55 protein-coding genes and 2 pseudogenes (2 of these 57 cut by a window edge) are annotated in these 56,438 nt (G+C 60.1%); 30 read left to right on the top strand and 27 right to left on the bottom strand.

Annotation, left to right across the window (positions count from 1 at the left end; genetic code table 11):
- Positions 1–1,959, bottom strand: partial view of a hybrid sensor histidine kinase/response regulator gene (locus tag BLU63_RS14570; RefSeq protein WP_083375691.1) — the 5' portion only. It extends 426 nt beyond the left edge of the window; only the first 1,959 of its 2,385 coding nucleotides appear in the window; it begins with the start codon at positions 1,957–1,959; the stop codon falls past the left edge of the window.
- 417 nt (positions 1,960–2,376) lie between these two features.
- On the opposite strand from BLU63_RS14570, the gene BLU63_RS14565 reads away from it, so the two are divergent.
- From BLU63_RS14565 to BLU63_RS14550, 4 genes are all read left to right on the top strand, one after another.
- Positions 2,377–3,174: a hydroxymethylpyrimidine/phosphomethylpyrimidine kinase gene (locus BLU63_RS14565; protein WP_010467387.1), complete on the top strand. Its 798-nt coding sequence runs from the start codon at positions 2,377–2,379 to the stop codon at positions 3,172–3,174.
- A 32-nt stretch (positions 3,175–3,206) separates the two neighbouring features.
- A complete protein-coding gene (gene thiE, locus BLU63_RS14560) occupies positions 3,207–3,830 on the top strand; it encodes a thiamine phosphate synthase (protein WP_010467386.1) in 624 nt (207 codons plus the stop codon).
- Positions 3,831–3,845: 15 nt separating this feature from the next.
- Complete coding sequence (hemL, locus tag BLU63_RS14555) at positions 3,846–5,129, top strand: glutamate-1-semialdehyde 2,1-aminomutase (RefSeq protein WP_010467385.1); 1,284 nt, start codon at positions 3,846–3,848, stop codon at positions 5,127–5,129.
- Positions 5,130–5,355: 226 nt separating this feature from the next.
- Positions 5,356–5,910 carry a tetratricopeptide repeat protein gene (locus BLU63_RS14550; protein ID WP_010467384.1) on the top strand — a complete coding sequence of 185 codons (555 nt, stop codon included), beginning with the start codon at positions 5,356–5,358 and terminating at the stop codon, positions 5,908–5,910.
- A gap of 179 nt (positions 5,911–6,089) precedes the next feature.
- On the opposite strand, the gene BLU63_RS14545 is transcribed toward BLU63_RS14550, so the two are convergent.
- Positions 6,090–6,419 carry a DUF1820 family protein gene (locus BLU63_RS14545; RefSeq protein ID WP_007894425.1) on the bottom strand — a complete coding sequence of 110 codons (330 nt, stop codon included), beginning with the start codon at positions 6,417–6,419 and terminating at the stop codon, positions 6,090–6,092.
- 134 nt (positions 6,420–6,553) lie between these two features.
- Between BLU63_RS14545 and miaB the strand changes: the two genes are divergently transcribed.
- The 5 genes from miaB (at position 6,554) to lnt (ending at position 11,963) form a co-directional block, all read left to right on the top strand.
- Positions 6,554–7,882: a tRNA (N6-isopentenyl adenosine(37)-C2)-methylthiotransferase MiaB gene (miaB, locus tag BLU63_RS14540; protein ID WP_010467383.1), complete on the top strand. Its 1,329-nt coding sequence runs from the start codon at positions 6,554–6,556 to the stop codon at positions 7,880–7,882.
- Between the two features lie 206 nt (positions 7,883–8,088).
- Complete coding sequence (locus tag BLU63_RS14535; RefSeq protein ID WP_010467382.1) at positions 8,089–9,093, top strand: PhoH family protein; 1,005 nt, start codon at positions 8,089–8,091, stop codon at positions 9,091–9,093.
- On the top strand, positions 9,086–9,580 hold the full coding sequence (ybeY, locus tag BLU63_RS14530) for an rRNA maturation RNase YbeY (protein ID WP_010467381.1): 495 nt from the start codon (positions 9,086–9,088) through the stop codon (positions 9,578–9,580). The genes BLU63_RS14535 and ybeY overlap by 8 nt, the downstream gene beginning before the upstream one ends.
- Before the next feature lie 5 nt (positions 9,581–9,585).
- A complete protein-coding gene (locus tag BLU63_RS14525; RefSeq protein WP_010467380.1) occupies positions 9,586–10,425 on the top strand; it encodes an HlyC/CorC family transporter in 840 nt (279 codons plus the stop codon).
- Positions 10,426–10,439: 14 nt separating this feature from the next.
- Entirely contained in the window at positions 10,440–11,963 is a 1,524-nt protein-coding gene (gene lnt, locus BLU63_RS14520; RefSeq protein WP_077749950.1) for an apolipoprotein N-acyltransferase, read from the top strand.
- 140 nt (positions 11,964–12,103) lie between these two features.
- Here the strand turns inward: lnt and BLU63_RS14515 are convergent, their stop codons facing one another.
- Both BLU63_RS14515 and BLU63_RS14510 read right to left on the bottom strand, forming a co-directional pair.
- On the bottom strand, positions 12,104–12,862 hold the full coding sequence (locus tag BLU63_RS14515) for a YdcF family protein (RefSeq protein WP_010467378.1): 759 nt from the start codon (positions 12,860–12,862) through the stop codon (positions 12,104–12,106).
- A gap of 104 nt (positions 12,863–12,966) precedes the next feature.
- Positions 12,967–13,287 (bottom strand): hypothetical protein, encoded by a 321-nt coding sequence (locus tag BLU63_RS14510; RefSeq protein WP_010467377.1) that lies wholly within the window; start codon positions 13,285–13,287, stop codon positions 12,967–12,969.
- Positions 13,288–13,566: 279 nt separating this feature from the next.
- On the opposite strand from BLU63_RS14510, the gene leuS reads away from it, so the two are divergent.
- The 5 genes from leuS to BLU63_RS14485 all read left to right on the top strand — a co-directional run bounded on the left by leuS (position 13,567) and on the right by BLU63_RS14485 (position 19,705).
- Positions 13,567–16,173 (top strand): leucine--tRNA ligase, encoded by a 2,607-nt coding sequence (gene leuS, locus BLU63_RS14505; RefSeq protein WP_083375690.1) that lies wholly within the window; start codon positions 13,567–13,569, stop codon positions 16,171–16,173.
- An 89-nt stretch (positions 16,174–16,262) separates the two neighbouring features.
- Entirely contained in the window at positions 16,263–16,868 is a 606-nt protein-coding gene (locus tag BLU63_RS14500) for an LPS-assembly lipoprotein LptE (protein ID WP_083375689.1), read from the top strand.
- 39 nt (positions 16,869–16,907) lie between these two features.
- Positions 16,908–17,945 (top strand): DNA polymerase III subunit delta, encoded by a 1,038-nt coding sequence (gene holA / locus BLU63_RS14495; RefSeq protein WP_010467374.1) that lies wholly within the window; start codon positions 16,908–16,910, stop codon positions 17,943–17,945.
- A gap of 210 nt (positions 17,946–18,155) precedes the next feature.
- On the top strand, positions 18,156–18,320 hold the full coding sequence (gene arfA / locus BLU63_RS14490; protein WP_003176285.1) for an alternative ribosome rescue factor ArfA: 165 nt from the start codon (positions 18,156–18,158) through the stop codon (positions 18,318–18,320).
- 62 nt (positions 18,321–18,382) lie between these two features.
- Positions 18,383–19,705 (top strand): lytic murein transglycosylase, encoded by a 1,323-nt coding sequence (locus BLU63_RS14485; protein ID WP_083375688.1) that lies wholly within the window; start codon positions 18,383–18,385, stop codon positions 19,703–19,705.
- A gap of 93 nt (positions 19,706–19,798) precedes the next feature.
- Here BLU63_RS14485 and BLU63_RS14480 read toward each other — a convergent pair whose 3' ends face one another.
- The 13 genes from BLU63_RS14480 to BLU63_RS14420 all read right to left on the bottom strand — a co-directional run bounded on the left by BLU63_RS14480 (position 19,799) and on the right by BLU63_RS14420 (position 32,367).
- A complete protein-coding gene (locus BLU63_RS14480; RefSeq protein WP_083375687.1) occupies positions 19,799–20,749 on the bottom strand; it encodes a S66 peptidase family protein in 951 nt (316 codons plus the stop codon).
- Positions 20,750–20,911: 162 nt separating this feature from the next.
- Entirely contained in the window at positions 20,912–21,937 is a 1,026-nt protein-coding gene (gene lipA / locus BLU63_RS14475) for a lipoyl synthase (RefSeq protein WP_010467371.1), read from the bottom strand.
- A 1-nt stretch (position 21,938) separates the two neighbouring features.
- The gene (gene lipB / locus BLU63_RS14470) at positions 21,939–22,586 is read right to left on the bottom strand and encodes a lipoyl(octanoyl) transferase LipB (RefSeq protein WP_010467370.1); all 648 of its coding nucleotides are present in this window, start codon (positions 22,584–22,586) and stop codon (positions 21,939–21,941) included.
- Entirely contained in the window at positions 22,586–22,861 is a 276-nt protein-coding gene (locus BLU63_RS14465) for a DUF493 domain-containing protein (RefSeq protein WP_083375686.1), read from the bottom strand. Before BLU63_RS14465 ends, lipB begins: the two co-directional genes overlap by 1 nt.
- Positions 22,862–22,941: 80 nt before the next feature.
- Positions 22,942–24,099 (bottom strand): D-alanyl-D-alanine carboxypeptidase family protein, encoded by a 1,158-nt coding sequence (locus BLU63_RS14460; RefSeq protein ID WP_010467368.1) that lies wholly within the window; start codon positions 24,097–24,099, stop codon positions 22,942–22,944.
- A gap of 181 nt (positions 24,100–24,280) precedes the next feature.
- The gene (locus BLU63_RS14455; RefSeq protein ID WP_083375685.1) at positions 24,281–25,291 is read right to left on the bottom strand and encodes a septal ring lytic transglycosylase RlpA family protein; all 1,011 of its coding nucleotides are present in this window, start codon (positions 25,289–25,291) and stop codon (positions 24,281–24,283) included.
- Positions 25,291–26,301: a lytic murein transglycosylase B gene (gene mltB / locus BLU63_RS14450; RefSeq protein WP_010467366.1), complete on the bottom strand. Its 1,011-nt coding sequence runs from the start codon at positions 26,299–26,301 to the stop codon at positions 25,291–25,293. Before mltB ends, BLU63_RS14455 begins: the two co-directional genes overlap by 1 nt.
- Before the next feature lie 17 nt (positions 26,302–26,318).
- On the bottom strand, positions 26,319–27,422 hold the full coding sequence (gene rodA / locus BLU63_RS14445; RefSeq protein ID WP_049870746.1) for a rod shape-determining protein RodA: 1,104 nt from the start codon (positions 27,420–27,422) through the stop codon (positions 26,319–26,321).
- 31 nt (positions 27,423–27,453) lie between these two features.
- Complete coding sequence (gene mrdA / locus BLU63_RS14440; protein ID WP_010467364.1) at positions 27,454–29,349, bottom strand: penicillin-binding protein 2; 1,896 nt, start codon at positions 29,347–29,349, stop codon at positions 27,454–27,456.
- A gap of 10 nt (positions 29,350–29,359) precedes the next feature.
- Positions 29,360–29,827, bottom strand: coding sequence for a 23S rRNA (pseudouridine(1915)-N(3))-methyltransferase RlmH (gene rlmH / locus BLU63_RS14435; protein ID WP_007937439.1), 468 nt, complete (start codon positions 29,825–29,827; stop codon positions 29,360–29,362).
- Positions 29,828–29,836: 9 nt separating this feature from the next.
- On the bottom strand, positions 29,837–30,331 hold the full coding sequence (gene rsfS / locus BLU63_RS14430) for a ribosome silencing factor (RefSeq protein ID WP_010467363.1): 495 nt from the start codon (positions 30,329–30,331) through the stop codon (positions 29,837–29,839).
- Between the two features lie 73 nt (positions 30,332–30,404).
- Positions 30,405–31,094, bottom strand: coding sequence for a nicotinate-nucleotide adenylyltransferase (gene nadD / locus BLU63_RS14425; RefSeq protein ID WP_167362274.1), 690 nt, complete (start codon positions 31,092–31,094; stop codon positions 30,405–30,407).
- 1 nt (position 31,095) lies between these two features.
- Positions 31,096–32,367 (bottom strand): glutamate-5-semialdehyde dehydrogenase, encoded by a 1,272-nt coding sequence (locus tag BLU63_RS14420; protein ID WP_083375683.1) that lies wholly within the window; start codon positions 32,365–32,367, stop codon positions 31,096–31,098.
- Between the two features lie 189 nt (positions 32,368–32,556).
- Between BLU63_RS14420 and BLU63_RS14415 the strand changes: the two genes are divergently transcribed.
- Both BLU63_RS14415 and BLU63_RS14410 read left to right on the top strand, forming a co-directional pair.
- The gene (locus BLU63_RS14415; RefSeq protein WP_083375682.1) at positions 32,557–33,255 is read left to right on the top strand and encodes a DNA-3-methyladenine glycosylase; all 699 of its coding nucleotides are present in this window, start codon (positions 32,557–32,559) and stop codon (positions 33,253–33,255) included.
- Positions 33,256–33,431: 176 nt separating this feature from the next.
- Complete coding sequence (locus tag BLU63_RS14410) at positions 33,432–34,748, top strand: bifunctional DedA family/phosphatase PAP2 family protein (protein WP_083375681.1); 1,317 nt, start codon at positions 33,432–33,434, stop codon at positions 34,746–34,748.
- Positions 34,749–34,801: 53 nt separating this feature from the next.
- Here the strand turns inward: BLU63_RS14410 and BLU63_RS14405 are convergent, their stop codons facing one another.
- The 5 genes from BLU63_RS14405 to BLU63_RS14385 form a co-directional block, all read right to left on the bottom strand.
- Complete coding sequence (locus tag BLU63_RS14405; RefSeq protein ID WP_010467358.1) at positions 34,802–35,380, bottom strand: hypothetical protein; 579 nt, start codon at positions 35,378–35,380, stop codon at positions 34,802–34,804.
- 87 nt (positions 35,381–35,467) lie between these two features.
- Positions 35,468–35,683: a hypothetical protein gene (locus BLU63_RS14400; protein ID WP_102594344.1), complete on the bottom strand. Its 216-nt coding sequence runs from the start codon at positions 35,681–35,683 to the stop codon at positions 35,468–35,470.
- 112 nt (positions 35,684–35,795) lie between these two features.
- The gene (locus BLU63_RS14395) at positions 35,796–36,386 is read right to left on the bottom strand and encodes an LON peptidase substrate-binding domain-containing protein (RefSeq protein WP_010467356.1); all 591 of its coding nucleotides are present in this window, start codon (positions 36,384–36,386) and stop codon (positions 35,796–35,798) included.
- 10 nt (positions 36,387–36,396) lie between these two features.
- Positions 36,397–37,113, bottom strand: coding sequence for an LrgB family protein (locus BLU63_RS14390; protein WP_077749938.1), 717 nt, complete (start codon positions 37,111–37,113; stop codon positions 36,397–36,399).
- Positions 37,110–37,472: a CidA/LrgA family protein gene (locus BLU63_RS14385; protein WP_010467354.1), complete on the bottom strand. Its 363-nt coding sequence runs from the start codon at positions 37,470–37,472 to the stop codon at positions 37,110–37,112. The genes BLU63_RS14390 and BLU63_RS14385 overlap by 4 nt, the downstream gene beginning before the upstream one ends.
- 197 nt (positions 37,473–37,669) lie before the next feature.
- Between BLU63_RS14385 and BLU63_RS14380 the strand changes: the two genes are divergently transcribed.
- The 3 genes from BLU63_RS14380 (at position 37,670) to BLU63_RS14370 (ending at position 40,617) form a co-directional block, all read left to right on the top strand.
- Positions 37,670–38,125: a MaoC family dehydratase gene (locus BLU63_RS14380; protein WP_010467353.1), complete on the top strand. Its 456-nt coding sequence runs from the start codon at positions 37,670–37,672 to the stop codon at positions 38,123–38,125.
- Positions 38,126–38,229: 104 nt separating this feature from the next.
- Positions 38,230–39,948, top strand: a complete 1,719-nt coding sequence (locus BLU63_RS14375; RefSeq protein WP_077749937.1) for a C13 family peptidase — start codon at positions 38,230–38,232, stop codon at positions 39,946–39,948.
- A 27-nt stretch (positions 39,949–39,975) separates the two neighbouring features.
- Complete coding sequence (locus BLU63_RS14370; RefSeq protein WP_010467351.1) at positions 39,976–40,617, top strand: oxidoreductase; 642 nt, start codon at positions 39,976–39,978, stop codon at positions 40,615–40,617.
- A gap of 117 nt (positions 40,618–40,734) precedes the next feature.
- Here BLU63_RS14370 and BLU63_RS14365 read toward each other — a convergent pair whose 3' ends face one another.
- The 4 genes from BLU63_RS14365 to BLU63_RS14350 form a co-directional block, all read right to left on the bottom strand.
- Positions 40,735–41,019: a YceK/YidQ family lipoprotein gene (locus BLU63_RS14365; protein ID WP_083375680.1), complete on the bottom strand. Its 285-nt coding sequence runs from the start codon at positions 41,017–41,019 to the stop codon at positions 40,735–40,737.
- The gene (ubiX, locus tag BLU63_RS14360) at positions 41,012–41,644 is read right to left on the bottom strand and encodes a flavin prenyltransferase UbiX (RefSeq protein ID WP_010467349.1); all 633 of its coding nucleotides are present in this window, start codon (positions 41,642–41,644) and stop codon (positions 41,012–41,014) included. The genes BLU63_RS14365 and ubiX overlap by 8 nt, the downstream gene beginning before the upstream one ends.
- On the bottom strand, positions 41,641–42,990 hold the full coding sequence (gene mpl / locus BLU63_RS14355) for a UDP-N-acetylmuramate:L-alanyl-gamma-D-glutamyl-meso-diaminopimelate ligase (RefSeq protein WP_083375679.1): 1,350 nt from the start codon (positions 42,988–42,990) through the stop codon (positions 41,641–41,643). Before mpl ends, ubiX begins: the two co-directional genes overlap by 4 nt.
- 183 nt (positions 42,991–43,173) lie before the next feature.
- Positions 43,174–45,087 (bottom strand): sigma-54-dependent Fis family transcriptional regulator, encoded by a 1,914-nt coding sequence (locus tag BLU63_RS14350; protein ID WP_010467347.1) that lies wholly within the window; start codon positions 45,085–45,087, stop codon positions 43,174–43,176.
- 317 nt (positions 45,088–45,404) lie between these two features.
- Here BLU63_RS14350 and exaC point away from each other — a divergent pair, with 317 nt between their 5' ends.
- The 11 genes and pseudogenes from exaC to BLU63_RS14295 all read left to right on the top strand — a co-directional run.
- Complete coding sequence (gene exaC, locus BLU63_RS14345) at positions 45,405–46,925, top strand: acetaldehyde dehydrogenase ExaC (protein WP_083375678.1); 1,521 nt, start codon at positions 45,405–45,407, stop codon at positions 46,923–46,925.
- A 113-nt stretch (positions 46,926–47,038) separates the two neighbouring features.
- Entirely contained in the window at positions 47,039–48,487 is a 1,449-nt protein-coding gene (gene eat, locus BLU63_RS14340; RefSeq protein ID WP_077749222.1) for an ethanolamine permease, read from the top strand.
- Between the two features lie 51 nt (positions 48,488–48,538).
- Entirely contained in the window at positions 48,539–49,933 is a 1,395-nt protein-coding gene (locus BLU63_RS14335) for an ethanolamine ammonia-lyase subunit EutB (RefSeq protein ID WP_083375677.1), read from the top strand.
- 8 nt (positions 49,934–49,941) lie between these two features.
- Positions 49,942–50,766 (top strand): ethanolamine ammonia-lyase subunit EutC, encoded by an 825-nt coding sequence (gene eutC, locus BLU63_RS14330; RefSeq protein ID WP_167362273.1) that lies wholly within the window; start codon positions 49,942–49,944, stop codon positions 50,764–50,766.
- Positions 50,767–50,886: 120 nt separating this feature from the next.
- Positions 50,887–51,345 (top strand): GNAT family N-acetyltransferase, encoded by a 459-nt coding sequence (locus tag BLU63_RS14325; RefSeq protein WP_010467342.1) that lies wholly within the window; start codon positions 50,887–50,889, stop codon positions 51,343–51,345.
- Between the two features lie 238 nt (positions 51,346–51,583).
- Entirely contained in the window at positions 51,584–52,240 is a 657-nt protein-coding gene (locus BLU63_RS14320; protein ID WP_010467341.1) for a DedA family protein, read from the top strand.
- A gap of 6 nt (positions 52,241–52,246) precedes the next feature.
- Positions 52,247–53,059, top strand: a complete 813-nt coding sequence (locus BLU63_RS14315) for a M90 family metallopeptidase (RefSeq protein ID WP_083375675.1) — start codon at positions 52,247–52,249, stop codon at positions 53,057–53,059.
- Positions 53,060–53,332: 273 nt separating this feature from the next.
- Complete coding sequence (ppa, locus tag BLU63_RS14310) at positions 53,333–53,860, top strand: inorganic diphosphatase (RefSeq protein ID WP_008052339.1); 528 nt, start codon at positions 53,333–53,335, stop codon at positions 53,858–53,860.
- Positions 53,861–54,090: 230 nt separating this feature from the next.
- On the top strand, positions 54,091–54,837 hold the full coding sequence (locus BLU63_RS14305; protein ID WP_077749225.1) for a S24 family peptidase: 747 nt from the start codon (positions 54,091–54,093) through the stop codon (positions 54,835–54,837).
- Positions 54,838–55,305: 468 nt separating this feature from the next.
- A pseudogene (locus BLU63_RS14300) lies at positions 55,306–55,549 on the top strand (IS3 family transposase); the annotation flags it as partial.
- A pseudogene (locus BLU63_RS14295) lies at positions 55,521–55,676 on the top strand (reverse transcriptase N-terminal domain-containing protein); the annotation flags it as partial. The pseudogenes BLU63_RS14300 and BLU63_RS14295, both read left to right, overlap by 29 nt.
- Before the next feature lie 593 nt (positions 55,677–56,269).
- On the opposite strand, the gene BLU63_RS14285 reads toward BLU63_RS14295, so the two are convergent.
- On the bottom strand, positions 56,270–56,438 hold the end of the coding sequence (locus BLU63_RS14285; RefSeq protein ID WP_231990961.1) for a hypothetical protein. Its footprint extends 1,475 nt past the window's final position; only the last 169 of its 1,644 coding nucleotides appear in the window; its start codon lies off the right edge, out of view — the gene reads right to left on this strand; its stop codon occupies positions 56,270–56,272.

Genomic DNA, 56,438 nt, shown 5'->3' with positions numbered 1-56,438 from the left:
CACTGCCGGCCGCTCGACCACAGGCAGTTCGAACTCGACGTCCAACTGGAAACGGCTGCCGCTGCCGGGCTCGGATCGATGGGTCAGGCGTCCGCCGAGCAATTCGACCAGTTGCCGACAGATCGCCAGGCCTACGCCCAGGCCGCCGTATTCACGGGTCATCGAGCCGTCGAGCTGGAAGAAGCGCTGATACAGCGTCGCCTCTCCCAGATCGGTAAAACCGATACCGGTGTCGATCACCGCAAACGACAGCGATATCCGACCGGTTTCCACCGGTTTGCCCGTCACGCGCAGTGCCAGCCCGCCGACCCGGGTGAACTTGATGGCGTTATCCAGCAGGCATTCCAGGCATTGCGCCAACTTGGCGCTGTCACCGTTCAAGCGATCCGGCAGGCCCGGCATCACTTCGACTTTGAAGTCCAGGGACTTGCCTGAAGCATTGCCCTCGAATTGGGTGCGCAAGGTGTCGACCACGCCACGCAGACTGAACGTTGCCGGGATGACTTTAAGCTTGCCGGCCTGCAACTCGGTGAGGGTCAGGATGCCGTTGACCATGCGCATCATGTCCCGTGCGGAGCCGGCGGCGGTTTGCTGGTATTGCTCCAGTTCCGGGTCCATATCGACGGTTTGCATCAACTCCAGCGAACCGATCACACCGTTCATGGGCGTGCGCAATTCGTGGGTCAGGGTGGCGAGGAATTCATCCTTGAGCTTGTTACTGTGGGCCAGTTGCTGGTTCAGCACCTCGAGTTTCTGACCGGCATCGAACAGCGTCTGCGCTTGCTGCTCGCGCATGGCGTTGATGCGGTCGGCCAGGGCCAGGGACAGCAGCGCCACTTCGATGGCTGAACCGATCTGGCTGGAATACATGGTCAGGAACACGTTCGGCAGGTATCCCAACACCATGAGGGTGTTGACGATGCCGCCGAGCAGGAAGGCCGACCAGGCAATGATGAAATATCGCGCCACCCGCAAGCCACCGAGCCAGGCGCATAGCCCGGCGATGAAAATCGCCACGGTGAAAACCAACGCCAAGGCTGTTGCCAGGCGCAAGGCCAAGGCGTAGCTGGTCATCAACGACAACCCGACCACGAGCGCACTGAACGCCACCAGCGCCAACAGTAAACGGTCGAGCCAGCGACTGTGGTTGGCCGTCTGCAAGAAGCTGCGGGCGAACTGGCTGCCGAACAGTCCAGCACAACCGATGAAGAATGGCGTCGCGGCGTTGGCCCACCACGGATTGTCCGGCCAGAAATACTCCACGGCTGCGCCGTTCACTGACAGTTGATACAGGCCGAAGGAAGCGATGTAGAAGATGTAATAGAGATAGCTGGTGTCGCGCACGCTGAGGTAGATGAACAGGTTGTAGACCAGCATCCCCAACAACACGCCATAAATCAGCCCCAGCACATAAAGGCGGACCGGCTGTTCTTCGAGGTAAGCGGTGCTCGACCACAAGGTGACGGGCGCCTGGATCGACCCTTCGCTTTGCAGGCGCAAGTACACCGTTTGCGCCTGGTCAGGCAGGAAATCGAGATCGAACAGGTAGTTGTTCTGGCGGAACTCGCGACTGGCAAACGGCAACGCATCGCCTGTTTGCCGGGCCAATCGAAAGTCACCGCCAGCATCGGGCAAGTAGAGATCGAGGTGATCGAGGGGTGGATAGGCCAGTTCCAGCAGCCAGGTCCGTTGCGCCGCCGGGTTCGACGGACGGTAATGCAGATCGATTTTCAGCCAGAACACCGAACGCGAGTAACCGGCGTTGAGGGTGGCTTTATCGTGGGGCTTGAAGTTACCGGCCGCGGCTTGCGCACGGACATCGGCGATGGTCGCCTGACCGCCCGCGTCTTCGTAGACCTGCAGGGTTCGGCCCAGGGGAAGGCTCTGGGTGAATTCATCGAATTCGACGGCGCTCGCCATGAGGGGCAAGCACAACAGCAACATCAGCAAATAGCGCATTTAAGCCCCAGCGTGGCCTGTCCGGTTATCTCAGGAAGCCCCTCATTCCCTTTGAGTAGACGTAAAACCGGTATTACCTGTTATTGGTTTGGATCCACTCTAGCATAGCCGCTGATGGCCATTGAGCACCATTGAAATTTTTCCTGCAAGGGCTCTAGTACGGGCGTTCCAGCGGCACACTTCAGGAAAATCTGTTTATACGGTCAGCTTATGGCTATATGCAACACCTGAGGCGAGGGAGCTTGCTCTCATGGAGGTGCGCAGCGCCCCACCCTTTGCATTCGGTCGGTAACATTGCGTCGCCAGATTCACCACGGCTTCGCAGCGGAACGGGGCCAGCCCTCTCACCACAATGTATCGGCAGACCTGGCGACCACTGCACCCGAAAATCGATGTTTGGTGGTAAGCTCGCGCACCATGAATATCTACAGCTCTCGCCCCGTTGTCCTCTGTCTCTCCGGCCACGACCCCAGTGGTGGCGCCGGCTTGCAGGCAGATATCGAAGCCCTGCTCGCCCAGGGTTGTCATGCGGCCCCGGCCGTCACCGCCCTGACCGTGCAAGACACGGTCAACGTCACTGACTTTCGCGTGCTCGACCGCGAGTGGGTGCTGGCCCAGGCCAACGCCGTGCTCAACGACTCCGAAGTCGCTGCCGTGAAACTGGGCATGCTCGGTTCCCTGGAGATGGTCGACACTGTCGTCGAACTGCTCTCGGCACACCCGCACTTGCCGGTGGTCTGCGACCCGGTGCTGCGCGCCGGTGGCGGCGGACGCCTGGGCAAGGATGAAGTCGGCTACGCCATGCGCGAACGCCTGCTGCCCCTGTCCATCATCGCCACCCCTAACCTGCCCGAAGCCCGCATCCTCGCCGAACTGCCCGAAGGCACCGCGGACGAGTGCGCTGAAAAACTCCTGCCGTTCGTCAAGCACCTGCTGATCACGGGCGGCCATGGCGACGAACACGAAATCCACAATCGCCTGTACAGCCGCGATGGTCACCGCGAAACCTTTACTTGCCAGCGCTTGCCCGGCAGTTATCACGGCTCCGGTTGCACCTTGGCCAGCGCCCTGGCCGGTCGTCTGGCCCAGGGTGAAAATCTCGTCAGTGCCGTGCAGACCGCGCTTAACTACACGTGGCGTACCCTGCGGGATGCCGAGCAGTTGGGCAAAGGCCAGTTCGTGCCGCGTCGCCTGCCGCTGGATTTCTGTTCGTAACTTTCTATTCGCACTGCGGTGAGGCTTGTCCGATGAAACTACGTGGCCTGTACGCCATTACCGACAGCCAGTTGCTGGCCGGTAAATTTCTTTCGTACGTGGAGGCGGCGCTGGAAGGCGGCGTCACCCTGCTGCAATACCGCGACAAAAGCAGCGACGAGGCCCGACGTTTGCGTGAGGCCGAAGCCCTGCGCAATCTGTGCGACCGCTACAAGACTCAGCTGATTATCAATGACGACGCCGAACTGGCCGCTCGCTTGAACGTCGGCGTACACCTGGGCCAGACCGATGGCCCGCTGTCGCCGACCCGTGCGCTGCTCGGTCGCCAGGCAATCATCGGTTCGACCTGTCACGCGCAACTCGAACTCGCCGAGCAAGCAGCCAAGGAAGGCGCCAGTTACGTCGCCTTCGGCCGCTTCTTCAATTCCAATACCAAACCCGGCGCACCAACCTGCAGCCTCGAACTGCTGGACCAGGCCCGCAGCAAACTGCACCTGCCGATCTGCGCGATCGGCGGCATCACCCTCGACAACGCCGCCCCGCTGGTGGCCCACGGGGTCGACTTGCTGGCGGTGGTGCATGGCCTGTTTGGCGCCGAGAGCACGGCTGAAGTAACCCGCCGCGCCCGCGCCTTTAACGAATTACTGAAAATCTGATTTGAGAGCCCGATCATGTCTCGTTCCGAAACCCTGTTTGCCAACGCCCAGAAACACATCCCCGGTGGCGTGAACTCGCCTGTTCGCGCGTTCAAAAGTGTGGGCGGCACGCCGCTGTTCTTCAAACACGCCGAAGGCGCCTACGTCACCGACGAAGACGACAAGCGTTACGTTGACTACGTCGGTTCCTGGGGCCCGATGATTCTCGGTCACAGCCACCCGGACGTGCTGGATGCTGTGCGTAAACAACTGGAGCACGGCTTGTCCTACGGCGCCCCGACCGCGATGGAAACCGAGATGGCCGACCTGGTCTGCTCGATCGTGCCGTCGATGGAAATGGTGCGCATGGTCAGCTCCGGCACCGAAGCGACCATGAGTGCCATCCGTCTGGCCCGTGGTTTCACCGGTCGCGACAACATCATCAAGTTCGAAGGCTGCTATCACGGTCACTCCGACAGCCTGCTGGTCAAGGCCGGCTCCGGCGCGCTGACCCAAGGCGTGCCGAGCTCGGCCGGTGTGCCGGCGGATTTCGCCAAGCACACCCTGACTCTGCCGTTCAATGACATCGACGCGGTCGAAGCCATGCTCGCTGACGTCGGCCAGGACGTGGCCTGCATCATCGTCGAGCCGGTGGCCGGCAACATGAACTGCGTTCCGCCGGCGCCAGGTTTCCTCGAAGGCCTGCGGACCCTGTGCGACAAACACGGCGTAGTGCTGATTTTCGACGAAGTAATGACCGGTTTCCGAGTTGCCCTCGGCGGTGCACAAGCGCACTTCGGCGTGACGCCGGACCTGAGCACCTTTGGCAAGATCATCGGTGGCGGCATGCCGGTCGGCTGCTTCGGCGGCAAGCGCGAAATCATGTCGCACATCGCGCCACTGGGTCCGGTCTATCAGGCAGGCACCTTGTCGGGTAACCCATTGGCAATGGCGGCGGGCCTGACGACGTTGCGCCTGATCAGCCGTCCCGGTTTCCACGACGAGCTGACCGACTACACCAGCCGCTTGCTCGATGGCCTGCAACAGCGCGCCGATGCTGCTGGCATTCCGTTCGTGACCACGCAGGCTGGCGGCATGTTTGGCCTGTACTTCAGCGGTGCCGACGACATCGTGACTTTCGATGACGTGATGGCCAGCGACGCCAAGCTGTTCGGTCGTTTCTTCCACTTGATGCTCGAAGGCGGCGTGTACCTGGCCCCAAGCGCTTTCGAAGCCGGCTTCACCTCGATCGCTCATGGCGAAGCCGAGTTGAAACTGACGCTGGATGCCGCCGAGCGTGCCTTCGCCGCATTGAAATAACGCTGTGCCCGCTGACGTTGGCGATTGCCAGCGTCAGCTTTCACCTGGATTTACACCTTTATTCCTACGCTTCTGCTAATAATCCCCCGTCAATCGGGCGATATATTCCCCGTGCAGCAGAAAAACGAGTAAAGACTTTGTAAGGTTGGCCCTGCTTATTTCATAATGCGCGCTTATTGGATCCCCTCGATGGGTCCGCGCGCCCTTCAGAGGTAAGTCGATTCCCATGAACCGCACCGGCCGCGCCCTTGCACTGGGCTGCCTGTTGCTCCTTCAGCCCCTGCTCGCGCTCGCACAAGCAGGCGGCAACTCGTTGTTAATCCCAGCGATGGGTCGCTGCACCCTCAATACTCAGCCGCAAGACCTGACGCAAGCGCTCGCTGCCTGCCAGAAAGCGTCGGATGAAGGGGATGCACAAGCGCAATACGAGTTAGGTGAGTTCTACTACGACGGCAAAAACACCCCGCGCGACCTCAATAAGGCCCTGGGCTATTTTGAAAAAGCTTCGTTGCAAGGCCACGCCCAGGCGCAATTCAAACTCGGCACCATGTTCTTTCACGGCGAAGGCGTACCGGCCAATAACGTTCAGGCGTATATCGTGCTGAAAATGGCCGCGGTCAACGGTGCTGAAGAGGCACTGGATACGGCCGACGAAGTGGCCGAGAAGATGCCCCGCGAAGACCTTGAGATGGCGACTCAGGTGCTCGGGCAAATCTTCCGTAAATACCTGATGGAATTGCAGAGCGCCGATGGGCGTACGCCGTTTTCGCCGCTGCCCTGATTGACGCAGGCCCCTGTGGCGAGGGAGCTTGCTCCCGCTCGGCTGCGCAGCAGTCGTAACGTCAAACAATGCGGTGAATCAGAAAAACGGTGTTTGCAGAGTTTAGGGCCGCTTCGCGCCCCAGCGGGAGCAAGCTCCCTCGCCACAAACAACCCAGTTCATTTCAAAAGCTTTCCTGCTTACTTCTCAGGCATCGGCATCGGAAACGGCATGACATTGCCGACCGCGCCGCGGGCTTCGCTGATTTTCGGTGTGCCGAGGCGTTCCACTTCGTCGATGCGCACAATCGAATGCATCGGCACAAAACTGCGCACCACGCCTTCGAACTGAGCTTTCAACTTCTCTTCGCTCGGGTCGACGACCACTTGCGTGCGCTCGCCAAAGACGAACTCTTCCACTTCCAGGAAGCCCCACAGATCACTTTGATAGATCTGCTTGGCATACATTTCGTACACCTGGCCCTGGTTGAGGAAAATCACCTTGTAGATTGGGGCTTCACGTTTGGTCATGGTGGGCGGGCAACACATAGGGGATAAAAATGAGGGCGCGAACTATAGCATAGCCGCCGGACGCACAGCGGTAGGAACCTTGGGACATGTTCCCTATAATGCGCGGTTCTTTGAATCACGTGATGACTCTGTCCATGGCCAAGAAGCTTTACATCGAAACCCACGGTTGCCAGATGAACGAGTACGACAGCTCGCGCATGGTCGATCTGCTGGGTGAACATCAGGCCCTGGAAGTGACCGCTCGCGCTGAAGACGCCGACGTGATCCTGCTCAACACCTGCTCCATTCGTGAACGCGCCCAGGACCGGGTGTACTCCCAGCTCGGCCGCTGGCGCGAACTGAAACTGGCCAACCCGGACATGGTGATCGCCGTCGGCGGCTGCGTGGCCAGCCAGGAAGGCGCCGCGATCCGCGATCGCGCCCCTTACGTGGATGTGGTATTTGGCCCGCAAACCCTGCACCGTCTGCCGGAAATGATCGACGCCGCGCGCGCCACCAAGCTGCCGCAAGTCGACGTCTCGTTCCCGGAAATTGAAAAATTCGACCATCTGCCCGAGCCGCGTATCGATGGCCCGAGCGCTTATGTGTCGGTCATGGAAGGCTGCAGCAAATACTGCACCTTCTGCGTGGTGCCTTATACCCGCGGTGAGGAAGTCAGCCGGCCGTTTGATGACGTGATTGCCGAGATCATGCACCTGGCCGAAAACGGCGTGCGCGAAGTGACGCTGCTGGGCCAGAACGTCAACGGCTATCGCGGGACCACGCACGACGGACGTTTGGCCGATCTGGCCGAGCTGATTCGTGTGGTGGCCGCCGTCGATGGCATCGACCGGATTCGCTACACCACCTCGCACCCGCTGGAGTTCTCCGACAGCCTGATCCAGGCCCACGCCGACGTGCCGGAACTGGTAAAACACCTGCACTTGCCGGTGCAATCGGGCTCGGACCGCATTCTCTCGGCGATGAAACGCAACCACACCGCGCTGGAATACAAATCCAAACTGCGCAAGCTGCGGGCAGCTGTCCCAGGGATCTGCATCAGTTCGGACTTCATCGTCGGCTTCCCGGGCGAGACCGAGAAAGACTTCGAACAGACCATGAAGCTGATCGAAGACGTCGGTTTCGACTTCTCCTACTCGTTCGTCTACAGCCAGCGCCCTGGCACCCCGGCTGCGGATCTGGCCGACGAGACGCCGGAAGAACTGAAGAAAGAACGGTTGAATGCGCTGCAACATCGCTTGAACCAGCAAGGTTTCGAGATCAGCCGACAAATGGTCGGCTCGATCCAGCGGATTCTGGTCACGGATTATTCGAAAAAAGACCCCGGCGAACTGCAAGGCCGGACCGAGAATAACCGGATCGTCAACTTCCGCTGCGACAATCCGACCTTGATCGGCCAGTTCGCCGACGTGCACATCGACGCCGCACAGCCGCACTCGCTGCGGGGCTCGCTGATTTCGTAACACCGTAAAACCTGTAGGAACGAGGCTTGCCCGCGAAGGCGGACTGACACTCACCACATGAGTCGTCTGAAATACCGCCTTCGCGGGCAAGCTTCGCTCCTACAGGGCCGGTGTTTGGCGCTGGATTATTTAAGAGCTTTCGCACCCAGCCCACTGGCGTTATCCTTGATTTCATCTTAATTGCCCCAGGGCGGCTAAATACGACCTTGAACGCACCCATAGAACCACATCGTTTTATCCTCGAGCCCTTTGAGGCCCGTCGCTTCGCCAATCTGTGCGGGCAATTCGACGAGCATCTGCGCTTGATCGAACAGCGCCTGACCATCGAGATCCGCAACCGCGGAAACCAGTTCGAGCTGATCGGCGAGCCCAAACACACCACCTCCGCGGAAAATCTGATTCGTCGTCTGTATCGGGAAACCAAAGGTACAGAGCTGTCGCCGGACACGGTTCACCTGTTCCTGCAGGAATCGGCCGTCGAAGAGCTGGACAACGTCTCCCCGTCCGAACCCTCCGTCGCTCTGCGCACCAAAAAAGGCATGATTCGCCCTCGCGGCTTGAATCAGCTGCGCTACGTGAAGGAAATCCTCGGTAACGACATCAATTTCGGCATCGGCCCGGCCGGTACCGGCAAGACCTATCTGGCCGTTGCCTGCGCGGTAGACGCGCTGGAACGCGAGCAGATTCGCCGCATCCTGCTGGTGCGTCCGGCGGTTGAAGCGGGCGAGAAGCTTGGCTTCCTGCCCGGCGACCTGTCGCAAAAGATCGACCCATACCTGCGCCCGCTCTACGACGCACTCTACGAGATGCTCGGCTTCGAACACGTCGCCAAGCTCATCGAGCGCCAGGTGATCGAAGTTGCGCCACTGGCCTACATGCGCGGTCGCACGCTGAACAACAGTTTCATCATCCTCGACGAAAGCCAGAACACCACCGTCGAGCAGATGAAAATGTTCCTGACCCGGATCGGCTTCGGCTCCACGGCCGTCATCACCGGTGACATCACCCAGGTCGACCTGCCGAAAGGCACCAAGTCCGGGCTGCACCATGTGATTGAAGTACTCAAAGACGTGCCGGGTATCAGCTTCACCCATTTCATGCCCAAGGACGTTGTGCGCCATCCATTGGTGCAACGTATCGTCGAAGCCTACGAGCGCTTCGAGAATCGCGCGGCAGATGAAACACCAAAGGACAGTCGCCGCGATGCTTGAGCTTGATCTGCAACTGGCTACCGAGGCGCCTGCACCCAGCGAAGCCGAGTTCCGCCAATGGTGCGAACTGGCCCTGCGCCAGCGCACTGCCGACTCTGAAATGACCATTCGCCTGGTCGATGACGAAGAGGCCCGCGAGCTGAACCACACCTGGCGGCAAAAGAATTACGCCACCAACGTCCTGTCGTTTCCGGCCGATGTGCCTGACGAGTTTCTCGACATCCCGCTGCTGGGCGATCTGGTGATCTGCGTGGCCGTGGTCGAGCGCGAAGCCGCCGAACAGGGCAAGGAACTAAAGGCCCATTGGGCGCATCTGGTGATTCATGGCTGCTTGCATCTGCTGGGTTACGACCATATAGATGATGACGAAGCCGAAGAAATGGAAGCACTGGAACGAACGTTGCTTGCCGAGTTGGGCTTTCCCGACCCTTATGCGGACGACGAAACAGACACAACCCCTATCGTTACAACAAAGGATTCAGAGTAATCGCTATGAGCGAAGATCGATCGAGCAACGGGCAAAAGTCTTGGCTGGGTAAGCTCACCCAGGCTTTTGCCCACGAGCCGAAGAACCGCCAGGAGCTGCTGGAGCTGCTGCGCGACGCACACCAGAACAAACTGTTGGACAGCGAAGCGCTGGCCATCGTCGAAGGCGCCATTCAGGTCGCTGACCTGCAAGTACGGGACATCATGGTCCCGCGCTCGCAGATGATCAGCATCAAGGCGACCCAGACACCTCGCGAGTTCCTGCCTGCCGTGGTCGACTCGGCCCACTCCCGCTACCCGGTCATCGGCGAAAGCCACGATGATGTGATGGGCGTGTTGCTGGCCAAGGACTTGCTGCCGCTGATCCTCAAGGAGAACGGTGACAGCTTCAACATCAGGGACCTGCTGCGTCCGGCGACCTTCGTGCCCGAGTCCAAGCGCCTGAATGTGCTGCTGCGCGAGTTCCGCGCCAACCACAATCACATGGCCATCGTCATTGACGAATACGGCGGTGTGGCAGGCCTGGTGACCATTGAAGATGTGCTGGAACAGATCGTCGGCGACATCGAAGACGAGCACGACGTCGAAGAAGACAGCTACATCAAGCCGCTGCCCAGCGGTGACTTCCTGATCAAGGCCCTGACGCCGATCGAGAACTTCAACGAGTTCTTCGACAGCGAATTCTCCGACGACGAATTCGACACCGTTGGCGGCCTGGTGATGAGCGCGTTCGGGCACTTGCCAAAACGCAACGAAATCACTGAAATCGGCCCTTATCGCTTCCGCATCCTGAACGCCGACAGCCGTCGGATTCACTTGCTGCGCCTGACCCCTATCGCCCGATAAATCCAAGGATTGAAATGCATCGTATGACCCGCCCCGGCTGGCCCGGTAACCTGCTGGCCGTGGCGGCCGGTGCACTCACCACCCTGGCCCTGGCGCCGTTCGATATCTGGCCGTTGGCATTGCTGGCGGTCGGGTTCTTCTATGCCGGTTTGCGCGAACTGAGTCCCCGCCAGGCCCTGGGCCGTGGCTGGTGTTTCGGTTTTGGCTTGTTTGGCGCGGGTACCAGCTGGATCTATTACAGCATTCACCACTTCGGCGGCGCGTCAGTGCTGCTGGCCGGTTTCCTGATGCTGATCTTCACGGCCGCGATTGCCTGGTTCTTCGCCCTGCCCGCCTGGATCTGGGCGCGCTGGCTGCGTCGCAACGAAGCGCCGCTGGCCGATGCCTTGGCGTTTGCCGCGCTGTGGGTTGGCCAGGAAGCTTTTCGTGGCTGGTTTCTCACCGGTTTCCCATGGCTCTATTCCGGTTACAGCCAGCTCGACGGCCCATTGGCCGGGCTCGCACCCGTCGGCGGAATGTGGCTGATTTCCTTCACCCTGGCCCTGACGGCGGCGCTGATCTATAACGCCATGCGCCTGGTGCGCACGGGCCGTAAAGGTTTCATCGCCGCTGGCGTATTGCTGCTGGTCGGCCCCTGGGTGGCCGGCATGGCGCTGAAGGAACACGCCTGGACCAGCCCGGCGGGCCCGGCGCTGAGCGTTGCCGCCCTTCAGGGCAATATCGAACAAAGCATGAAGTGGGACCCGGCGCAGCTCAACGCGCAGCTGGCGCTGTACCGCGACATGAGTTTCAGCTCCAAACGGGTCGACCTGCTGATCTGGCCGGAAACAGCCGTTCCGGTGCTCAAGGAGTCCGCCGAGGGCTACCTGAACATGATGGGGAATTTCGCCGCCGAGCGTAAATCTGCGCTGATTACCGGCGTACCGATCCGTCAGGAAGTCCGACACGAGAAGCGCTTCTTCAACGGCATCACCGTCCTCGGTGAAGGCGACGGCACTTATCTCAAGCAGAAGCTGGTGCCGTTTGGCGAATATGTTCCGTTGCAGGAAGTACTGCGTGGGCTGATCGCATTCTTCGACCTGCCGATGTCCGACTTTGCCCGTGGCCCGGCTGACCAGCCGATGCTGCAAGCCAAGGGTTATCAGATCGCGCCGTTCATCTGCTACGAAGTGGTCTACCCGGAATTCGCCGCCAGCCTGGCGGCCCGCAGTGAATTGCTGCTGACCATCAGCAACGACACCTGGTTCGGCACCTCCATCGGCCCACTGCAACATTTGCAGATGGCGCAGATGCGCGCACTGGAGGCAGGCCGCTGGATGATCCGCGCCACCAACAACGGCGTCACCGGCCTGATCAACCCGTTCGGGCAGATCACGGTGCAGATCCCGCAGTTCGAACGCGGCATCCTGTACGGCGAAGTCGTGCCGATGCACAACCTGACGCCTTACCTGCAATGGCGCTCGTGGCCGCTGATCATCGTTTGTGTGTTGTTGTTTGGCTGGGCACTGGTGGCGAACCGGATGGCCAAGACCGTCTGACTCTGGCGAGGGAGCTTGCTCCCGCTCGGCTGCACAGCAGCCGCAATACCGGTTAATGCGCTTTGTCAGCCAGAAATGGATTAGCCGGACTCAGGGCTGCTTCGCAGCCCGGCGGGAGCAAGCTCCCTCGCCACAGGTCATCAGTAAAACATTGAATACCCGATCTGCCCCACCGCCTCATTCAGCAACTGCCCGCTCTGCCAGATCGACTTGAATTCCGGCATCCAGCCGCCCAGTGGCCGGGCGTTGTCCACGCCTAAAAAGCCCACCGGTGCTGGCACCACTTCAAATCCCGCCTGCTGAAAGCTCCAGACTGATCGCGGCATGTGCCAGGCCTGCGTCACCACCACCACCCGTTTGATTCCCTGCGGCAGCAACACCTCGGCGCTGAACTGCGCGTTCTCCCACGTCGTGCGGCTGCGCCCTTCCTGCCAGCGCACGGTGACGCCAAAATCATCAAGCAATGAATCCGCCATCAACTTCGCTTCGGTCGGCGGCGTACCGTAATGCAGGCCGCCGCTGGTAAGAATGGGCAACCCGGAGGCCTTGGCCAAGCGTGCCGCATACCGTTCGCGCTCAAGACCTACGCCCGTCGGCTGATCAGCCCCCCAGGCAATATCGCCCCGCTCACGCCCCGAACCCAACACCACAATCGCATCCGCACGCTGACTCAGGGTGGCCCATTCCTCGCGCGCCAGTGGCGGCTCACTTTCCAGGGCCTTGGCGCCCCACTGCACCACCACCGGCAAACTCATTAACAGGAAGCCGCCGAACCCCAAGGCAAAGCACACACCCGCAAGCCGCGGCCTTGAGCGGCGCAACCACCACGCGAGCATCAACAGCAGCAAAAGAATGCCGGGAGGCAACAGAAGTTGTTTCACGAAATAACGAAAAGGCATCGAGCATCTCCATAAGATGCCCGAAGCCTAAGTGGGTTGACGCAATGCGACAACAAATGCGGAAGGACTATGCTTTAAAAAACATGGGTAATGGCTTGCAGCCGTTATTTGAATTGCAGAGACCGGACCTTTTCCGCGTCCCTGCCAGGTGCCTTGTCCTTGAGCCAGATGATCTTGGCCGAACGTGGTGCGTCGAGTTGCTTCACTGCTGCAGACAAGCATCCGTGCGTCTCACGTTCACTGCGATCCAGATAGGCTTTGACCAGTGCAAACTCTGCGGGGCTCAAACCACGCAGTTCCAGCTCCAGGGGACGCTCATCGCGTAGCCGGTCAGCGGTTTTTGCAGCGTCCAGGGCCATCCCCAGACGATCGATCAGTCTTTCGTACAGCTGCGGTTTCGTGACTTTTTGCTGTGACTCAACCATCCCTCACCTCATTGAAGATAAGACTCGCTCCCCATTTAGAGCTTAGCTTCCATGAACAAACCGGCTGGATGCCGCGACCAACGGCCCTCGCGGCAGTTTTCGCAAGACGCGCGGCAGTAATCAGGGTTTCCCTCGGTAGAGTGCGGTCATGTATGCTACGGCGCTTCCTGTAACTCCACTTCCAGCTCGTTCGGGCACTGAAACGTCGATTTGGCGTCGTCACCGTCCAGCGTTGCATTGAAGAGGATTAGGCCACCCCTATTCAGTTCAAAAGTAGCCATGCACGAACAATATCAGCCCCGTGAAATCGAAGCCGCCGCCCAATCGTTCTGGGACGAGCAAAAGTCCTTTGAAGTCAGTGAACAGCCAGGCAAGGAGACGTTCTACTGCCTGTCGATGTTCCCTTACCCCAGCGGCAAGCTACACATGGGGCACGTGCGCAACTACACCATCGGCGACGTGATCTCCCGCTACCAGCGCATGCAAGGCAAGAACGTCCTGCAACCCATGGGTTGGGACGCCTTCGGCATGCCGGCGGAAAACGCCGCGATGAAGAACAACGTAGCGCCCGCCAAGTGGACCTACGAAAACATCGCCTACATGAAAACCCAGCTGCGCAGCCTGGGTCTCGCGGTGGACTGGTCCCGCGAAGTGACCACCTGCAAGCCTGATTACTACCGCTGGGAACAATGGCTGTTCACTCGCCTGTTCGAAAAAGGCGTGATCTACAAGAAAAGCGGCACCGTGAACTGGGACCCGGTCGACCAGACCGTCCTGGCCAACGAACAGGTGATCGACGGTCGCGGCTGGCGTTCCGGCGCGCTGATCGAGAAGCGCGAAATCCCGATGTACTACTTCAAGATCACCGCCTACGCGGATGAGCTGCTGGAGAGCCTCGACGAACTGACGGGCTGGCCTGAACAGGTCAAGACCATGCAGCGCAACTGGATCGGCAAATCCCGCGGCATGGAAGTGCAGTTCCCGTACCACGTCGATTCCATCGGCGAAACCGGCGCGCTTAAAGTCTTCACCACCCGTCCAGACACCCTGATGGGTGCGACTTACGTCGCCGTGGCCGCCGAACACCCGCTGGCCACCCTGGCCGCGCAGAACAACCCTGAGCTGCAAGCGTTCATCGCTGAATGCAAGGGCGGCAGCGTTGCCGAAGCCGACGTCGCCACCCAAGAGAAAAAAGGCCTGCCGACCTCGCTGTTCGTCGAGCACCCGCTGACCGGTGAAAAACTCCCGGTGTGGGTCGCCAACTATGTGCTGATGCACTACGGCGATGGCGCGGTGATGGCGGTTCCGGCTCACGACGAACGTGATTTCGAGTTCGCCACCAAGTACAACCTGCCGATCAAGTCCGTGGTGCGCACAAGCGCAGGTGATACCAACCCGGCTCCATGGCAGGACGCCTACGGCGAGCACGGCACGCTGATCAACTCCGGCGAGTTCGACGGCCTCGACTTCGCTGGCGCGTTCGACGCCATTGAAGTTGCGCTGATCAAGAAAAACCTCGGCGCCTCGCGCACCCAGTTCCGCCTGCGCGACTGGGGCATCAGCCGTCAGCGTTACTGGGGCTGCCCGATCCCGATCATCCACTGCACCACCTGCGGTGATGTGCCGGTCCCGGAAGATCAATTGCCTGTGGTACTGCCGGAAGACGTGGTGCCGGACGGCGCGGGCTCGCCATTGGCGCGCATGCCTGAGTTCTACGAGTGCGCTTGCCCGAAATGTGGCGCACCGGCCAAGCGTGAAACCGACACCATGGACACCTTCGTCGAGTCCTCGTGGTACTACGCCCGTTACGCCTCGCCACACTATGAAGGCGGTCTGGTTGAAAAATCGGCGGCTGACCACTGGTTGCCGGTGGATCAGTACATCGGCGGTATCGAACATGCCATTCTTCACCTGCTGTACGCGCGTTTCTTCCACAAGTTGATGCGCGACGAAGGCCTGGTGAGCTCCAACGAGCCGTTCAAGAACCTGCTGACCCAGGGCATGGTGATCGCCGAGACTTACTACCGTCGTGAAGCCAACGGTGCTTACACCTGGTTCAACCCGGCGGACGTCGAACTCGAACGCGACAGCAAGGCCAAGGTCATCAGCGCTAAGCTGATTGCAGACGGTCTGCCGGTGGAAATCGGCGGCACCGAGAAGATGGCCAAGTCGAAGAACAACGGCGTCGACCCACAGTCGATGATCGACCAGTTCGGCGCCGACACCTGCCGTCTGTTCATGATGTTCGCCTCGCCACCTGACATGAGCGCGGAATGGTCCGACTCTGGCGTCGAGGGTTCGCACCGTTTCCTCAAGCGCGTCTGGCGCCTGGCTCAAGCCCATGTCACTCAGGGTTTGCCGGGCAAACTGGACGTCGCCAGCCTGAACGACGAGCAGAAAGCCATTCGTCGTTCGATCCACCTGGCCATCAAGCAGGCCAGCCACGACGTCGGCCAGAACCACAAATTCAACACCGCCATCGCCCAAGTGATGACGCTGATGAACGTGCTGGAGAAAGCCGCACAAGGCACCGAACAGGATCGCGCACTGGTTCACGAAGGTCTGGAAGCCGTGACGTTGCTGCTGGCTCCGATCACCCCGCACATCAGCCACGAGCTGTGGCATCAACTGGGTCACGCTGGCCCGGTGATCGACGCCGGTTGGCCGGTGGTGGACGAAACCGCGCTGGTGCAGGACAGCCTGACGCTGGTCATCCAGGTCAACGGCAAGCTGCGCGGCCAGATCGAAATGCCGGCGACCGCGACTCGCGAAGAAGTCGAAGCCGCTGCCCGGGTCAACGAGAACGTGCTGCGCTTCGTCGACGGCCTGACTATTCGTAAAGTGATTGTAGTGCCCGGGAAACTGGTCAATATCGTCGCCAGCTAAAATTGGATCAGGCGCCAGGTGAGCCTGGCGCCGAGTAAAACCTTTCGGGCCGCACGATCGGCCCACATGGTTTCAAGGGGAGCAACAAGATGATCAAACGCAATTTGCTGGTGATGGGCCTCGCGGTCCTGTTGAGCGCCTGCGGGTTCCAGCTGCGCGGCACCGGCACCAATGAAATGGCGATCAGGGAGCTCGATCTGAGCGCCCGCAACGCCTACGGCGAAACCGTGACGCAATTGCGTCAGGTACTGCAAAGCAGCGGCGTCAAGGTTTACGCCGGAGCGCCGTACAAGCTTGTGTTGACGGATGAGCAGGAAAACCAGCGCATCCTCAGCTACGCCGGTGCCGGCCGTACTGGCGAGTATCAGGTGAGCACCGTGCTGAGCTACGACATCCGGGGTGCGCAAGGCCTGCCGCTGCTGAGCGACAAGCTCGAAGTGCAGAAGATGTTCATCCACGACGGCAACAACCTGGTGGGTTCCGACCAGGAAGCCAATACGGCTCGCACAGAAACCCGTCGCGAGTTGGTTCAACGCATGATGCTGCGCCTGTCACAACTCACGCCGACTCAGTTGGATCAGTTGCAACAGACCGCCGACGCCAAGGCAAAAGCCGAAGCCCAGGCACTGGAAGCGGCGCAGAAAGCTGAAGCGGAAACCCCGCGTCAGTCGCCTATCGAAATCCCGCAGCAATAAGACTTACGGGGCGCCCAGGCGCCCCGTTCGCCCTTTCTTATGAAACTCGCCCCCGCCCAACTCGCCAAACACCTGCAAGGTGCCCTCGCGCCGGTCTACGTCATCAGCGGCGATGACCCGTTGCTGTGCCAGGAAGCCGCCGACGCCATTCGTGCCGCCGCTCGCCAACAGGGTTTCGACGAACGCCAGGTCTTCGCCGCCGACGCCAGTTTCGACTGGGGGACGTTGCTGCAAGCCGGTGCAAGCATGTCGCTGTTCGCTGAAAAGCGCCTGCTGGAGCTGCGGTTGCCATCCGGCAAACCCGGTGACAAAGGCGCCGCTGCCTTCATCGAGTACTGCTCGCGCCCGGCCGAAGACACGGTGCTGCTGATCAGCCTGCCCAAGCTGGATGGCAGTGCACAGAAGACCAAGTGGGGCAAGGCGCTGGTCGAAGGGCAGCAGACGCAGTTCGTGCAGATCTGGCCGGTGGATGCCAACCAGTTGCCCAGCTGGATTCGTCAACGGTTGTCCCAGGCCGGGCTTTCCGCCAGCCAGGACGCCGTGGAACTGATTGCCGCGCGGGTCGAGGGCAACCTGCTGGCCGCCGCCCAGGAAATCGAAAAACTCAAGCTGATGGCCGAAGGTGGACAGATCACCGTCGAAACCGTGCAAGCAGCAGTGGCCGACAGTGCGCGCTTCGATGTGTTTGGCCTGACCGACGCGATTCTCAACGGCGAAGCCGCCCATGCCCTGCGCATCCTTGAAGGGTTGCGGGGTGAAGGCGTCGAGCCACCGGTGATTCTCTGGGCGCTGGCCCGGGAGCTGCGTCTGCTGGCCAACCTTTCGCTGCAATACAGCCAGGGTGTGCCGCTGGACAAAGCCTTCAGCCAGGCTCGACCGCCGGTCTGGGACAAGCGCAAACCGCTGATGAGCAAAGCCCTGCAACGCTATCCGGCGCAACGCTGGGCGCAGTTGTTGCTGGAAGCGCAGCGGATTGATGCGCAGATCAAGGGTCAGGCTGCCGGGTCACCGTGGATGAGTTTGAGTCGGTTGTCGTTGTTGATGGCAGGCCAGAGATTGTCGCTACCCGCCGAGTGAGCTTTCCGAACGCATAACGGCCATTCGCGGGCAAGCCCCGCTCCTACAGGCCTCAGTCGGCCCATCATTATGTGTACGACTCCAACCTGTAGGAGCGAGGCTTGCCCGCGAACGCATCCGAAAGGTCCTACGCAATGTGGGGACTAGACAGAACCCCAACTTCAGCAGATTATTTCCCCCGCAAAACCCACTCAATCGAGAGATCTGATCATGAGCAAAAAGCCATCCAAGCATGGCCCCAACAAGGCCAAATCCATCATCGCCCAGCCACTGTTCCGCAGCCGTCAGGAACGAGCCGGCAAGGGCAAAGGCAGCTACCGCCGCGAAGCCTTCCAGTCTAATAGCTGGGAGGCTTCTTACTTTCTGGCGGCCTGAAAGGCAAGCCATCGCTCAACATGTTAAGGTCTGCACCTGATTCGTATTCCCTGGACCTGTGCATGCCCCTTTGTATTTCCCGTCGTTGGCCCCTGCGCCAACTGATCGCTGCCTCCAGCCTCATTTTGCTTGTCGCCTGCGCGGAAAAACCGACCGCCGCCGACGCCCAGCCGCTTCAGACCCTTCCCGTATCGACAGCCCCTGCGGTCATTCCGCCCGTGGTGCCGACCGGTGAAAACCTCGACCTCCAGCCCACCCAGACCTTCGCCGAATGGCAGGCGGGTTTCCGCAAAGACGCGCTAACCGCCGGCATCCGCGCCGATCTGTTCGACCGCGCCTTCGCCAATGTCAGCCTCGACACCAGCGTGATCCGTGCCGATCGCAGCCAACCCGAGTTCTCCCGCCCGGTGTGGGAATACCTCGATGGCGCCCTGTCGCCGCTGCGGGTACGCAAAGGTCAGGCGCTGGTCGGCCAATACGCTGACATTCTGCAAAGCATCGAGCAGCGCTACGGCGTTGATCGCCAGGCCTTGGTGTCGGTGTGGGGCATGGAGAGTAATTTCGGGCAGTTCCAGGGCAACAAGTCAGTGATCAACTCCCTGGCGACCCTGGCCTACGAAGGCCGGCGTCCGGGCTTTGCTCATGCGCAACTGATCGCCGCCCTGCAAATCCTGCAACAAGGCGATATCGAACCGGAGAAAATGCTCGGTTCCTGGGCCGGCGCCATGGGTCAGACCCAGTTCATCCCGACCACCTTCAACACCCACGCCGTGGATTTCGACGGTGACGGCCGCCGCGACATCTGGGGCAGCCCGGCCGATGCGCTGGCCTCGACGGCGCACTATCTGCAAAGCTCCGGCTGGCAGAAAGGTCAACCGTGGGGCTTTGAAGTGCAGCTACCAGGCAGTTTCAACTACGTCCTGGCCGACGGCACGATTCGCAAGAGCGTCGCCGAATGGCAACAGTTGGGGGTCTCGCTGCCTAATGGCGCCCAGGTTCCGGCAGGTTCCGAACACCTGTCCGCCGCCCTGCTGCTGCCGGCCGGTTATCGTGGCCCGGCGTTCCTGGTGCTCGACAACTTCCGCGCAATCCTCAAGTACAACAACTCGTCGTCTTATGCATTGGCGGTGAGCCTGTTGTCCGAGCGCTTCAGTGGCGGCGGCCTGATCAATGGCACGTGGCCAAAAGATGACTTGCCGTTAAGCCGCACCGAGCGAATCGAACTGCAAAGCCTGCTGAGTGCGCAGAATTACGATGCGGGCACGGCTGACGGGATCATCGGCGCGAACACTCGCAAGGCGATCCGCAGTGCACAACAGTCGTTTGGCTGGCCGGCGGATGGGTATCCGACGCACAAGCTGCTTGAAGGCCTGCGTAACCGCTAAAAAGCTTCGCGGGCAAGCCTCGCTCCTACGGGATCACACCATCCTGCAGGAGAGAGGTTTGCCCGCGAAGACTTACTGACAGGCGCTATCGCACTACCGCTTGACGACCACATCCTGTTCCAACACCAATTCCTTCTTCCCCGCATCCAGCCGAACCAGCGCGCCCATCGGCAACGTCAGGTTCGGATCGCAGTGCCCGCTGCGCCACCCGGCCAACACCGGTATCCGCAACGGCTCGAGCGTCTGCTTGAGCAACCGCTCCAGCGCAAACGTATCAACCCCCGCCACATCGCCCACCAGCACGCCGCGCAACTTGCCCAGCGTGCCGGCCAGGCGCAGATGAGTCAGCAAGCGGTCGATGCGATACAGCGGTTCGTTGATGTCCTCAATGAAAAGAATGACGCCTTCAGCCTCCATCTCAAATGGCGTGCCCATGGTTGCGGCAATCATCGACAGATTGCCCCCCAGCAACCGCCCGTGAGCGATGCCGGGCTCGATCGTGGTCAGCGGCCAGGCCACCGGGTGCGAAAGCACACTGCCCGCCTTCACCTGCCCTCTGAGCATGTTGAAAAACGAAGACTCGGTCGGTTTTTGCTTCTCGCCCAGCAAATCGGCATTAAGCAGCGGACCATGAAAGGTCACAAAACCGGCGTAACGGCTGATCGCCACGTGCAGCGCAGTGATGTCGCTGTAGCCGATAAACGGCTTGGCGTTGTTCTGCAGCAATTCGAAATCGATACGATCGAGCAGACGCGGCGTACCGTAACCGCCCCGCAGGCAAATGATCGCGTCGACTTCCGTGTCGGCGAACGCGGCGTGCAAGTCATTGAGCCGCACGTCGTCGCTGCCGGCCAGGTAGCCATCCTGTTCGTACACCCCGGGAAATATCCGCAGCGCATAACCGCGAGCGCGCATCCAGGCAACGGCTTTATCGGTGTCCAGCCCGGCAGGCCCGGCGGGCGCAATCACGCCGATCAGCCCTTCCGAGGGCAAGGCCGGAACGGCTGAGTGAGGAAACAGCGTGTGGGTCGGTCGAACAGTCATCCATGAATCTCCCTGCGTGAAAAGCTTCAGCACACAGTAGTCAGGAACGGGGACAAACAGAAGAGGATCAATCGCCCCGCAGGTTGCAGGAAAAGACGGTTGCGGCCGTAGGCACGGCCAACAAAAACGCCCGCAAGGCTGAAAAGCCTTACGGGCGCTTTATTACAGAGACGACATCAATTCAGCTTTGACCAGCTTCGCCTGCTCGTCGGCGTGGTACGAGGAACGCACCAACGGGCCGGAAGCGACGTTTTTGAAGCCCATTTTGTAGCCTTCCTCGGCGAACCAGGCGAAGGTATCCGGATGCACAAAACGCTCCACCGGCAAGTGACTGCGCGACGGTTGCAGGTACTGTCCGAGGGTCAGCATGTCGATGTCGTGTTCGCGCATGCGCTTCATGACTTCGATGACTTCTTCGTCGGTTTCGCCCAGACCCAGCATCAGGCCGGACTTGGTCGGAATGTGCGGCATCATCTGCTTGAAGCGTTGCAGCAGGGTCAGCGACCACTGGTAATCCGAACCCGGACGCGCAGCCTTGTACAGGCGCGGCACGGTTTCCAGGTTGTGGTTGAACACATCCGGTGGCTCGGCGGCGGTGATTTCCAGCGCAACGTCCATGCGGCCACGGTAGTCCGGGACCAGAGTTTCGAGCTGCACGTTCGGCGACAGTTTGCGGATCTCGCGGATGCAGTCGGCAAAGTGCTGGGCACCGCCGTCACGCAGGTCGTCGCGGTCGACCGAGGTGATCACCACGTACTTGAGTTTCAGGTCGGCGATGGCGATGGCCAGGCTTTCCGGCTCATTGACGTCCAGAGGCTTCGGACGACCGTGGCCAACGTCGCAGAACGGGCAGCGACGGGTGCAGATGTCGCCCATGATCATGAAGGTCGCGGTGCCGCCGGAGAAGCACTCGCCGAGGTTCGGGCAGGACGCCTCTTCGCACACGCTGTGCAGCTTGTGTTTGCGCAGCAGGGCCTTGATGCGGTCGACTTCCGGCGAAACCGGGATGCGCACGCGGATCCAGTCAGGTTTTTTCGGCAGTTCGGTGGTCGGAATGATCTTTACCGGGATACGTGCAACCTTCTCGGCGCCGCGCAGCTTGACGCCGGCTTCAACCTTGGCACGCGGGGCCGGACGCTCGGTAACATCCAGCGTCGGGATCATGGTTTGCACTGCATCAGTAGTCATATCAGTCGATTCCGCCCGTTAGGGTCGTCTGCTCAGCATAGTCGAGGTGTTTGACGAGCTGCGCGCGCAGCCGGGCACTTACCTCGGCAAATTCAATCGATCCTGCGTGATCGCTCAGCTGGGTCATCGCCAGCCCGGCGTAGCCGCAGGGATTAATCCGTCGAAACGGTTCCAGGTTCATGTCCACGTTCAGGGCCAGGCCATGAAAGGAACAACCGTGGCGGATCCGCAGACCCAGGGAGGCGATTTTCGCCCCATTGACATAGACACCCGGCGCATCAGGCTTGGCCGCTGCGGTCACGCCATAGCTGGCCAGCAGCTCGATCAGGCAGTGCTCCATGCGGGTGACCAGGTCACGCACGCCGAAACCCAGTTTGCGCACGTCGAGCAACAGGTAGGCCACCAACTGGCCGGGACCGTGGTAAGTCACCTGACCACCGCGATCGACCTGCACCACCGGGATATCCCCCGGCAGCAGCAAGTGCTCGGCCTTGCCGGCCTGACCCTGGGTGAACACCGGCGGGTGTTCGACCAGCCAGATCTCGTCCGCGGCATTGCTGCCGCGTTCGTTGGTGAAGCGTTGCATGGCATGCCAGACCGGCTCGTAAGCCATCTGGCCGAGCTCGCGAAAGCCCAGCGTGCCAGACATCACAGCACCATGTGCACGAAACCGGTAGCCCGCAGTTCGCTGTTGATGTCGTACAGCTGGTCTTGACCGGTGGCGATGATGTGCAACTGGATGGTGGTGTACTTGCCGTTGCTGCTCTGGCGTTCGTCCACCTTTTCATCGTTGATCGTTGCGTGCTTCTTAACGATATCGATGATCTTTTGCTTGATGTCCACAATGGTGTCGCCGATCACTTTAATCGGGTAATCATTGGAAGGAAATTCGATCTTTGGCGCCTTTACTTCGGTATCTGTCATGGCGTAACGGCCTCGTAAGCCGTGGCAACGGACATGGCCCCGCTCCGGATTGGAACGGGGCCATGCAAGTCCACACTAATTCAGTTGAACAAGCCGTAGAAGAATAGACGGATGCTATCCCACATGCGGCGGAAGATACCACCCTCCTCGACAGCGTCCAGGGCGATCAGGTCGGCGCTATGCACCACTTTGTCGTCCAGTTTCACTTCGACTTTACCGATTACGTCGCCCTTGGCGATAGGCGCAACCAGTTGCGGGTTCATGGTCATGCTGGCGGCGAGCTTTTTCAGCTGGCCTTTTGGCAGGGTCATGGTCAGGTCTTCAGCCAGGCCGGCCTTGACTTGATTGGTGCTGCCTTTCCAGACAGGGGCCTGAGCCAGCTCGGCGCCTTTCTGATAGAAGGTCTGGGTTTCGAAGAAGCGGAAACCGTAGGTCAGCAGCTTCTGGGTTTCAGAAGCACGGGCCACTTCGCTGTTGGTGCCGAACACCACGGCGATCAGGCGCATGCCATCACGTACAGCCGAAGACACCATGCAGTAGCCGGCTTCGTCGGTGTGACCGGTTTTCAGACCGTCGACAGTCTTGTCACGCCACAGCAGCAGGTTGCGGTTAGGCTGCTTGATGCCGTTCCAGAAGAACTCTTTCTGCGAGTAGATCGCATAGTGAGCCGGGTCTTCGTGGATGATCGCGCGAGCCAGCACCGCCATGTCGTGAGCCGACGAGTAGTGCTCAGGGTTCGGCAGACCGGTCGGGTTCATGAAGTGGCTGTTGGTCATGCCCAGATCGGCCACGGTTTTGTTCATCATGTCGGCGAATGCGTCTTCGCTGCCGGCGATGTGCTCGGCGAGCGCAACACTGGCGTCGTTACCCGACTGGATGATGATGCCGTGCAGCAGGTCGCTGACAGTGACTTGCGAACCCACCTTGATGAACATCCGCGAACCGCCGGTACGCCAGGCGTTTTCGCTGACGGTCACCGGATCGTTTTCACCGATCTGGCCACGACGGATTTCCAGGGTCGCGATGTACGCGGTCATCAGCTTGGTCAGGCTGGCCGGTGGCAGACGCTGGTCACCGTTGTTCTCGACCAGCACGTTGCCGCTGCTGGCATCCATGAGTACGTAGGATTTAGCGGCCAGTTGTGGTGGCGACGGCATCATCTCGACCGCGAACGCGGCAGGCGAGAGGAGCAGCGGGACTAGCAGACACAGGCGTTTGGCAAAGGTGGTGATGTTCATCCGTCTCTCGAAATCGCTAATGGAAACTGCCCGAAGGCAAAACTAATCAGATGGCCTTCTAACGGGCCATCGCGTGTTCAGTTGCTCACTCAGAACCCTTGCCGGGCTTTTGTTCTTCAACGAGCCAACAACCAGGTCCACCCCCCAAACCGCAAGCGAACCGTCAATCAAGTACTACGTATTATTCGGCGGTGACCACGCTCGGCGAACCGAGATTGGCCAGGCGCACACTGTTCTGCACTTGCTGGATTTCACCCGGCGAACCGATCGGCCCCAGGCGCACCCGATGCAGCGTCTGTTGATTACGCACGATCGAGCTGATGAACACCGGAGCGCTCACCATCCCGCTGAGCTTCGATCTCAGGAGTTCTGCAGCGTCCGGGTTGGCGAACGCGCCCACCTGCAGATACTGGCCAGAGGCTGGTACAGAAGCGTTTTTTTTTGCATCAATCTGCACGGGCACCACGGCTGCCGCGTGTTGCTGCGGCGGTGGCGTCCATTGCTCGACGGTGCCCGCCGAAGCGGTAATCGTCGGCGCGGCATTTTGCGCTACCTGCGGTTCGTTGAGCATCAAAGGCGCCGGACGGCCCTTTTGTGCCCACCACTGTTGCGGATCGATACCCTCGACCTTCACCCGTGCGGTGCCGGTTTCGGCGTAACCGAGTTTTTTCGCGGCGGCGTAGGACAAGTCGATGATGCGGTCCGAGTAGAACGGCCCGCGGTCGTTGACCCGCAGGATCACGCTCTTGTGGTTGTCCAGGTTGGTCACCCGGACGTAACTCGGCAGTGGCAATGTCTTGTGGGCGGCACTCATGCCGTACAGGTCGTACACCTCGCCATTGGCGGTGTTCTGACCGTGGAATTTGGTGCCGTACCAGGATGCCGTGCCCGAGGCGACGTAGGTCTTGGATTCTTGCAGCGGAAAGTAAGTCTTGCCCAGCACGGTGTAAGGATTGGCTTTGTAAGGACCGGAGTGCAGGGTCGGCGTGGCATCCGGGATGCGCGATACGTCGACGTCCCACCATGGCGCGCCGTCTTTGTGCGCACGGTTGATGTCCAGGCCAGGCGTTGCGCGCACGGCCGTTGAAGTCTTTTGCGTCGGCGCGCGGCTGGTCGAACAACTGGCGACCAGCACCGCCAACGCGGCGAATGCCATCAGCTTCAGGGGTTTATTCATAGGCAATGCCCGCATTACTTGACGCCCCGTGCTTGGACCAGCTGTTCAGACAGTTGATGTACCGCCATGGCGTACATCACGCTGCGGTTATATCGCGTGATTGCGTAAAAATTCTTCAGGCCCATCCAGTACTCCGGGCCATTGTCACCTTCCAGGCGGAAAGCCGTGACCGGCATATCATCGCGCAGCGCATCATGACTCGACCAGCCCAAGGCTCGCAACTCCCCGACCGTTTTAGTCGGCTCGATGCCTGTCGTCAAACCTTCATCCACTTGCTCGCCACGCACATCGGCGCGACTGACCACCGGCTCGCCGGCGACCCAGCCGTGACGCTTGAAATAACTGGCGACGCTGCCGATGGCATCGTCCGGGTTGGTCCAGATATTAATGTGGCCGTCACCGTCGAAGTCCACCGCATAGGCGCGAAAGCTGCTCGGCATGAACTGCGGCAAACCCATGGCGCCTGCGTAAGAGCCTTTGAGAGTCAGCGGATCGACCTGCTCCTCACGGGCCAGCAACAGGAACTCACGCAACTCCTTGCGGAAGAATTCGGCACGGGGAGGATAGTCGAAACCCAGGGTCGACAAAGCGTCGATTACCCGGAAATTGCCGGTATTGCGGCCGAAAAAGGTCTCAACCCCGATGATCGAGACGATAACCTGAGCCGGCACGCCATATTCCTGCTCGGCACGGGCCAGTACCGCTTCGTGCTGACGCCAGAAGTCCACACCACGGGCGATGCGCGCGTCGGTGATGAACATCGGGCGATATTCGTTCCACTGCTTGACCCGCTCGGCGGGTTTCGAGATCGCGTCCAGAATCGACTGCTTGCGCTCGGCTTCGCGAAACACGCCCATCAGCTGTTCACCGGCAAAACCGTAGTCGCGGGTCATTTCACCGACGAATTCGGCCACCTGGGGTGAACCTTCGTAATCGCCGGCCAACGCGTCCTGCGTTGTGCCAAGGATGCTTACCAGGCCGACCCATGGCGCGTATCGAGTCGCCCAGCCGCGCATTACTTGCATTGACATCTTCACCTTATTCAAACCTGTGCGATCCACTTACGATGGGTATGGATCGACATCAAAACCCCAAACGCTGACAGCAGCGTCACCAGCGAAGTTCCTCCGTAGCTAATGAACGGCAACGGCACCCCCACGACCGGCAACAGGCCACTGACCATACCGATGTTGACGAAAACGTAAACAAAAAACGTCATGGTCAGGCTGCCCGCGAGCAATTTGCCGAACAATGTCTGGGCCTGGGCGGTTATCACCAGCCCACGACCGATCAACAACAGGTAAATCAACAGCAGTGCGCAGATGCCCACCAGGCCGAATTCTTCGCCCATCACTGCAATAATGAAGTCGGTGTGGCTTTCCGGCAGGAAGTCCAAGTGCGACTGAGTGCCGAGCAGCCAGCCTTTGCCGAACACGCCGCCGGAACCGATGGCGGCTTTCGACTGAATGATGTTCCAGCCGGTGCCGAGCGGATCGCTCTCGGGATCAAGGAATGTCAGGACGCGCTGCTTCTGGTAGTCGTGCATCACGAAGTACCACATGGCCACAGACACCGGCACGGCGGCAGCAATCACGCTGAGAATCCAGCGCCAGCGCAACCCGCCCATGAACAAGACGAAGGCGCCACCGGCGAGAATCAGCAGCGAAGTGCCGAGGTCCGGCTGACGCACGATCAGGATGAAGGGCAAGCCGATCAGGAACAGACTGACCCCCACATGCTTGAGCTGCGGCGGCAACGTACGCTTGGACAAGTACCAGGCGATGGTCGCCGGCATCAGGATCTTCATGAACTCCGAAGGCTGGAAACGGATCACCCCCGGGATGTTGATCCAGCGCGTGGCGCCCATGGCGTTGTGGCCCATGACGTCCACCACCACCAGCAACAACACACCGATCACGTAACCGACCGGCACCCAACGCGCCATGAATCGCGGCTCGAACTGGGCGATGACGATCATCGACACCAGGCCGATGCCGAACGAAGTGGCTTGCTTGGCCAGCAGGTCCCAGCTCTTGCCACTGGCCGAATACAGCACGAACAGACTGCCGGCGGCGAGGGTCAGCAACAGGATCAGCAACGGGCCGTCGATGTGCATGCGTTGCAACAGCGTCGCACGGCGACGCATCACATCCTCACTGGAGAGAATGCGATCGAAATTACTCTTCACGGGCCGTAGCCTCCGCACTGATAGGGCTGGCGTATTCGGCCTTCAACCGACCGTCCTGGTCCAGAAGCCAGGCGTCCATGATCTGTCGTACCACAGGCGCTGCGACGCCGGAACCGGACTCGCCGTTCTCGACCATCACCGACACCACGATTTGCGGGTTGTCAGCCGGTGCGAAGCCGACGAACAAGGCGTGGTCACGATGGCGCTCCTGAACCTTGGAGCGGTCGTACTTCTCACCCTGCTTGATCGCGACCACCTGGGCCGTACCACTTTTGCCCGCGATGCGGTATTGCGCACCGATCGCCGCTTTGCGCGCCGTACCCCGGGCGCCGTGCATCACCTGCTGCATGCCATGGTTGACCTTGGTCCAGTCGGACGGGTCGCGCAGGATGATGTCCGGCATCGGGTTGTCATCCTTCGGCCGCTCGCCTTCGACGGTCTTGGCCAGGTGCGGACGGTTCCAGACACCCTTGCTCGCGACCAGCGCTGTGGCTTGGGCCAATTGCAATGGCGTTGATTGCATGTAGCCCTGACCAATCCCGAGAATCAGCGTTTCGCCCGGGAACCAGGCCTGACGCCGGGTTGCACGCTTCCACTCACGTGTCGGCATCAGCCCCGGCGACTCCTCGAACATGTCCAGCGAAACCTTCTGGCCGATGCCGAACTTGCTCATATACGCCGACAGCCGATCGATCCCCAGTTTGTGAGCCAGATCGTAGAAATAGGTGTCGTTGGACCGCATGATCGCCGTGTCGAGGTCCACGTAGCCGTCACCGGTACGGTTCCAGTTACGGTATTTGTGGTCATAGTTGGGCAGCTGGTAGTAGCCGGGGTCGTACACCCGACTTGATGCAGTCACGACACCGGCATCCAGGCCGGCAATCGCCACCGCCGGCTTGATGGTCGAACCCGGCGGGTACAAACCGCGCAGCACGCGGTTGAACAGCGGCCGGTCGATGGAGTCGCGCAGCTCGGCATAGGCCTTGAAGCTGATGCCGGTGACGAACAGGTTCGGATCGAAACTCGGCGCACTGACCATCGCCAGCACCTCGCCGGTTTTCGGATCGAGCGCCACCACGGCGCCACGACGACCGCCAAGTGCGGCTTCGGCGGCTTCTTGCAATTTGATGTCCAGGCTCAGGACGATGTCCTTGCCGGGAATCGGATCGGTACGCTTGAGTACGCGCAATACGCGGCCGCGAGCGTTGGTTTCGACTTCTTCGTAGCCCACCTGACCGTGCAGCTCCGGCTCGTAGAAACGCTCGATGCCGGTTTTGCCGATGTGGTGCGTGCCGCTGTAATTGACCGGATCGAGAGACTTCAGCTCTTTCTCGTTGATCCGCCCCATGTAACCCACCGAGTGCGCAAAGTGCGGGCCCTGCGGGTAGTGACGCACCAACTGCGCGACGACTTCCACGCCCGGCAGACGGAACTGATTCACCGCGATACGGGCGATCTGCTCCTCAGACAGCTCGAACAGGATCGGCACCGGCTCGAAAGGACGACGCCCCTGACGCATGCGCTTCTCGAAAATCACCCGGTCCTCGGGCGTCAGCTCCAGCACTTCGACGATCACGTCGAGCACTTGCTGCCAGTCACCGGACCGTTCGCGGGTCATGCTCAGGCTGAAGCTGGGCCGGTTATCGGCCACCACCACGCCATTGCGGTCGAAGATCAACCCGCGAGTCGGCGGAATCGGCTGTACGTGGACGCGGTTGTTTTCCGACAGGGTCGAGTGGTACTCGTACTGAATCACCTGGAGGAAATACAGCCGCGCGATCAGCACGCAGATCAGCAAGACCACCGCAATAGCCCCGAACACGACGCGGCCACGCACCAGACGGGCGTCTTTTTCGTGGTCCTTGATGCGGATCGGCTGGGGCATGAGGGCAGAACTACTTGTGGTAAGGGTGGCCGGACAGAACTGTCCAGGCACGATACAGCTGTTCACCGATCAGAATCCGCACCAGCGGGTGCGGCAACGTCAACGGCGACAACGACCAGCGCTGATCGGCCCGCGCACAGACTTCCGGCGCCAGCCCTTCGGGGCCGCCGACCATGAAGTTCACCGTGCGCGAGTCCAGCCGCCAGCGATCGAGCTCGACCGCCAACTGCTCGGTGCTCCAGGGCTTGCCGTGGACTTCCAGGGTCACAACACGCTCATTCGGCCCGACCTTGGCCAGCATGGCTTCGCCTTCCTGACGGATGAAGCGCGCCACGTCGGCGTTCTTGCCACGGGTGTTGAGCGGTATTTCCACCAGTTCCAGCGCCAGCTCGGACGGAAGACGCTTGGCATATTCATGCCAGCCTTCTTCCACCCACTTGGGCATGCGGGAGCCGACGGCGATCAGTCGCAGTCGCACAGCGGTCCCTTATTGCTGGTCTTTGTTGAGCTTGACGAAGTGCTCATGGGTGTTTTCCGGGCTGTGGTGAGCCGCGTTCAGAGCACGGCTCTGCTCTGCACCGGACCACAGACGCTCGAGGTCGTAAAACTGACGAGCCGAGGCGGTCATCATGTGCACGATGACATCATCCATATCCAGCAGCACCCAGTCGCTGTCGCCCTTGCCTTCTTCACCCAGTGGCTTGACGCCCAGGGCTTTGACGGCTTCGCGAACCTTGTCCAGCATCGCGCCGATCTGGCGGTTGGAGGTACCGGTCGCGATGATCATGTAGTCAGTGATGCTCTGCTTTTCACGAACGTCGATGACCTGGATGTCCTGGCCCTTCACGTCTTCCAGGGCGGCTACGGCCACCTTGACCAGCTCGTCACCTTTAAGAGGTTCAGTGGTGAGAACCGGCTCAGGCAGCGGGGCGCTTTTGAACGTGCCTTTGCGCTTTACTTTAGTTACGTCTTTGTTCGTCATATAAAACTCGTTTTGCTCGTATGTTCGGGCGCTTCAATACACGTCATTACGTGCCTGGAAGCGTGCCCTCTTTTCAGTTCGACGCACGGTAGAGACCGTGCGCATCGATGTAGGCCAGGACCGCGTCGGGCACCAGGAAACGTACCGACTTACCGCTGGCCAGCAGTTGACGGATCTGGGTGGCGGATACCGCGAGCGGCGTCTGCCAGACGAATGCAATCTGTCCGCTCGGCCCTTTGAGGGCCAGCGGGTCGCTCACCGAGCGTGCCGCCAACAGATTGCGCAAGGCATCCGGCGGTTCGCTGTCGGCATCCGGGCGTTGCAGCACCAGGATGTGGCAATGCTGGAGCAACTCTTCCCAGCGGTGCCAAGTGGGCAGGCCGCAAAATGCGTCCCAGCCCAAAAGTAGAAAAACCTGGTCAGAGACGGCCAGTTCGGCGCGCATCAGTTCCAGGGTGTCGATGGTGTAGGACGGTTTGTCCCGCTGCAATTCGCGGGCGTCCACCACCAACGGCGCCACACCGGCCACCGCGCACTCGACCATCGCCAGACGGTCCTTTGCCGACACCTGCGGCGTACCGCGATGCGGCGGCCTGGCACTGGGTGTCAGGCGTAACTCATCGAGCGCCAGCGACTCAGCGACTTCCAGCGCACCGCGCAAATGGCCGATGTGCACCGGGTCGAACGTCCCGCCCAGCACGCCAATGCGTCTTGGCGCAGGCTCGCTGGCGGTTTGCGGTGCTGACGGTTTGAGGTCGCCCAAGTCAGACCGACGCCTGGCCGCGCAACTGGCCATCACCGACCACGATGTACTTCTCGCAGGTCAGACCTTCGAGACCCACCGGGCCGCGGGCGTGCAGCTTATCAGTAGAAATGCCAATCTCGGCACCCAATCCGTATTCAAAGCCATCGGCGAAGCAGGTCGGCGTGTTGATCATCACCGATGACGAATCGACCTCCGCCACAAAACGCCGGGTGTCGGCGAGGTTTTCGCTGACGATCGAGTCGGTGTGATGCGAACCGTACTGATTGATGTGTTCGATCGCCTGGTCCAGCCCGTCAACGACGCGGATCGAAAGAATCGGCGCCAGGTATTCGGTGCTCCAGTCTTCTTCGCTGGCCGCCACGGCATCGATGATCACCCGGGTACGTTCGCAACCGCGCAGTTCGACGCCTTTTTCGCGGAACTGTGCAGCCATCGACGGCAGGAAATCCTTGGCAACGGCTTGATCCACCAGCAGCGTTTCCATCGCACCGCAGATGCCGTAACGGTAAGTCTTGGCATTGAAGGCGATGCGCTGGGCTTTCGGCAGATCGGCGTGGGCGCTGACGTAGACGTGGCAGATGCCGTCCAGGTGTTTGATCACCGGCACGCGGGCATCGCGGCTGACGCGTTCGATCAGACCACGGCCACCACGGGGCACGATGACGTCGACGTATTCCGGCATGGTGATCAACGCGCCAACGGCCGCACGATCGGTGGTTTCGACCACTTGCACCACGGCAGCCGGCAGCTCGGCTTCGGCCAGGCCGCGCTGGATGCAGGCGGCAATGGCGCGATTGGAATTGATTGCCTCGGAACCGCCACGCAGGATCGTCGCGTTGCCCGACTTCAGGCAAAGGCTCGCGGCATCGATGGTTACGTTCGGCCGGGATTCGTAGATGATCCCGATCACGCCCAACGGCACGCGCATCTTGCCGACCTGGATGCCCGACGGCCGATAGCTCATGTCGCGAATCGCGCCGACCGGGTCCGGCAGTGCCGCCACCTGACGCAAACCGACGATCATGCCGTCGATGCGCTCCGGGGTCAGCGCCAGACGCTCAAGCAATGCCAGCTCAAGACCATTGGCGCGGCCTGCGGCCAAATCCAGTTCATTGGCAGCCGTCAGCTCGGCGCGTGCAGCGTCCAGCGCATTGGCAGCCGCCTGCAACGCGCGGTTCTTCTGCGCAGTGCTGGCACGGCCAATGACGCGAGAAGCCTCGCGGGCGGCGCGACCCAGGCGGGTCATATAGTCAAGAACGGACTCAGTCATGGTCTGTGGGGGTCTTTGCTAAGGTCTTGGTAAAGAGTAAAGCGGCAGATTATAGCTGTCGCGTCCCGGGACTAACAGCGGTGACGGGCGGATGGTCGAAATGGAGGGCAATTTGCCGACGTTCAGCCGGGATTAAGCTGCACATTGTTATCATCACGACTCAATCAGCCTTGATAAACACCGTTCATCATGTCCAACCTGACTGTTCGAGCGTCCGCTGCACGCCTGCCCATGGGGCTCCCGGACGCATTTTTTGACCGCGATGCACAAACCCTGGCCCGGGATTTACTGGGCAAGGTCATCCGTCACCGGGTCGGCGACCTGTGGCTGAGCGCCCGGATTATCGAAACCGAAGCCTATTACTGCGACGAAAAAGGCAGCCACGCGTCCCTCGGCTACACAGAAAAGCGTAAGGCTTTGTTTCTGGATGGCGGGCACATCTATATGTATTACGCCCGCGGCGGTGATTCCCTGAACTTCAGCGCCCAGGGGCCGGGCAACGCGGTGCTGATCAAATCTGCCTATCCGTGGGTCGACGAGCTAAGCGGGCCGGCGAGCCTGGCGCAGATGCTGTTGAACAATCCCGACGCCCAGGGTCGTCCTCGCCCGACGCAAAAGCTCTGCGCCGGGCAGACGTTGTTGTGCAAGTCGCTGGGGTTGAAGGTGCCCGTCTGGGATGCCAAGCGTTTTGACCATGATGTGTTGCTGGTCGAAGACGTCGGCCCGGCGCCTGCTCACATCATCCAGACCACGCGTCTGGGCATTCCCCACGGACGCGACGAACATTTGATGTATCGCTTCGTCGATGCGGCTTACGCGCCATATTGCACGCGGAACCCGCTACGACGGGGGCAGGTCGAAGGTCGCGATTATTTTTTGCTGACTTGAAGATGGAAAATCCCTGTGGGAGCGAGCCTGATCGCGATAGCAAGTATCAGGCGACATCGGTTTCGAATGTCCGTCCGCTATCGCGAGCAGGCTCGCTCCTACAGGGGACTTGTGGTGCCTGGAAGGTCGCGTGCGCGCCTTTCGAGCCCAATTGAACATCAGAGGGAGTTGTTTTTATGGGCCCATGGCTCGATAGCGTGACCGGTTGGCTGGCGGCTAACCCGCAATGGCTGGCCGCGGCGGTGTTCATCGTGGCATTCGTGGAATGCCTGGCGATTGCCGGGCTGATTGTGCCCGGCACGGTGTTGCTGTTCGCCGTGGCGGTACTGGCCGGGAGCGGGGCGCTGTCATTGAGCGAAACGCTATTGCTGGGGTTTACCGCTGGCGTGCTGGGCGACATCGTTTCGTACTTCATCGGTCGACATTTCCACCAGAATATCCGGCGCCTGCCGGGGTTGCGCCACCATCCGGAATGGATCGCCGGCGCCGAGGCGTATTTCCAGCGATACGGTATTGCCAGCCTGTTGGTCGGACGTTTTATCGGCCCGCTACGCCCGATGCTGCCGATGGTTGCCGGGATGTTCGACATGCCGTTCCCGCGTTTCGCCGTTGTCAGTTTGCTGGCCGCCGCGGGCTGGAGCGTCGCTTACTTGCTGCCTGGCTGGGCCACGGGCGCAGCGATTCGCTTGCCATTGCCCGACGGGTTCTGGCCTGAGGCAGGGATCGTCGCCGGCAGCATTGCGGTAATGATCGGCTTGAGCGTGACCAGCAGCCTGCGCCGCCATCGCCACGCCACCGCCTATATAGCCGGCCTCGGCCTGTTAATTCTGGCAGGGCTGTTTATCGGCTACCCGCACCTCACCGCGCTCGACCAAGGCGTGATGACCCTGGTGCAGGAACATCGCAGCCCGATGCTCGATGAACTGGCCGTCACCTTCACGCTGATCGGCGAATTCCGCAACATGCTGGTGTTCAGCGCCCTGCTGACCGGCTTGCTGTTGCTCACCCGGCAGTGGCGCCAGGCGATTTTCGCCGGTGGCACCCTGCTCTTCACCGCGCTCGGCAACACGTTCACCAAACAATTTTTCGCCCGCGTGCGCCCGGAAGTACTGAGCGATCCACTGACCAGCTACAGCATGCCCAGCGGCCATGCATCGGGCGCCTTCGCGTTGTTCCTGACCCTCGCCGTGCTGGCCGGTCGCGGTCAGCCGCCGCGGATGCGCCTGACCTGGTTGCTGCTGGGTTGTTTGCCGGCCCTGACAATCGCCCTGTCCCGGGTGTACCTGGGCGCACATTGGCCAACGGATATATTGGCCGGTGCGATGCTGGCGGCGTGCGTGTGTGCCGCCAGCTTGTGGCTGAGCCAGCGCCAGACACCGCTCAATGCCATGCCACCCAAGATCTGGTGGCTGGTATTGCCGGCGATGGTGGCGTTGTTCGGGTTCTTTGCATTGCGACATTTGCCGAATGCAATGTTGAGATATGCGTATTAGGCTGTTGCCTGATGAGGTACACGCCATCAGCTTGCAAAACTGATGGTGTTTTTTTATTTGCGCTCCTCACCCGGCTTATCAACAATCTTGATCACGAAGTTGACGGGATCATTGTTGAACGCATCATGCTTGGAGGTATTAGGATCAACATCTTTAAAATGCACTTTCCCCTTGTCGTTTGCCAGATAGAGCGGCCGACCATTAAGCTCACTCACGAGCTGCACATACCCTGGACCGGCAGCAAAATCATCAAAACTCGCTTGGTCCACCCCATGCTTACGTATCGAAAACCTGGCACCTTCCGAACCGCTATTCATATATAGATGACGGGTTCCGACATTAACCGTCAAATGACCACCTTCATAGGCGCCTCGAATAACGGCCAGCACTTCATACTTGCCAGCCTTGGGCACAAACTTCAACAATAGAGGCTTGTCATCCTCATGATCGGCGAGCGTCAGAATACTTGTGCTGTCGTCACTCGCCAATGCCACCTCCACGTCCAGGCGTTCGCGCCGGGTGATTCGCGGGTCACGCAGCCTAAGCTTCAGGCGCTGCTGGTTGAGCACCACCGGCGTGCCGTTGACGTAAAGATTAGCGGTAAATGCACTGCTTTGATTTTCCAGGGACATCAATCACCTCAAGATGCTGTTCACTCAATTTTTTTCAGCAAGACGCGCAAAACCCAGTCCGTTGCCGAATAGTTTATAAGTCGTGTACTAAAGAGCCGTCGGAGCGTTTGAAGTATCGACGGCAGTACCGGAGACTGGAAGTTTTACGCGCTTGCGCTTACGTCGAGCGACAACCATTGAATCGGCATAGTAAGCAGCGGCATCAATAATATTAGCCGTATTCGGATCGTTGCTCGCGTGCTTTAAAATATAGCGCCCGGCAATATCATCCCAGAACATCCATTCATCTTCATATAGCGTCATAACCACATCCATATAGTTAACCGTTATCCGCTCCATGCGAATAACTGCAAACTACTGACTGAGCTTTACGAAGACAATAGTGGCGAACCGAAGAACTTAATACAAAGTACAACTAGGCAAACAACTCACCCTGCAACTCGTCCAGCAGCGCCTGGATCGCATCCAGCCGCTGCTGGGGATCATCGAGTTGCAGCAGGTCGATCTTGTCCACTTCGGCAAACGGCAGCAGATAGGCCAGCTGATTGGCCAGTGACTGTTGCCCGGTCGCTTCGGTGCCCATGTTCAAGGCTTCGACCATCGGGTGTTCGGCCAATGCCTTGAGCAGGGCGACCAGGTCCGCATCCTCATCCTGCAGCGGCTGTTCAGGTTCGTCTTCCAGCCACTCGACCTCAGCGACGGTCAATTGATCGCGCTGTACCTCGGTGCGCAACACATGAAAACGCCGCCCGCCCTGCACGCGAATGCCCAGCAGGCCATTGTCCTGTTGTTTGAAATCAGTGATCAACGCTTCGCAGCCGACCAGCGCATAGCCCGCAGGTGCGATGCCCACTTCTTCGCCGTCGAGAATGCACACAACGCCGAAGCCGACGCCCTTTTTCATGCAACTGCCGATCATGTCCAGGTAGCGCGCCTCGAAGATCTGCAAGTCGAGGATGCAGCCAGGAAACAGCACAGTGTTCAGCGGAAAAAGCGGCAAGCTCATAGACATATCCTTAAACCACCATCGACACCGCCAACGGCAGGAACACCGCCGTGGCCACGCCCATCAGACTCATCGCCAGCGCCGCGAAAGCGCCGCATTCTTCACTTTCCTGCAAGGCCACCGAGGTGCCGACCGCATGGGCGGTCATGCCCAGCGCCATGCCCCGGGCTTCAGGGCTGTGCACGCCCAGCCGGGTCAGCATACCCGGACCGAAGATCGCACCGATCACGCCGGTGATCAACACGAACACCGCGGCCAACGCCGCGACACCACCGATCTGCTCAGCCACCAACATGGCAATCGGCGACGTCACTGACTTCGGCGCCATGGTCATCAGGATCATGTGTTCGGCACCAAACCACCAACCCAGCAACACGCCCATGCCCGTGGCAACCACGCCGCCTATCACCAGCGTAGTAAAAATCGGCCAGAACAACTGCCGAATGCGTCGCAGATTGAGATACAGCGGCACTGCCAGCGCAACGGTCGCAGGTCCGAGCAAGATGCTGAGGATCTCGGTGCTCTTGCGGTACTCGACAAACGTGATCCCACAGACCGTCAGCACACCGATCACCAACAGCATGGAGACCAGCACCGGTTGCAGAAAGATCCAGCGGGTTTTTTCAAAGGCTGCCAGCACCAGTTGATAAGCGCCCAACGTAATGCCGAGGCCGAACAACGGGTGATGAATCACCGAGTCCAGCGCACCCTGCCAATCGAGGATCATGAGCGATCTCCGCGATGGGCATGACGCTTGACCATGCGCTGCATCAGCACCCCGACAAACGCCATGGACAGCACCAGCGACAACACCAGCGCGCCGGCAATGGCCCAGAAGTCTGCGGCGATGTCCTTGGCGTAAACCATCACGCCCACGGCCGGCGGCACCAACAGCAAAGGCAAATAGCGCAGCAGGCTGCTGGCGGCCAGGTTCAACGGCTCGCCGACTTGCCCGCGCGAAATCAGGTACACCAGCAACAGCAGCAGGCCGACAATCGGCCCGGGCAGTACCGGTAAAAACAAATGGTTGATGGCTGTGCCCAGCAATTGGAACAGCACCAGCCAGGTCAGGCCACGTAACAACATCCAGCATCTCCCGCACGCGCGCCCCACCAAAAAGGGGCCGGGCATTATAAGCACGTCAACGCTATGGATCGGCATTCGCCAAAAGCATGGTCAGTTGACCGGAGCAATTTGCCATGTTGATCTAAAGTGGTTCACAGGGAGGCCAAATCCCCCCACTCGAAAAACTATAAATCCGATGAAACCCAAGGAGAGTCTCAATGCCCTATGTTCCCGTTGCAGAGCTCAAAGATTATGTCGGCAAGGAACTCGGACGTTCCGAATGGCTCACCATCGATCAGGAGCGCATCAACCTGTTCGCAGAAGCCACAGGCGATTATCAGTTTATTCACGTCGACCCGGTCAAAGCCGCGCAAACGCCATTTGGCAGCACCATTGCACACGGATTCCTGTCACTGTCGCTGATCCCGAAACTGATGGAAGACATCCTGATCCTCCCTCAAGGGGCGAAGATGGTGGTCAACTATGGCCTGGACAGCGTGCGCTTCATCCAGCCAGTAAAGGTCAACTCCAGGGTTCGGCTCAAGGTCGACATGAACGAAGTCATCGAGAAAAAACCCGGCCAATGGCTGCTCAAAGCCACCGCCACGCTTGAAATCGAAGGCTCGGACAAACCGGCGTATATCGCCGAGCCGCTGTCCCTCTGTTTCGTCTGACACAGGTCTGATTGCGAAACAGCTCACGCTGTTTCGCGCCGTATCTCTATATATACGACACATAGCTGCGGCATACTCCGTCGCATAATTGCCCGGATCCCGCTATGCGCTCACTTGCACTCCTCGCCCTGACCCTGTTGCTCACCGCTTGCGGCGACGGCGAATCGCTGCTGCCCCCGGATGCCCGCTTGCCGGACGGCGGGCGCTATCGCGGTGATCTGGTCAACGGCTTGTTGCAAGGCCAGGGCCGCATCGACTACCCCAACGGCAGCTGGTACGCCGGCGAGTTCGACAAGGGGCAATGGCATGGCCAGGGCGAGTGGCATGGCAGCAACGGCGAAGTCTATCGGGGCCAATTCAATCAAGGCCTGTTTGACGGCAAGGGCACACTGACCACCAGCGGCAGCAGCTACACCGGCGGATTCAAACTCGGCCGCCGTGACGGTGAAGGCACGCTAAAAGAAAACGCGATGACCTATCGCGGTGAATTCAAGGCCGATCAATATTCAGGGCTCGGGCGTCTCGAACTCGACGACGGCAGTTCCTACCAGGGCCAGTTCGCCAATGGCAAACCCAACGGTGAAGGGCAGCGCGGCGACGCCAGTGGCAATCAGTTCACCGGGCACTTCAAGGACGGTCAGCTGGAAGGCAACGGAACCTTCAACAGCGCCGACGGCGACATCTATGTCGGCGGCTTCAAGAACAATCAACTGCACGGCAAGGGCCGCTACGAAAACGCCGACGGCGATGTCTGGCTGGGCCAGTTCAAGGAAGGCTCGCTGAACGGCAAGGGCGAGTTGATCGGCGCTGACGGCAGTCATTACATCGGCCAGTTCAGCGACTGGCGCTTTACCGGCCAGGGTCGATTGAACCTGCCCGACGGCAGCTTCTACATCGGCCAGTTCGACAATGACAGCTACTCGGGGCGCGGCACCCTGGTGCTCACCGACGGCACAGTGCAAAGCGGAACGTGGGTCAATGGCCAGCGTGTTCGCGATGCCGACGGCAAGTTGCTGCCCGACACCCTGGAGCTCGGCTTGCTGGCCCAGGGCCGGTTACTCGATGACGCTCTGTCCAACGTGCCAGCCTCGACCCCGATGGTCGAGCTGTACACCTTGACCCTGGGCGGCGACGGCAAGCAGAGCGTGTTCCTGCGCGAGTCCGATTACGTCAGCAACATGCTCAGCAGCCGCTTCGGCGCCTTCGGCCAGATCCGCCTGGTGAACCATCGCGATCACCTCGTCGACCGGCCGATGGCCACCCGGGAAAACCTGCGCCGCGCCGCAATGACCCTGGCCGAACGCAGTGGCCCGGAAGACTTGATCTTCATCTACCTGACCAGCCATGGCAGCAGCGAACATGAACTGGTGCTCGACCAGCCGCGCATGGAGCTGGCCGACCTGCCGGCCGACGAACTCGCCGCCGTACTCGCGCCCTTGAAGAACCGCGACAAGATCGTGGTGATTTCGTCCTGCTATTCCGGCGGCTTCATCCCCGCACTCAAGGATGAACGCACGCTGATCATGACCGCCTCGCGCGCTGATCGGGTGTCCTTCGGTTGCTCGGAAGAAGCCAATTTCACCTACTTCGGCGACGCGCTGTTCGCCCAGGCGCTGAACCAGACCGACGACCTGGAGCATGCCTTCAAGCTGGCCAAGGCCACGGTGGCAGAGCGTGAACTCGCTGACGGCTTCGAGGCCTCTGAACCGCAGCTCTGGGCGCCGAAAACGGTCCTCTCGCACTGGCAACTCTTGCGCAAACAGCAGGCACGAAAAGCGCTACAAAGTGTCTCTATCAGCAGCAAGGATGCAAAGAGCAACTAAGCTGAACAGTATCAAGGGGGAAACACTATGTACTTGACGCCTCAGCATGTACTGCTTGCCGGAGCTACCGGGTTGACCGGCGAACATCTGCTTGATCGCCTGCTCAACGAGCCAACGATTTCAAGGGTACTGGCCCCCTCACGCCGGCCACTGGCCGAGCATCCCCATCTGGAAAACCCGGTCGGCGACGCGGCGGCGTTTCTGCCGCAACTGAACGGTCGCGTCGACATCGCCTATTGCTGCCTCGGCACCACAATCAAGCAGGCTGGCTCCGAACAAGCCTTTCGTGCGGTCGACCTGGACATGGTGGTGGCGTTCGCCAAACGTGCACGGGAAATGGGTGCCCGGCACCTGATCGTGATCAGTGCCCTGGGGGCCGATCGCAGATCCTCGATTTTCTACAACCGGGTCAAAGGCGAGATGGAGTACGCATTGCGCGCGCAGGACTGGCCGCAGCTGACCATTTGCCGACCTTCGTTGTTGCTGGGCGATCGACTGGAACCGCGCACGGCCGAGCAACTCGTCGGGCCGTTGTCGCGCTTGATCCCTGGCAAGTACCGCGGCATCGAAGCCTGCCAACTGGCTCGCGCCATGTGGAGACTGGCGCTGGAAGAGCAGGATGGGGTACGGATTGTCGAATCGGATGAACTGCGCAAGCTAGGCAAATAATCCTTTGGTGTCTGAGAGGGCGCCTTCGCGGGCAAACCTCGCTCCTACACAGGCAACGGAGAACCCGTAGGAGCGAGGCTTGCCCGCGAAGGGCGCACACCGATTCAAAGCCGAACGCTACAACCCGCCCGTCGCCTGGAAACTCACCCCGATCACTGTCAGCAATGACAACGGCAATAACAGCGTGTCGAGCAACGCGCTGGCCGGCAGGTCGACGCCGGGGTAGCTCGGCGCTTCGGCGCCAAACCGGTCCATCGCGCAACAACCGCCATTCATGGCATACAAATCCAGGCGCGTCCCCGCGTACACCACTGGCGCCCCAGGCTTGGCCGCGTCCAGCGTGCGCGCCGTGGCGCAGCCCCCCAATTGCAGGGCCAGCAGAACAATCAGCAGCTTATTCATCGCTGCTCAAATGGTGTTCGCCCCAACGCGGCAGCATGTCTTGCGGGATGTTCAGCAGATTGAGAATCCGCGCCACGACAAAGTCGATCAAGTCATCGATCGTCTGCGGCTGATGATAAAAGCCCGGCGACGCCGGCAATATCGTCACGCCCATGTTCGACAGCTTGAGCATGTGCTCCAGATGAATGCTCGAATACGGCGCTTCACGCGGCACCAGAATCAGCTGGCGACGCTCTTTCAACGTCACGTCGGCAGCCCGCTCGATCAGGTTGTTGCAGGCACCGGTCGCGATCGCCGACAAGGTTCCCGTGGAACACGGCACCACCACCATCGCCGCGGGCGCACCGGAACCCGAGGCCACTGGCGACATCCAGTCTTCCTTGCCGTACACCTTGATCTGCCCGGCGGCCGCACCGGTGTACTCAGTGAGGAAGGCCTGCATCGTCTGCGGTTTGGCCGGCAGCGTGACGTCAGTCTCGGTGGCCATCACCAGTTGCGCCGCCTTGGAGATCAGGAAATGCACCTCGCGGTCTTCGCGGATCAGGCAGTCGAGCAGACGTAAACCGTACTGGGCGCCCGAAGCACCCGTCATCGCGAGGGTGATGCGTTCCGGGCCGTTGTTCATTGCAGCGCCTCGGCGAGTTTGCCGTGCAGGCCGCCGAAGCCGCCGTTGCTCATGATCACCACGTGGGTGCCGGGCTGGGCCTGGCTCTTCACGCGCTCGATGATGCCTTCCAGAGAGTCGCTGACGATCGACGGCACCGTGCACAACGCGGCGGTCGCGCCCAGGTCCCAACCGAGGTTGGCGGGGGCATACCAGATCACTTGATCGGCATCGACCACGCTTTCCGGCAAGCCGTCGCGGTGAGCGCCGAGCTTCATGGAGTTGGAGCGCGGCTCGATGATCGCAATCAACGGCGCATCACCGATGCGTTTGCGCAGGCCGTCGAGGGTCGTCGCAATGGCCGTCGGGTGGTGAGCGAAGTCGTCGTAGATGGTAATGCCGCGAACCTCGGCGACTTTCTCCATCCGGCGTTTCACGCTTTTGAAGGCGCTCAATGCAGCGATGCCCATCGACGGTACAACGCCGACGTGGCGAGCAGCCGCCAGGGTGGCCAGGGCGTTGGCGACGTTGTGCTGGCCGGTCATGTCCCAATCGACGACGCCTTGGGCGACGCCTTCGAACATCACTTCGAACCTGGAGCCGTCTTCGCTCAGCAGCTTGACCTGCCACTGACCGCCTGCACCGGTGGTTTGCACTGGGGTCCAGCAGCCCATCTCGATGACGCGCTGCAACGCTGGCTCGGTGGTCGGGTGAATCACCAGGCCTTCGCTCGGGATGGTTCGCACCAAGTGGTGGAACTGCCGCTCAATGGCGGGCAAATCCGGGAAGATGTCGGCGTGATCGTATTCCAGGTTGTTCAGAATGGCCGTGCGCGGGCGGTAGTGAACAAACTTGGAGCGCTTGTCGAAGAACGCGCTGTCGTACTCGTCGGCCTCGATGACGAAGAACGGTGTGTCACCCAGACGCGCCGACACCGAGAAGTTCTGCGGCACGCCGCCGATCAGGAAGCCCGGGCTCATGCCCGCATGCTCCAGGACCCAGGCAAGCATGCTGCTGGTGGTGGTTTTACCATGGGTGCCGGCGACGGCCAGGACCCAGCGACCTTGCAGCACGTGGTCGGCCAGCCATTGCGGGCCGGAGACGTAGGGCAGGCCTTTGTTCAACACGTATTCGACGGCCGGGTTGCCGCGCGACATGGCGTTGCCGATCACCACCAGATCCGGCGCCGGATCGAGTTGGGCAGGGTCGTAGCCTTGGGTCAACTCAATGCCCTGCGCTTCAAGCTGAGTGCTCATCGGCGGATAGACGTTGGCATCGGAGCCCGTCACGTGATGGCCCAGCTCTTTGGCCAGAACCGCCATCGAACCCATGAAAGTGCCGCAGATACCAAGAATATGAATATGCATAGTCGACCTCGTAAAACATGGCCGCAGGTTAGCGTAGGGTGGGAAAATTCGCACCTTTGTTTCGGGTCAACGCAAAACCTGCAGGAGCGAGGCTTGCCCGCGAAGGCCATAACACGATTCCGCCAGTACACCGCGTAATCGTTCTTCGCGGGCAAGCCTCGCTCCTGCAGTGTGACGGCGTGCCTAGCGGGCGATGCCGTGTTTGCGCAGTTTTCGATAGAGGGTGTTACGGCTGACGCCGAGCTGCTCGGCGGTATGGGTCATGTGCCAACGGGTCTGCTCCAGCGCATTGAGCAACGCCAGCCGCTCGGCATCGTCCAGCGGATGTTCGGAAGTCTCTTCAACGGCCACAACCGGCACCGGTCGAACCTGACGAATCATCACCGGCAAATCCTCCAGCCCGATCCGCCCGTCGTCACACAACGCCGCCAAGGTGCGCAGCACATTGCGCAACTGCCGCACGTTCCCCGGCCAGGCGAAACCCAGCAAGGCTTGCCGGGCCGGCTCATCGATCAGCACCGTCTCTGCGCCCGCTTCCTCGGCCAGCAGAAAATCAAGCAACTGCGATTTATCACTTCGCTCACGCAACGCCGGCAATGCGATCTCCAGCCCATTGAGCCGGTAATACAAATCCTCGCGGAAGCTGCCGTCCTGCACCCGCTCCAGTAAATGGCGGTGAGTGGCGCTGATGATCCGCACATTGACCGACTCTGGCTCGCCGCCAATCGGCACCACCTGACGATCTTCCAGCACCCTTAATAGCCGGGTTTGCAACGCCAACGGCATGTCGCCGATTTCATCGAGGAACAGTGTGCCGCCGTCCGCCTGCTGCAACTTGCCGCGCATGCCTTCCTTGCGCGCGCCGGTAAAGCTGCCGCCGCGATAACCAAACAGTTCGCTCTCGATCAGGCTTTCAGGGATCGCCGCGCAGTTCAGGGCGACGAAGGCCTTGTCGGCCCGCTGGCTGGCCTGATGCACGGCTTTGGCAAAGGCTTCTTTGCCGGAACCGGTTTCGCCATTGATCAACAGCGGCACGTCTCGCTCGAAAACTCTCAAGGATTTGCGGAAATCTTCCTGCAACGCGGCATCGCCCAGGCAGATGCCCGACAGGCGCGGACGCTCGGCAATTGTCGGACCTGGCACCACCGGCACCGGAATGCTGCGCGGCTGCCCGCGCAACACGGCAAACAGACTCCGCCCATCACGGGTGCGCAACGGCCAACTGGCGCTGGCGTTGACACTGGCGCGGCCGAGCAAGTCATCCAGCGAGCAATCGAAAAACGCCTCCACCGGCTTGCCCAGCAATCCACCGCGAATATGCCCCAGCAAGTTCAGCGCACTCTGGTTGACCGCGCTGATCCGCCCTTCCCCGTCGAACGCCAGCAAGCCTTCGCTGAACAGCCCGACGGATTCGGCTTGCAGGTGAAAGCGCAGCAACCATTGATTGTCGAAGTAGCGCAGGAAATAGCAGCTCTCGATCATCTTCGCCGAGAGATTGACCAGGGCCATGGTGTGGAACTGGCTTTGACGTGAGACTTCGTGACGCGCCGAGGACACATCGAGAACCGCCAGCAGCTCGCCGTGAGGGTCGAACACCGGGCTCGCCGAGCACGTCAGGCCGGTGTGGCGGCCGCGAAAGTGTTCATCCTGGTGAATGGTCAGCGACTGGCGCTCCACCAGGCAGGTGCCGATGCCGTTGGTGCCTTCGCAGGCTTCGCTCCAGTCGGCGCCAAGCCACAGGCCGGCGCGCTCGAAGATTTTCCGTTCGGCGGGTGCGGTGACGCAGTTGAGGATCACCCCACGGGCGTCGGTGAGCAGCACGGCGTGGCCGGCGCCGGAAAGTTGCTGATGCAGACTGGTCATTTCGCTGCCGGCGATGTGCAGCACTTGCTGCAAGCGTTCGCGGCTTTCCAGCACCCGGCCGTGTTCCAGCACAGTGGGCGCCATCGTCAGGGCCGGGTCGAGGTGATAATCCTCAAGGCAGCGCAGCCATGAACGTGCGATGGACGGGTCGCTGCCAGGACCGTGCAGGTGGGATTTGCCCTGGGTGACGGTCAAGACTTGTTGGGCATGGCGACTCAAATGATTGTCGTGCATTTCTTATTGTTCTCTCCGAGAGCTGTGCTGAACCCCATCAAGGGCTGACACACATCTTGTGGCCCAGCATCCTCCAGCCATCGGCGCATTGCAATGCTGGCAAGACCGCCCGGTCACAAGCTGTGCCACAAGCGGTACAAAGTGTCACGAGGGCTGTACCGGAATCGTCACAGGCGCCGCCCGCCCGTCCGACAAAAAAAAGCGCAAGACCTTGATTTGCCTGACCTGCAGGGCAGTGGCCCGACCTTTGCTCTACGCTTATAGCAAGCGCACATGCGCTCTCCCTTATAAGCACAAAAAGCCAAGGAGAAATCACCATGCGTTACGCTCACCCCGGTACTGAAGGCGCTATCGTTTCGTTCAAGAGCAAATACGGTAACTACATCGGCGGCGAGTTCGTCGCGCCTGTCAAAGGTCAGTACTTCACCAATACCTCGCCCGTGAATGGCCAATCAATTGCCGAATTCCCGCGCTCCACGGCCGAAGACATCGACAAAGCCCTGGACGCCGCCCACGCCGCTGCCGATGCCTGGGGCGCCACGTCCGCCCAGGCGCGTTCGCTGGTGCTGCTGAAAATCGCCGACCGCATTGAACAGAACCTGGAAGTCCTGGCAATCACCGAATCCTGGGACAATGGCAAAGCCGTGCGTGAAACCCTCAACGCCGACATCCCGCTGGCCGCCGACCATTTCCGCTACTTCGCCGGTTGCATCCGCGCCCAGGAAGGCAGCGCCGCCGAGATCGATGGCAACACCGTGGCCTATCACATCCACGAACCGCTGGGCGTGGTCGGGCAGATCATCCCGTGGAACTTCCCGATCCTGATGGCCGCCTGGAAACTCGCCCCGGCCCTGGCCGCCGGTAACTGCGTGGTGCTCAAGCCTGCCGAGCAAACCCCGCTGGGCATCACCGTGCTGATGGAGCTGATCGGCGACCTGCTGCCGCCCGGCGTGCTGAACGTCGTTCAAGGCTTCGGCAAAGAAGCCGGCGAAGCCCTGGCCACCAGCAAACGCATCGCCAAGATCGCCTTCACCGGCTCGACCCCGGTCGGCTCGCACATCATGAAATGCGCCGCCGAAAACATCATTCCGTCCACCGTGGAGCTGGGTGGCAAGTCGCCGAACATCTTCTTCGAAGACATCATGAAGGCCGAACCTTCCTTCATCGAAAAAGCCGCTGAAGGCCTGGTGCTGGCGTTCTTCAACCAGGGCGAAGTCTGCACCTGCCCTTCCCGCGCGCTGGTGCAGGAGTCGATCTACGACGACTTCATGAAAGTCGTGATGAAGAAAGTGCTGTCGATCAAACGTGGCGATCCGCTGGACACCGACACCATGGTTGGCGCCCAGGCGTCCGAGCAGCAATTCGACAAAATCCTGTCGTACCTGGAAATCGCCAAGGGCGAAGGCGCCGAGCTGCTGACCGGCGGCAAGGTGGAAAAACTCGAGGGCAACCTGGCGACCGGGTATTACATCCAGCCGACCCTGCTCAAGGGCACCAACAAAATGCGCGTGTTCCAGGAAGAAATCTTTGGCCCGGTGGTGAGCATCACCACCTTCAAGGACGAAGCCGAAGCCCTGGCCATCGCCAACGACACCGAGTTCGGCCTGGGTGCCGGCCTCTGGACCCGCGACATCAACCGCGCCTACCGCATGGGCCGAGCGATCAAGGCCGGTCGTGTGTGGACCAACTGCTACCACCTGTACCCGGCGCATGCCGCGTTCGGTGGTTACAAGAAGTCCGGCGTCGGCCGTGAAACTCACAAGATGATGCTCGATCACTATCAGCAGACCAAAAACCTGCTGGTGAGCTACGACATCAATCCGTTGGGCTTCTTCTAAACCGACTGTCGCAGGCAAGCCACTCTCCTTGGGAGTGGGCTTGCCTGCACATTGGGCCTTCGCTCCCACCCGGCAACCACGCCGGTCAAAAACAATAAGAACAGGTGAAACCTATGCCTAGCGATCAAGCCAGCGTGCAGCCGGCTACCTCCTCGGTCGACTTTGAAAAAGTCGGCTCCGACTATTTCCAACAACGGGAACTGAAAAAAGGTGCAGCAGGCTGGGTCCTGCTGGTGGGTCTGGGCGTGGCCTACGTCATCTCCGGCGATTACGCGGGTTGGAACTTCGGCCTGGCCCAGGGTGGCTGGGGCGGCATGTTTCTCGCTACGTTACTGATGGCGACCATGTACCTGTGCATGTGCTTCTCCTTGGCGGAACTGTCGTCGATGATCCCTACCGCGGGTGGCGGCTATGGTTTTGCCCGTAGCGCATTCGGACCGTGGGGCGGTTTTCTGACCGGCACCGCGATCCTGATCGAATACGCCATCGCTCCGGCGGCGATCGCGGTGTTTATCGGCGCCTATTGCGAGTCACTGTTCGGCATTGGTGGCTGGATGATTTACCTGGCGTTCTACATCATCTTTATCGCCATTCACATTTTCGGGGTCGGCGAAGCCCTGAAACTGATGTTCGTTATCACCGCCATCGCCGCGCTGGCATTGGGCGTGTTCCTGGTGTCGATGGTGCCGCACTTCGACGTCGCCAATCTCCTCGACATCCCGGTGACTGACGCCAAGGGCGCCAGCAGCTTCCTGCCTTTCGGCTACGTCGGCGTGTGGGCGGCAATTCCTTACGCGATCTGGTTCTTCCTCGCTGTCGAAGGCGTGCCGTTGGCAGCAGAAGAAACCAAAAACCCGAAACGCGACCTGCCCCGCGGCTTGATCGGCGCCATGCTGGTGCTGGTGAGCTTTGCCCTGCTGATTCTGGTCATCGGCCCGGGCGGTGCGGGCGCCAATGCACTGCTGACCTCGGGCAATCCGTTGGTCGAAGCATTGAGCAAGGCCTATGGCGGCTCGACCTGGATGGGCCACTTCGTCAATCTGGTGGGCCTGGCCGGGCTGATTGCCAGTTTCTTCTCGATCATCTACGCCTATTCGCGACAGATCTTCGCACTGTCCCGCGCCGGCTACCTGCCGCGCAAACTGTCAGAAACCAACAAGAGCAAGGCGCCCGTACTGGCTCTGATTATCCCCGGCATCATCGGATTCGGCTTGTCACTGACCGGTCAGGGTGACTTGCTGATTCTGGTAGCGGTGTTCGGTGCGACCATTTCCTACGTCCTGATGATGGCGGCGCACATCACTCTGCGCATTCGACGCCCCAAAATGGATCGGCCCTATCGCACGCCCGGCGGTATTTTCACCTCCGGTGTAGCGTTGGTGCTGGCTTGCATCGCCGTAGTAGCGGGTTTTCTGGTAGACCCACGCGTAGTGATTGGCGCTGCGATCATCTATGGAGTGTTAATTGCTTACTTTGCTTTCTACAGTCGGCATCACTTGGTAGCAGGCACGCCCGAAGAAGAATTCGCGGCCATTCAGAACGCTGAAAAAGCCCTGCACTAACGGCCAGAAATTACGGCGCAGGCCCTGTCTGCGCCGTCACGGAGAATCTGTATGGCAAGTTTTGCTCACACGGTCGGCGCCCTGACCTTCCGTTTCGACAGCCTCAAGGACGTTATGGCCAAGGCCAGTCCGGCGCGCTCCGGGGATTTTCTGGCCGGCGTCGCCGCCCTCAACGATGGTGAGCGCGTAGCGGCGCAAATGGCCCTGGCTGACATTCCGCTGACTCACTTCCTGCAGGAAGTACTGATTCCCTATGAGGCTGATGAGGTCACCCGACTGATCATCGACACTCATGACAAACATGCGTTCATGGCCGTCAGCCACCTCACCGTCGGCGGCTTCCGCGACTGGCTGCTGAGCGACGCGGCCGATGAACAGAGCCTGCGCGCCCTGGCGCCCGGGCTGACCCCGGAGATGGTCGCCGCTGTCTCCAAGATCATGCGTGTGCAGGATCTGGTGCTGGTGGCGCAGAAAATCCGCGTGGTCACGAAATTCCGCGGCACGATGGGCTTGCGCGGGCGTTTATCCACGCGCCTGCAACCCAACCACCCCACCGACGAACCGGCCGGCATTGCGGCGAGCATTCTCGACGGCCTGCTGTATGGAAACGGGGACGCGATGATCGGCATCAATCCGGCCACCGACAGCATCGCGTCGATCTGCGCCATGCTGGAAATGCTCGACGCAATCATTCAGCGCTACGAAATCCCGACCCAGGCCTGTGTGCTGACCCACGTCACCACCTCCATCGAGGCGATCAATCGCGGGGTTCCGCTGGACCTGGTGTTCCAGTCGATCGCCGGCACCGAAGCGGCCAACGCCAGTTTCGGCATCAACCTGAATGTCCTGCAGGAAGGTTACGACGCAGGGCTGAGCTTGAATCGCGGCACCCTGGGCCAGAACCTGATGTATTTCGAGACCGGCCAGGGCAGTGCCCTGTCAGCCAACGCCCACCACGGCATCGATCAACAGACCTGCGAGACCCGTGCCTACGCTGTGGCGCGTCATTTCAAGCCGTTTTTGGTCAACACCGTCGTAGGATTCATCGGCCCGGAATACCTCTACAACGGTAAACAGATCATCCGCGCCGGCCTTGAAGATCACTTCTGCGGCAAGCTGCTCGGCGTACCGATGGGCTGCGACATCTGCTACACCAACCACGCCGAAGCCGATCAGGACGACATGGACACGTTGCTGACCCTGCTGGGCGTCGCCGGGATCAACTTCATCATGGGCATCCCCGGCTCCGATGACATCATGCTCAACTACCAGACCACCTCGTTCCACGACGCCCTTTACGCCCGCCAGACCCTGGGCCTGAAACCGGCGCCGGAGTTCGAACAATGGCTGGCGAGAATGGGCATCCTGACCCAGGCGGATGGCAAGATTCACTTCGGCGACAGCCTGCCGCCGGCCTTCCGTCAAGCCATGGCGCAATTGGGATGAGCGTTGAAATGGATAAACCACCTGTTGACCCAGAGAATCCGTTGCTGGAACTGCGTCGCCTGACCCCGGCGCGGATTGCCCTGGGCCGCACCGGCACCAGCATGCCGACCAGCGCGCAACTGGATTTCCAGTACGCCCACGCACAAGCCCGGGACGCGGTGCACTTGCCGTTCGATCATGCCGGCCTCAGCTCGCAACTGGCCGAGGTCGGGCGCGAGAGTTTGCTGCTGCACAGTGCCGCCACGAACCGGGACAGTTACTTGCAGCGGCCCGATCTTGGGCGAAAGTTGAGCGATGAATCGGCGCAGACCCTGCGCGAATACGCGCAGGCGAACCCGGGTGGCGTGGACCTGGTGATCGTGGTCGCCGATGGCTTGTCGGCGCTGGCCGTTCATCGCCATACCTTGCCGTTTCTGGCGCGGATGCAGGAGCAAATCGAGGCTGAAGGCTGGTCCGTTTCACCGGTGGTGCTGGTGGAACAAGGGCGGGTCGCGGTGGCCGACGAGATTGGCGAACTGCTCGGCGCAAAAATGGTGGTGATCCTGATCGGTGAACGCCCGGGTCTCAGTTCGCCGGACAGCCTGGGGTTATATTTCACCTACAATCCAAAGGTCGGGCTGACGGACGCCTACCGCAACTGCATCTCCAATGTCCGGCTCGAGGGCCTGAGCTACGCAATGGCGGCACACCGCTTGCTGTACCTGATGCGCGAGGCTTGCCGCCGCCAGTTGTCGGGGGTCAATCTGAAGGACGAAGCCCAGGTTCAGACGCTGGAGTCGGACGCAGGTGCGGACATGAAAGGTAATTTCCTACTGAGCCCGCCGAATGACTGAACCGTTTCCGCATTGCGTTTCTGTTCCGGTTTCAGGCAGGATCGATGCACGGCTGCCCGAGTGAAGAACCGTTCGCCGTCAGAGCACGTGAAGACAGCCACTTGAAGACGAGACCTATCGATGCGGATTATTCAAGCGACCCTCGAACACCTGGACCTGCTGACCCCGTTGTTCGTCAAATATCGCGAGTTTTATGGCTCCCTTGCTTATCCAGACTCCTCCCGGGCATTCCTTGAAAAACGTCTGCGCCGCAAGGAATCGGTGATCTATCTGGCGCTGGCCGATGACAAAGACAAGCTGATGGGTTTCTGTCAGTTGTACCCGAGCTTTTCGTCCCTTTCGCTCAAGCGCGTGTGGATCCTCAACGACATCTATGTCGCCGAAGACGCCCGCCGCCAGCTGGTGGCCGACAACCTGATTCGCACCGCGAAGAAAATGGCCAAGGAGACCAATGCCGTGCGCATGCGCGTTTCCACCAGCAGCAATAACGAAGTGGCGCAGAAAACCTACGAATCCATCGGGTTCAAGGAAGACACCGAGTTCAAGAACTACGTATTGCCGATCAGCGACGAGCTCTGATCCTGACTTCTGTGATGAGGGAGCGCGCTCGTTCATCACAGAAAGGGTTATTTATTGTCACCAGACTTCCGGCCGCGCCATAGACATCCCCCGCTACAATCTCGACGCGCGCTTCATCACTCAGCCCGTATAATGCCGGCCTTTTCGGCTTGTAAGAAAAACTACACTCGTCTGTAGGCTTTCGCGAAGTCATCCGCACAGGCCTGCTGAGTCCGGCCGTCACCACAGGTGCCCTTCCATGGATTTCAACCCGATCGACCTTATCCTGCATCTCGATGTTTATCTCGATTTGCTGGTGAACAACTACGGGCCATGGATCTACGCCATCCTGTTTCTGGTGATCTTCTGCGAAACCGGTCTGGTGGTGATGCCCTTCCTGCCGGGCGATTCGCTGCTGTTCATCGCGGGCGCCGTTGCGGCCGGCGGCGGCATGGACCCGGTGTTGCTGGGCGGTTTGCTGATGCTCGCAGCGATCCTCGGTGACAGCACCAACTATGTCATCGGCCGAACAGCGGGCGAACGCCTGTTCAGCAACCCGAACTCGAAAATCTTCCGTCGCGACTACCTGCAACAGACCCACGATTTCTATGACAAGCACGGTGGCAAGACCGTGACCTTGGCGCGCTTCCTGCCGATCATCCGCACTTTTGCACCGTTCGTCGCCGGCGTCGCCAAAATGCCTTACCCGCGTTTCTTTGCCTTCAGTGTGCTCGGCACCATTCTGTGGGTCGGCGGTCTGGTGACCCTGGGTTACTTCTTCGGCAACGTGCCGTTCATCAAGAAAAACCTTTCGCTGCTGGTGGTGGCCATCATCCTGCTGTCGCTGGTACCGATGATCATCGGCGTGGTCCGCAGCCGTTTCGGCAACGCCGCGTCCAAAACCCAATCGCGCTGACTCGCGATGTGGTCCCTGAGCGCCTGGCGTCGCCGGCGCATCCTGGCCAGACACCCGATTGACGACGACGTGTGGCAGCGGGTGCGCCATCACTTGAGTTTTCTTGACGGCATCAGCGCCGCCGAAGACCAATGGCTGCGTGAAGCCTGCGTGCTGTTCCTGGAAGATAAACACCTGACCGCCCTGCCCGGCGTCGAACTCCATCAGGAACAACGCCTGTTGCTCGCCGCTCAAGCGCAACTGCCACTGCTGCACTTGGGCGATCTGAACTGGTATCAGGGTTTCCACGAAATCGTCCTCTACCCCGACGACTTCCTCAGCCCCCAACGGCATCGCGATGCCAGCGGTGTCGAACACGAGTGGGACGGCGAACACAGCGGCGAAGCCTGGCAGCAAGGCCCGATCATCCTTGCCTGGCCCGGTGTGATGGCCAGCGGCGGCTGGGAAGGCTACAACCTGGTGATCCACGAGCTCGCGCACAAACTCGACATGCTCAACGGCGACGCCAACGGCTTGCCGCCGCTGCACCCCGACATGCGGGTCAGCGAGTGGGCCAAGGTCATGCAACACGCCTACGACGACCTCAATCGGCACCTTGACCGCAATCCGGACGCCGAAACGGCCATCGATCCCTATGCGGCGGAAAACCCCGCCGAATTCTTCGCCGTCACCAGCGAATACTTCTTCAGCGCCCCGGATTTGCTGCACGAGGCGTATCCTCAGGTCTATGAGCAACTGAAGCTGTTTTACCGCCAGGACCCGCTGGCCCGGCTGCGGCAACTTCTGGCCGAGAACCCGGTCTATCAAGCACACGACTAGTGCCCAGCCTCACCGATACGTTGCTCTTTTGACGAGTGGTCGTTGTGGTCAGGCAAGGCGCCGCGACGAGTCATAGCTGGCTATGGCGAGGAGCGGCAACGCAGCATGACCGCAACGGACGCCGTCAAAAAGCAACAGTATCGGTGAGGCTGGGCACTCGGGTCTACACGACCTCTGGCACATAGCAACGGTGGCGGAATATGCCTATAATCGCCGCCACTTTTTGGTCAATCCGGCCAAGTGTTTTTGGTCAACTAACGGGGGCACCGCCCAATGAGCTACAGCAAGATTCCGGCTGGCAAAGACCTGCCGAACGACATCTACGTCGCGATCGAGATCCCGGCCAACCACGCGCCGATCAAGTACGAAATCGACAAAGACAGCGATTGCCTGTTCGTTGACCGTTTCATGGCCACCCCGATGTTCTACCCGGCCAACTACGGTTACATCCCGAACACCCTGGCCGACGACGGTGACCCCCTCGACGTGCTGGTCGTTACCCCTTACCCGGTAGCGCCAGGCTCGGTGATCCGCGCTCGTCCGGTCGGCATCCTGAACATGACCGACGACGGCGGCGGCGATGCCAAAGTCATCGCAGTCCCACACGACAAGCTGTCCCAGCTGTACGTCGACGTCAAGGAATACACCGACCTGCCACCCCTGCTGATTCAGCAGATCGAGCACTTCTTCGCGAACTACAAAGATCTCGAAAAAGGCAAATGGGTGAAAATCGAAGGCTGGGCCGGTGCAGATGCCGCTCGCGACGCCATCACCAAGTCGGTTGCAGCCTACAAAGGCTGAGACGCCACTAGCCTCGCGCCTGTGACGACTTAAAAAAAACCCCGGTTGATCCGGGGTTTTTTGTGGGCGTCTATCAAGGGCCTTTTAAACGCAGCGTTTAATTTCAGAACGCTACGTTTTTTCTTGTTTAATTTGTTCCAAATACGTCTTACATCCGGTCGTAAATTTCCCTCGAAATTTGAACGGCTCGTTTATTCAAAGCCCGGCGCAGCAGCCGTAGACTCGTGTTTATGAAAAAGAACACTAGCGGCCCACGGTTTAAAGCGCTCCTCGAAAAAGCGAAAATAACGACGACAGGATTTGCCGCTTTCTTCGACACGGAGCCGCAAAATATCCATAACTGGTACACCCGCGGTGTGCCCGCCTACCGCATGGAAGAGGTCTCCAGATTACTCTCGGTAAACAGTGACTGGCTCAAAACAGGTGAAGGCCCACAAGACTCCAAACACCTGCGCCTTCTCGACGAGGCCGGCAACACCTTCGACGCCCAGGCCATTCGCGGCATCTACACGGTGGTCGAGCCCACCGACGTCAAACTGCCCCTCTTCAAGGAAATCCCCATCGCCCCGGGGTCCTGTAAAACCCACGTCGCCGAAGACCCCGGCCAATTCATCCGCCTGCCCAAAAGCCACCTCGACTCCCTGGAAATCAAATACACGGATGTCTTCTGCGTCCACATGATCGGCAACGGCATGGGCGAGCGCATTGAGGACGGCTCCACCCTGGCCATCGACCGCGGACTGACCAAAGTGATTGACGGGGAAATCTATGCCATCGAGCACGACGGGATGCTGCGAATCAAATACCTGCACCGGATGCCCGGCAACGCCCTGCGGCTGCGCAGCTACAACAAAGCTGAACACCCGGATGAAATCTTCAATGCCGAGCAGATTGATAAGCAGAACATCAGGGTGCTGGGCTGGGTGTTCTGGTGGTCGACCCTGAACAAACGGCGGCCGGCGGTGCCGTTTTTGTAGCACCGCGCCGTATTCATCGCGAGCGCTCCCACAGGCACTGCGCAATCCATGTGGGAGCGAGCCTGCTCGCGGTGAGGGCGGAACATTCACGCTAAAATTCCGGCCGGGTCACTTAATCCCGAGCTCCGATAGCTCTAAGACGCACACCGCACTGGGAATTCCCCGAAAAAATCAGTATGCTGCGCCCCACATTTGCGCATCACCCCGCCCCGCGGCTCTGATCGCACCGACAAGGCAGATGACTTTCTCGCCGAGTCCCACAGCCGGACGCAAGATCCGGGTGTACGTTTTGAAGGCTGGTGAGGTTTACCAAAAATGAACCAAGCCAGTCCCCGAGAAGCCGGCCACAAGCCGGCTTTTTAATGCCTGAAAGCCACGCAGAATGCGGGCTGAATATGAAACGACATCTTTGACCCACACCTAAGCGTTGGGTACGCCGCTGCTCCATCGACTCGATTTCGATGGCACAAGAGATCTGTGTTGATTCACTCATGCCAAGGAAGTCCGTTCAGTAGCTCGACTGGCAAAGCTTCCTGAAGGCTAACAACGTGGTCAGCAGTATCAGCCGTCGTGGGATCAGCCACGTCAACGCCGCTGCAGAGAGCTTTTTCCAGCATTGAAGCGGGAGCGAATCCGAAAAAAAATCTATGGACCGCGCGAAGAAGAAGCCCGGAACGATATTTTCGATTATATCGAGATGCTCTATAACCCTAGTTGTGCGGCGAGTCACGGAGAACCGGGGTCGCAGGACGCCGGGGGTCGATGGCGAAACGTGGGAGACGCCCGAAGCCAAACTTCGAGGCGTGATGTGTCTATCGATCAAGCGGGGTTACTGTTCTTAACCGTTGAAGCGGGTATGGAAATACGTGACTACGCTACGTACTGGAGCGCTTTCCGCTGGTAGCTGCGATTGAAGACTTCGAAGCCTTGCTGCCATGGAACGGCTCCCCGCCTATCTCGCGCTAAATACACACATCGTTTTTTGCCATGTGTGGTTTATGGGGCGCTTACCCCTTTTCTACACTCTGCCACCACGAGTAATAACAATAGAGGCAATAGAGTGGACATAAAGCAAGAGGTGAAATGATTGACGTGCGGTGCGCTGAGGACAATGTGCTTGGATTTGAAAAGGCATGAAGACGCATGGAGTTTTCACCATGCGTTGGAAGCTCGACTTACCCAATTCAACCTGACCCAACACCCAGAGAAAGCACGGTTACTGCGCTTTGGTAGATATGCAGGCGAAGATTGTAAGAAACGTGGCGAGGAGAAACCGGAAACATTCGATTTTCTGGGGTTCACACATTTTTGCAGTCTAGCCAAGAACGGCATGTTCGAAGTTGGGGCGGTTGGTCGCGCAATTGCCTCATGCATCGAAACTTCTCGGCCCCCCGATTCCGGGGTGCCGATAGCACTAAAGCCGGTACGCAAGTCAGAGCTTGCCGAAATTGACACAACAGTAACCCATATCGTCCTTCTCCTGCGCCTGCCGGAATTCAGACGGCACCCATTCGCAACGCGTGACCAGGCCTGGGCTATTCAGTCCTTTGAGAAATGGCAGCAGCCTTCCGTTGCTCAAGTCGCCACCGTAGCCGATTTCA

The sequence above is a fragment of the Pseudomonas mandelii genome, from assembly GCF_900106065.1.
Lineage (GTDB): Bacteria > Pseudomonadota > Gammaproteobacteria > Pseudomonadales > Pseudomonadaceae > Aquipseudomonas > Aquipseudomonas mandelii.
Note: the sequence above shows the minus strand (reverse complement) of the source record. Positions and strands in the feature narration are given on the sequence as shown.

Coding starts and splice junctions, on each gene's coding strand:
- BLU63_RS14525 (WP_010467380.1), top strand. CDS start 9,586: ATGAGCGAAGATCGATCGAGCAACGGGCAAAAGTCTTGGCTGGGTAAG.
- mpl (WP_083375679.1), bottom strand. CDS start 42,990: ATGCATATTCATATTCTTGGTATCTGCGGCACTTTCATGGGTTCGATG.
- holA (WP_010467374.1), top strand. CDS start 16,908: ATGAAACTCGCCCCCGCCCAACTCGCCAAACACCTGCAAGGTGCCCTC.
- BLU63_RS14315 (WP_083375675.1), top strand. CDS start 52,247: ATGTGGTCCCTGAGCGCCTGGCGTCGCCGGCGCATCCTGGCCAGACAC.
- miaB (WP_010467383.1), top strand. CDS start 6,554: ATGGCCAAGAAGCTTTACATCGAAACCCACGGTTGCCAGATGAACGAG.
- ybeY (WP_010467381.1), top strand. CDS start 9,086: ATGCTTGAGCTTGATCTGCAACTGGCTACCGAGGCGCCTGCACCCAGC.
- mltB (WP_010467366.1), bottom strand. CDS start 26,301: ATGCAAGTAATGCGCGGCTGGGCGACTCGATACGCGCCATGGGTCGGC.
- ppa (WP_008052339.1), top strand. CDS start 53,333: ATGAGCTACAGCAAGATTCCGGCTGGCAAAGACCTGCCGAACGACATC.
- BLU63_RS14550 (WP_010467384.1), top strand. CDS start 5,356: ATGAACCGCACCGGCCGCGCCCTTGCACTGGGCTGCCTGTTGCTCCTT.
- BLU63_RS14325 (WP_010467342.1), top strand. CDS start 50,887: ATGCGGATTATTCAAGCGACCCTCGAACACCTGGACCTGCTGACCCCG.
- BLU63_RS14400 (WP_102594344.1), bottom strand. CDS start 35,683: ATGACGCTATATGAAGATGAATGGATGTTCTGGGATGATATTGCCGGG.
- eat (WP_077749222.1), top strand. CDS start 47,039: ATGCCTAGCGATCAAGCCAGCGTGCAGCCGGCTACCTCCTCGGTCGAC.
- lnt (WP_077749950.1), top strand. CDS start 10,440: ATGCATCGTATGACCCGCCCCGGCTGGCCCGGTAACCTGCTGGCCGTG.
- mrdA (WP_010467364.1), bottom strand. CDS start 29,349: ATGCCCCAGCCGATCCGCATCAAGGACCACGAAAAAGACGCCCGTCTG.
- arfA (WP_003176285.1), top strand. CDS start 18,156: ATGAGCAAAAAGCCATCCAAGCATGGCCCCAACAAGGCCAAATCCATC.
- BLU63_RS14410 (WP_083375681.1), top strand. CDS start 33,432: ATGGGCCCATGGCTCGATAGCGTGACCGGTTGGCTGGCGGCTAACCCG.
- BLU63_RS14415 (WP_083375682.1), top strand. CDS start 32,557: ATGTCCAACCTGACTGTTCGAGCGTCCGCTGCACGCCTGCCCATGGGG.
- BLU63_RS14390 (WP_077749938.1), bottom strand. CDS start 37,113: ATGATCCTCGATTGGCAGGGTGCGCTGGACTCGGTGATTCATCACCCG.
- lipA (WP_010467371.1), bottom strand. CDS start 21,937: ATGACTACTGATGCAGTGCAAACCATGATCCCGACGCTGGATGTTACC.
- BLU63_RS14485 (WP_083375688.1), top strand. CDS start 18,383: ATGCCCCTTTGTATTTCCCGTCGTTGGCCCCTGCGCCAACTGATCGCT.
- BLU63_RS14405 (WP_010467358.1), bottom strand. CDS start 35,380: ATGTCCCTGGAAAATCAAAGCAGTGCATTTACCGCTAATCTTTACGTC.
- BLU63_RS14395 (WP_010467356.1), bottom strand. CDS start 36,386: ATGAGCTTGCCGCTTTTTCCGCTGAACACTGTGCTGTTTCCTGGCTGC.
- BLU63_RS14510 (WP_010467377.1), bottom strand. CDS start 13,287: ATGGTTGAGTCACAGCAAAAAGTCACGAAACCGCAGCTGTACGAAAGA.
- BLU63_RS14320 (WP_010467341.1), top strand. CDS start 51,584: ATGGATTTCAACCCGATCGACCTTATCCTGCATCTCGATGTTTATCTC.
- BLU63_RS14545 (WP_007894425.1), bottom strand. CDS start 6,419: ATGACCAAACGTGAAGCCCCAATCTACAAGGTGATTTTCCTCAACCAG.
- thiE (WP_010467386.1), top strand. CDS start 3,207: ATGAAACTACGTGGCCTGTACGCCATTACCGACAGCCAGTTGCTGGCC.
- eutC (WP_167362273.1), top strand. CDS start 49,942: ATGGATAAACCACCTGTTGACCCAGAGAATCCGTTGCTGGAACTGCGT.
- BLU63_RS14465 (WP_083375686.1), bottom strand. CDS start 22,861: ATGACAGATACCGAAGTAAAGGCGCCAAAGATCGAATTTCCTTCCAAT.
- BLU63_RS14420 (WP_083375683.1), bottom strand. CDS start 32,367: ATGACTGAGTCCGTTCTTGACTATATGACCCGCCTGGGTCGCGCCGCC.
- BLU63_RS14380 (WP_010467353.1), top strand. CDS start 37,670: ATGCCCTATGTTCCCGTTGCAGAGCTCAAAGATTATGTCGGCAAGGAA.
- leuS (WP_083375690.1), top strand. CDS start 13,567: ATGCACGAACAATATCAGCCCCGTGAAATCGAAGCCGCCGCCCAATCG.
- BLU63_RS14515 (WP_010467378.1), bottom strand. CDS start 12,862: ATGCCTTTTCGTTATTTCGTGAAACAACTTCTGTTGCCTCCCGGCATT.
- BLU63_RS14375 (WP_077749937.1), top strand. CDS start 38,230: ATGCGCTCACTTGCACTCCTCGCCCTGACCCTGTTGCTCACCGCTTGC.
- BLU63_RS14385 (WP_010467354.1), bottom strand. CDS start 37,472: ATGTTGTTACGTGGCCTGACCTGGCTGGTGCTGTTCCAATTGCTGGGC.
- rsfS (WP_010467363.1), bottom strand. CDS start 30,331: ATGACGAACAAAGACGTAACTAAAGTAAAGCGCAAAGGCACGTTCAAA.
- BLU63_RS14500 (WP_083375689.1), top strand. CDS start 16,263: ATGATCAAACGCAATTTGCTGGTGATGGGCCTCGCGGTCCTGTTGAGC.
- BLU63_RS14370 (WP_010467351.1), top strand. CDS start 39,976: ATGTACTTGACGCCTCAGCATGTACTGCTTGCCGGAGCTACCGGGTTG.
- BLU63_RS14335 (WP_083375677.1), top strand. CDS start 48,539: ATGGCAAGTTTTGCTCACACGGTCGGCGCCCTGACCTTCCGTTTCGAC.
- rodA (WP_049870746.1), bottom strand. CDS start 27,422: ATGCGTCGCCGTGCGACGCTGTTGCAACGCATGCACATCGACGGCCCG.
- exaC (WP_083375678.1), top strand. CDS start 45,405: ATGCGTTACGCTCACCCCGGTACTGAAGGCGCTATCGTTTCGTTCAAG.
- BLU63_RS14350 (WP_010467347.1), bottom strand. CDS start 45,087: ATGCACGACAATCATTTGAGTCGCCATGCCCAACAAGTCTTGACCGTC.
- BLU63_RS14480 (WP_083375687.1), bottom strand. CDS start 20,749: ATGACTGTTCGACCGACCCACACGCTGTTTCCTCACTCAGCCGTTCCG.
- BLU63_RS14365 (WP_083375680.1), bottom strand. CDS start 41,019: ATGAATAAGCTGCTGATTGTTCTGCTGGCCCTGCAATTGGGGGGCTGC.
- BLU63_RS14460 (WP_010467368.1), bottom strand. CDS start 24,099: ATGAACATCACCACCTTTGCCAAACGCCTGTGTCTGCTAGTCCCGCTG.
- hemL (WP_010467385.1), top strand. CDS start 3,846: ATGTCTCGTTCCGAAACCCTGTTTGCCAACGCCCAGAAACACATCCCC.
- lipB (WP_010467370.1), bottom strand. CDS start 22,586: ATGTCTGGCACGCTGGGCTTTCGCGAGCTCGGCCAGATGGCTTACGAG.
- BLU63_RS14455 (WP_083375685.1), bottom strand. CDS start 25,291: ATGCGGGCATTGCCTATGAATAAACCCCTGAAGCTGATGGCATTCGCC.
- BLU63_RS14305 (WP_077749225.1), top strand. CDS start 54,091: ATGAAAAAGAACACTAGCGGCCCACGGTTTAAAGCGCTCCTCGAAAAA.
- BLU63_RS14565 (WP_010467387.1), top strand. CDS start 2,377: ATGAATATCTACAGCTCTCGCCCCGTTGTCCTCTGTCTCTCCGGCCAC.
- ubiX (WP_010467349.1), bottom strand. CDS start 41,644: ATGAACAACGGCCCGGAACGCATCACCCTCGCGATGACGGGTGCTTCG.